We start from the raw sequence: 55,691 nt of genomic DNA, 5'->3' as shown, positions 1-55,691 counted from the left end.
GCCCGGCGGCACCGTCAAGGCCTACTTCGCCGCGCTGCAGGCCGGCGACGCGGCGAAGGCGCTGAGCTACGGCAAGGAGGCGCCCGCCTCCACCGAGTTGCTCACCGATGAGATCCTGCGCAAGCAGCGCGACCTCGCTCCGATCAAGGACCTGACGATCGTCAGCGAGAGCGCCGGATTCGCCGGGACGGTGCATCTGACGGTCACCATCGGCGAGGTCGCCTACGACGAGGAACTCACCCTTGAGAAGGTGGGCGACGACTGGAAGCTCGCCACCGCCGCGGTGCAGCTCAAGCCGTACTCCTCCTACGAGTCCGACAAGAAGAACGTCACCGTGCTCGGCAAGCCGCTGCCGGCCTCCGGCGTGGTCTACGTCTTCCCCGGTGCGCTCGACCTCGGTTCGGCCAACAAGAACCTGGCCCCGCAGAAGTCGAAGTACACCTCGTCGGACGACAAGGGCCAGGCGTCGGTGCGGGGCCTGTCCCGGTTCAGCGTCGGCACCACCTTCTCGATCGCCTTCGGCCTCAGCGACGCCGCCAAGGCCTCCGCGCGGCAGCAGATCTCGGCGAAGTACGCGGCGTGCGCCGCCTCGAAGGACCGCTTCCCCGCCGATTGCCCGCAGTCGGACTACTCCGGCGAGAACGGCACGTACACCTGGACCGCGCCGAACGTCGAGGACATCGACCTGGGCGATGCCGTGCGCGACGGGCAGGTCCGCTTCACCGACAACCGCCCGTGGACGTTCACCGCGACCGCGCGCGACGGCCGCCCGCTGACCGGATCCGACGCGGGGTACGTCTCGGGCACGATCACCGTGACCGCGGACGCGGTGGCCGTCGCGGTGCGCTGACCGGCATCCGATTAGGCTGGAGGCATGAGTGCCGAGCTTGCCGATCTGGATCTCCCCGAGTACGCGGACGTCGTTGCCCGCTACGAGCCCGTGATGGGCATGGAGGTCCACGTCGAGCTCGGCACCGCCACCAAGATGTTCTGCGGCTGCCGCACCGAGTTCGGCGCCGAGCCCAACACCCAGGTGTGCCCCACCTGCCTCGGCATGCCCGGCGCGCTGCCCGTCGTCAACGAGGCGGCGGTGCGGTCGGCCATCCGCATCGGCCTGGCCCTGAACTGCTCGATCCGGCCCTCGTCGCTGTTCGCCCGGAAGAACTACTTCTACCCCGACCAGCCGAAGAACTACCAGATCAGCCAGTACGACGATCCGATCGCCTACGACGGCTACCTCGACGTGCCGCTCGAGGACGGCAGCACCTGGCGGGTGGAGATCGAGCGTGCGCACATGGAGGAGGACACGGGTAAGTCGACGCACGTCGGCTCCGCGACCGGCCGCATCCACGGCGCCTCGCACTCGCTGCTCGACTTCAACCGTGCGGGGGTGCCGCTCGTCGAGATCGTCACCAAGCCCATCGAGGGTGCGGGGGAGCGGGCACCCGAGATCGCGCGGGCCTACGTCACGGCGCTGCGCGATCTGTTGGCGTCGCTGGACGTCTCCGACGTCCGCATGGATCAGGGCTCGATGCGCTGCGACTCCAACGTCTCGCTCAAGCCCGTCGGGTCCGCCGAGTTCGGTACCCGCACCGAGACGAAGAACGTCAACTCGCTGCGGTCCGTCGAGGTCGCGGTGCGGTACGAGATGCGGCGCCAGGCCGCCGTTCTCGACGCCGGCGGCACCGTCGTCCTGGAGACGCGACACTTCCAGGAGGGCGACGGCACCACCACCGCCGGTCGCCCCAAGGAGACCGCCGACGACTACCGCTACTTCCCGGACCCCGATCTCGGCCCGGTCGCGCCGGCGGCGGAGCTGGTCGAGGAGCTGCGCGGCACCATCCCGGAGCTGCCGTGGTTGCGGCGCGCCCGGATCCAGTCCGATTGGGGCCTGTCCGACGAGGTCATGCGCGACCTGGTCAACCTCGGCGCGATCGATGCGATCATCGCCACCGTGGACGCGGGCGCCACGCCCGACGCGGCGCGGTCCTGGTGGGGCAGTTTCCTTCCGCAGCAGGCCAACTCGCGTGGGGTGGAGCTCGCCGAGCTCGCCATCACGCCCGCCCAGGTGGCCCGCGTCATCGCCCTGGTCGACGAGGGCAAGCTCACCAGCAAGCTCGCGCAGCAGGTCATCGTCGGCGTGCTCGACGGCGAGGGCGAGCCCGACGAGGTCGTCGCGGCGCGGGGCCTCGAGGTGGTCCGCGACGACGGTGCGCTGCAGAAGGCCGTCGACGAGGCGCTCGCCGCCAACCCCGACATCGTCGAGAAGATCAAGGCCGGCAAGGTGCAGGCCGCCGGCAAGATAGTGGGCGACGTCATGAAGGCCACCCGCGGCCAGGCGGACGCCGCCCGTGTCCGCGAGCTGGTGCTCGCTGCCTGCGAGTGACCGGTCGCCGCCGCCGGCCGTGAGGCCGGGAGGACCGCGCGTCAGTCGTCGGTGGCTCCCGCGTCGCCGCTCGGCGGCGGGATCAGCACGACGCGGTCGTCCGTGGGCGCCTGCGGCTCGGGTTTGTTCGTCGTCACGCCCTGGGGCAGGTCCTTCGGGCCGATCGCCAGGCGCCCGACGACGCCGTACTTCGTGCGATCGAGAACCTGGATCGGCTCACCGTCGGCCGCGGTCGGCCCCTCGGGAAGCTTGAGCATCTCGACCGTGCCGGGCCGTGACTGACTGACGAAGACGGCACCGTCGATCGCGGCGCACCCCGCGAGGCCGGGCCGGTCGGGCCAGCTCCACACGACGGACGCGGGCTGGTTCGGGGTGAGCACGCGCAGCCGGTCCTGGGTGAGCCCCTGATCGGCGATGAAGACCGGCCCGCCCCCGGGAACCGAGCACAGCGACTGCCGGACGCCGCCGTCCGTCGCGAGCACCTTGGGGCGCACCGGGGAGACGGTGCCGGGATCGGGCAGCAGCAGCACCTTGCCCGCGAGCGAAGCCGGGTCGCGCGCCGCGTTCGCGTCGCCCGCGTTGCCGGTGGCCACGAGCAGATCGCGGCCGGAGAACAGGAGTGAGCCGGCGTTGCCGGTGGCGCCCTTCGGGATCCCGGAGAGGATCACCTTCGGCTCGTCGCCCGGCGTCACGCGCACCACCCGGTTGTCGGTGGGGGTACTCACGTAGGCGTAGAACAGCCGATCCTGGTCGTACGACGGGGACAGCGCCAGCGCGGTGAGCCCGCCGTCGCCGGTGGTGTCCGCGCCGACCCGAAGCACCTCCCGGTTGGGTAGGTCCGTCGTCGTGTACATGACGGCGCCGCCGCGCTCCGCGACGTAGGCGTGCGCGAAATCGTCGGTGGGGATCAGGTCGGTGGGCGTGGTGAGGCAGGTGGCGAGCACCTGCGGGTTCTGGTCGATGCACGGGCCCGGCGCCTTGGGCGCCGCGCTCGGCAGGGCGGGGGCCGGCGGTTTAGTGGTGGTCACCCCGCCGGTGGGCGGCCCCGTGAAGGGCGCCGCCTCGCTGTCCGAGAAGTCGGCGCACCCCGCCAGCAGCGCCGCAGCCGCCGCGACCACGACGGCGCGCCGCGCGCCGGAGCGTGCGCGGCCGGTCCCCTCACTCATGCCGCCACACTACCGATCGTGCCGAGGCCGCGGTTCGCTCCCGGCCGTCGGCGCGTTCGCACTCTAGGCTGGTTTCCGTGAGTGACAAGGACGGAATCGAGAACGAGACCAGCGAGGGCGCGGCCGAGTCACCCTATGACTTCCGGTCCACGGGTGAGCTGCCGCGCTTCGGCGAGCGGCACCCGACGGGCGGGTTCGTCCTGGACCCGCACGACGACTCGGACACCGGCATCGGGCCGGTGCTCCCGCGCTACCGCGACGAGCCCGCGGCATCGGCATCGGACGACACGACGGTGAGCGCCCCCGCCGCGGCGACGCCGGCGGCGTCCACTCCCGCGCCCGGGACGGTGGCGAACGACGCGCCCGGCGTGCCCGACACCAGCGACCTGGCCGCCGCGATCGCGGCGGCGAACGCCGCCACCGCGGCGATCTCGACGTCCGGGACCTCCCCGGATGCCGCGACGGAGCGCGCCGACCTCTCGAGCGACGAGCGCGACGAGTTCGGGAAGCGCTACAACCGGCGGCGGGGCCGTGAGCGCGCCGCACAGGCCCGTGCCGAGGCCGAGGGCATCCCGCTGGAGACCGCGGCGACCGAGCAGATCGAACCGCCGGCCGGCCGCCGGTTCGGCAAGCCGGTCGGCGACGTCTCGGCCGAACTGGAGGAGGCTCGCAAGGCCGCCCGGCGCGGCACCACCGACCTCGGACTGCTCGTGCTGCGCGTGGCTGTCGGCGCGATCCTCGTCGCGCACGGCATCCAGAAGCTGTTCGGGATCTGGGGCGGCCCCGGCATCGACGGATTCGCCAGCTATCTGCAGAACGGCAACGATCCGTCACTGGGCTTCGAGCGGTTCACCAAGGTCATCTCGATCGCCACGGGCGTCGTCGAGCTCGGTGGTGGCGCGATGCTGATCCTGGGCCTGCTCACCCCGATCGCGGCCGCGGGCGCCGTGGGCGTGATGCTCTCCGCCACGCTGTTCAAGCTCACCACCGTGGGGAACGGCTTCGTGTTCTTCTCGCAGGACAAGGGCGTCGAGTTCGAGCTGCTGCTGCTCTTCGCCTCGGTCGCCATCATCCTCACCGGTCCGGGCAAGCTCTCGCTCGACTTCAACCGGGGCTGGGCGCGCCGGCCGCACATCGGCTCGTTCGTCTGGCTGATCATCGCGGTCGCGGCGGCGGTCACCGTCTGGGTCCTACTCAACGGCGCCAATCCACTGGTCAAGCGGTAGTCGTCGCAACGCCGAACGCCCGGCCTCCCGTGAGGGAGTGCCGGGCGTTCGCGTGTTTCACCTAGCGGGAACTCAGTAGATCTCGCTCAGTGGCGCGCTGAGCGCCGCGCAGGTGTCGAGCAGCGCGGCCCTCGTGGCGGGATCGGTCAGTACGTCGGCCCGTACCGACGGGGCACCGACAGCGACGGCGAACGTCGGAGGATGACCGGCCTCGGCGGGCACCGCCATCCCGATCGCCGAGATGCCGGCCTCCGTGAGCCCGAAGTTCAGGGCGTAGCCGTGCGCGCGGACCTCCGCGAGTTCGCCGATCAGCGACTCGAGATCCGGCGCCGAGAGCTGGATACCCGCCCGGCGCGCGGCCGACCCCGTGTACATCCGGCGTACCGGGGCATCGCCGAACGCCGCGAGGAGGGCCTTCCCACCGGACGTCAGGTGCGCCGGCAGGACGGTTCCGGTGCGCTCCCCGACCCGCAGCCGCTGGCGGGACTCGATGGAGCCGACGAACTCGACGCTGGCACCACCCCGGCGCAGGAGCGAGACGGTCTCCCCGGTGGTGTGCGCGAGATCGGCGAGCGGCCCGGCGATCGGCGCGGGGAGACCGGCTACTCCCGCCACCCCGCGGCGGCCGTTGAGGATCGGCCCAGGGACGTACCTGCGTGCGGCGTCCTGACTCGCGAACCCCCGGTAGACGAGGGTGGAGAGGAGACGGTGCGCGCTCGACGGTGCCATACCGAGGTGCTCCGCCACCTGTTGGACCCGGACGCCGTCGGGTTCGGCCTGGAGCAGGAGCAACAGCTGCAGGGTGTTGTCCGCCGCCCGCACCGCGTACTCGGGGCGTTTGACGACCGTGAACCGTTGCACGAGACCGAAGCTACCCCTCGAGGCGTCGTGCGGCCCCATCTCAGTAGAGGGCCCCGGCGGCGGGGCCCACGGGAATCCGCAGCAGGAACGGCCGCCGGCCGGCGATCGCCGTCGCGGCCATGGACCGGACCTCGTCGGGGGTGCCGGCGGTCGCGGCGCCGACCCCGAACCCCCGGGCGAGTGCGGTCGGATCGACGCCCGGGAGGTCGAGGCCGGGGGCGTCGGACACCCCGAGGCGCCCTCCGAACGCCTTCATCGCCGCGTACCCGCCGTTGTCCAGCACCGCGAAGAGCACGCCCGCGCCGTGCTGCGCCGCAGTCCACAGGGCTTGTACCGAATACAGGCTCGATCCGTCGCCGATGACGCACACCACCGGGCGGTCGGGGTCGGCGAGGGCGATGCCGACCGCGGCGGGCATGCCCCACCCCAGTCCGCCGCTGGCGGCGACGTGGAAGTCCTGCCCACTGCGGATCGGCAGGTGCGCGTGCATCGCATTGCGATGCGTCGGCGCCTCCTCCACGATCCGCGCATCGTCGGGGAGCACGGCGGCGATCGCGGCCAGCGCGGCCTCGGGGCTCAGCGTCCCGGCGGCCGGTGGGGCGACGGCGTCGTCCCGTGTGCGGCCCGACGGTGCGCGCAGCGGCACGGTCCCGGCCGCGGCGGTCAGCCGTGCCAGCACGCCCACCGTGCTCGCCGGTGGGGCGAGCAGGGAGGTCCCCGCCAACGCCCGGGACGCGTCGCCCGGGTCGTCGGTCACGTGCCACAGCCGAGTCCCGGGGCGGATGACGGGCCCGTCCGACGGCACGTGGAACGTGAAGACGGGCGCTCCCGCGACGAGAACCACGTCGTGCCCGTCCAGCGCCGCGCGCACGCCCTCGGCGAACGGGGGCAGGAACCCGGCGAAATGTGGGTCGTCCTCCGGGAACGCCGCCCGGTCGGTGAGCGGGGCGGCGTACACCGCCGCACCCAGCGACCGCGCGAGCGCGACCGCGGCGCCGCGCCCTCCGCCGGCTTCCACGGCGCCGCCGAGAACGAGCGCTGGGTGATGGGCTCCGGTGAGATCGTCGACGAGCTCGGCGAGCGCCGAATCGGCGGGGAGGAGCAGGCCGCGTGCGGCGCGCCGCGGCGCGACCTCACCGCCCGGCTCGTCCCAGTCGTCCTCGGGGACGGACACGAACACCGGTCCCGCGGGAGGTGCCGCTGCGAGATCGATGGCCTGGGCGAGGAGCTCCGGGACGTCGGCCGCGCGCGCGGGTTCGATCGCATCCTTGACGTGCGGCCGCGGAAACGCCGCCGCGTCCTGCGCCTGGAGATACGGCGCGTGGGGCAGCAGCGAGCGGGTCTGTTGGCCCGCGAGCACCACCAGAGGGGTCCCGTTCCGCGCCGCGGTGAACAGGCTGCCCAGGCCGTGCCCCAATCCCGACGCAGAGTGGACCATCGCGAGTCCGACGCCGCCCGTCGCGCGGGCATGACCGTCCGCCATCGCGATCACCGAGGCCTCCTGCAGGCCGACGACGTATCGGAGGTCGGCGGGGAAGTCCCGGAAGAAGCGCATCTCGGTCGATCCGGGGTTGCCGAAGACGTGCGTGATGCCGCGGTCCTGGAGCAGCTGGTGGACGATCTCGCGCACGGTGCGGTTCACCGCGACGTCCCCGAGTCCGCGAGCATCGCCCGGGTCACGTCGGTCGTCGATGCCGCGCCGATCAGCGCAAGAGCACGATCGATCTCCGCTCGAAGGAGGTCGAGGACCCGGGTGACGCCCTCCTCGCCGCCGACGGCGAGACCGTACATCCACGGGCGGCCGATGAGAACGGCCTCGGCACCCATCGCCAACGCCATGAGGACGTCGGTGCCGCGGCGGACACCGCCGTCCATGAGGACCGTCGCCACGTCGCCGACCGCGGCGACCACCTCGGGGAGCACGTCGAGGGACGCGGGTACGCCGTCCGCCTGCCGGCCACCGTGGTTCGAGACGATCACGCCGTCCGCCCCGCAGTCGACGGCGAGCCGCGCATCGGCCGCGCCCAGTACTCCCTTCACGAGCAGCGGACCGGTCCAGTGGTCGCGGGTGCGCCGCAGGTCGTCCCAGGAGTACGCGGGGTTGAGCAGGTCGAGGTTGAGCTGCGCGAGTGACGCCGCGCTCGATCCGCGTTCCGCCGACAGCCCCACCAGGTGCGCCATGGTGACGCGGGGGCCCGTGAGCATCCTGGCCGCCCAGCGCGGGTGGCGCAGGACGTCGAGGGCGGACGACGGGGTCGGGCGTACGGGGATCGTCATCCCGTTGCGGTAGTCGCGTTCCCGTGCTCCGGTGACCGGAACGTCGAGCGTCACGACGAGGGTGGTGCAGCCCGCTGCCCGGGCTCGGTCCATGAGCGCCGACGTGAGCATCCGATCGCGCCACGGATACAGCTGGAACCAGGGCGGTACGCCCGATCCGCGCGCCACCTCGTCCACCGGTACCGACGCCGCCGAGCTGAGTACCGACTGCGTGCCCGCGGCGCGGGCACCGCGGGCCGCGGCGAGTTCGCCGTCCCGCCCCGCGAGGCGCGACAGCCCGGTCGGGGCGAGCAGGACCGGGAGCGAGAGGGTCTCGCCGAACACCGTGGTGGCCTGGGATCGCGTAGCGGCACCGCTGAGCAGCCGCGGGGCGAGCGTGCGATCGGAGAAGGCACGACGATTGGCGCGCAGGGTGCGCTCATCCTCGGCACCGCCGTCGATGAAGTCGAAGATCATGCGGGGGAGCCGCTTCCGGGCGGCGGTGCGGTAGTCCTCGAGGGTGATCAGAGCGGTCATCATTCCTCGTCTCGGGAGGCCGCCGGGGTGCGGGGAACGGCGAGGAGGGTCACCGCGGCGGCCGCGGCGCATCCGGCGAAGAAGAGGAACCCGAGCGAGGCGCGACCGTCGGCGACGATGAGACCGATCACGATCGGGCCCAGGATCGTGCCGATCCGGCCGGCGCCGAGCGACCATCCCAGCGCTCGCGCGCGGGTGGCGGCGGGGTACGAACGGCCGACGTACCGGTTGATCAGGATCTGCCCGCCGTGGCCGCCGACCCCGGCGAGGGCCATCGCGACCAGCAGCGGCGGCTGCGGAAGCTTGATCAGCAGCACTGTGAGCACCACCGCGAGGCACAGGTAGGTGCCCACGACCACCTTCTTCGATCCCCATCGATCGGTGGCGAGTGCGATGAAGATCGAACCGATGATCGCGCCGATGTTGAGGATGAGGAGGAACCGCAGTGCGGAGCCCAGGTCGTACCCCATGTGTCGCATGATCCCGGGGATCCAGGTCCCGAGTCCGAACCAGGTGAGGAGCCCGAAGAACGAGGCGACGGCGAACAGGGCCGAGGCCCGCCGGTAGTCGGGGCTGAAGATCCCCGGTGTCGGGGAGCCGTCGTCGGCGGCGGGCGGGGATGCGGGCCGCGGCAGGCCGAACCGCTCACGCAGGACGTCGGCACGGGCGAGGCGTCCCCGGTGCTCGAGAAACGTGATCGACTCGGGCAGTTTCCACAGGACGATCGGGAGGATCAGCACAGCGGGAACGACGGCGACGAAGAAGACCCAGTTCCAGCCGAGCGACGGGATCACCGTCATGCCGGAGACCGCGGCCAGGACACCGCCGATCGGCACTCCGGACAGCATGAGCGTGTACGACAGGGTGCGGTGTTCGGGGACCGCGTACTCGAGCGTCAGCGCCGACGTCGACGGCACGATGGCGCCGATGCCGATACCGGCGAGAAGGCGGAGGAGACCGAGTGTTGCGGGCCCATCGGCGAACCCGCAGAGGAAGGTGAACACCGAGAACCACACCAGCGAGCCGATGGCCACCGGACGCCGCCCGATGCGGTCCGACAGCCAGCCGGAGGAGAGCGCGCCGACGGTCGCGCCGATGAAGGCGGTGGCGCCGACGAGGCCGGCGTTCTGCGGGGTGAAGCCGGAACCGGGATCTCGCAGAAGCACCGGCAGGACGCTGCCGAAGGAGATGAGGTCGTAGCCCTCGATCACCACCATGCCCCAACAGATGATGGTCACCAGGAGCGAGGCCCGGGCCGCTGCGGACGGCGCAGCCACCCCGCGCTCAGGAGTCGACAGATTGGACATAGGTCTTCACCTCCTGGAACTCGGCGAGCGCCGCGGTGCCGTTGAGACGGCCGAGGCCGCTTTGATCGAACCCACCTTCTTCGAACTGATCGGCCACGACGGCCCAGCCGTTGATCCACACCGTGCCGGCGCGGACGCGTCGCGCCACGCGGGTCGGGCGGTCGACGTCGCGGGACCAGATCGACGCGGCGAGTCCGTACCGCGTCGCGTGGGCGAGGTCGACGGCGTCGTCCTCGGTGTCGAACGACTCGAACGTCGCTACGGGGCCGAAGATCTCCTCCTGCACGACGGGATGCGCCGGGTGGTGCGGGGCGAGCAGGGCCGGCGCGACGAATGCGCTCTCCGGCCCGCCGAGCTGCCCGCCGCGGACGATCACGTCGACTGCCGGGTCCTGCTCGGCGTCGCTGAGGATCCGCTCGACCCGACGCGCGTTCGCGGCGTCGATCATCGGCCCCATGGCACTGTCGGGTGCATCGCCGGGGCCCGGGCGCACGGCGCCGAGCGACTCGATGAGACGTGCGCGGAGACGATCCCGGATCGACGCCTGCACCAGGATCCTGCTGCCGGCCATGCAGAACTGGCCGGCGAAGGTGGTGATCGCGGCGGTCAGCGTGGGAACGACGGCGTCGAGGTCGGCATCATCGAAGACGATCATCGGGGACTTGCCGCCGAGTTCGAGCGAGAGTCGCTTGAGGTGCGGGGCGGCGTTCGCCATGATCGTGCGCCCCACTGCGGAGCTGCCGGTGTAGCTGACCACCTCGACGTCCGGTGAGGAGACGAGCCGCTGGGCCAGTTCGGAACCCGACTCCGTGACCGAGTTGATCACGCCGTCGGGAAGGTCGGGAGTGGCGGCGAGGATCTCGTGCAGCAGCCCGTTGACCATGGCGGTCTGTGCCGGCATCTTCATCGCGACGGTGCACCCAGTCGCAAGCGCGGGCGCGAACGACCGCACCGCCAGCACGACTGGGGAGTTCCACGGCACGATGACCCCGGCGACGCCCGCCGCCTCAGCGACCGATCGGATGTGCACCCCGGGCGAGACCTCTGCTGCTCGTCCGTGATCCGCCAGCGCGAGCGCGGCGTAGTAGCGGAGCTTGGGTACGGCGAGTGACAGTTCGAAGTGAGCCTCTCCCAGTACCTTCCCGTTCTCCCGGGCGAGCGCCAGAGCGAGGTCGTCGGTGCGCGCCTCGATGCCGTCGGCGATCCGGGACAATGCCCGATGTCGCCGGCGACGGTCGAGCGGCCAGTCGGAATCGTCGAAGGTGCGCCGGGCCGCCGCGATGGCCGCGTCCGCCTCCGCCGCACCACCGTCGGCGTACGTGCCGAGTTCGGTCCCGTCCGCCGGGGACCGCGACGGCCGGTCGGGTTCTCCGACGAGCGCACCGTCGATCAGATGGTGAGAAGTGGGAAGGGGCATCGTGATTCCTTCGGTCGGAGCGGTATCGGAGCGGCCCGATCAGTGTGATCCACAACGCAGTCCGCACCTCGCAGATTCTGCTCATCAGAATCTTCGGGCCGTCCGCGCATCGAGCGTCCTACGTTTGCTCGCGAAACCCCGCACCCTCACCCGACGGAGCAGCAGATGTCTTCGACCTCTCCCATTCCCGCGGACGATCCGGGCCTGGCGCAGCTGTACCGGGACTTCGACTCCCGCCACCTCAATCCACTCTGGACCCAGACGGCCGATCTCATGCCCGCGTCGCCGGCGCCGCGGGCGGTGCCGTACGTGTGGCGGTGGTCCGAGCTGTATCCCCTCGCCGAGCGCTCGGGCGATCTGGTTCCGGTGGGACGCGGCGGCGAACGTCGCGCGATCGCCCTGGCGAACCCCGGCTTGGGTGGGGCACCGCACGTCACGCCCACCCTCTGGGCGGCGATCCAGTACCTCGGCCCGAAGGAGGTGGCCCCCGAGCACAGGCACTCGCAGAACGCCTTCCGGTTCGTCGTGGAGGGCGAGGGGGTGTGGACCGTCGTGAACGGCGATCCGGTCGCCATGCGCCGCGGCGACTTCCTGCTGACCCCGGGATGGCACTTCCACGGCCATCACAACGAGACCGACCACCCGATGGCGTGGATCGACGGACTCGACATCCCCTTGGTGCAGTACACCGACACGGCCTTCTTCGAGTTCGGGTCCGATACGGTGACCGACGACTCCACCCCCGACGTCTCCCGCGCGGAGCGGCTGTGGGCGCATCCCGGCCTGCGCCCGCTCATCGGACTCGACGCGAAGACCAACTCGCCGATCGCGGCCTACCGCTGGGAACACACGGATCGGGCTCTCGCCGCGCAGCTGGAACTCGAGGACGAGGGGCATGCCGCCACCTGCGGACCCGGACACGCCGCCGTGCGCTATTCGAACCCGACGACCGGGGGCGACGTCATGCCCACCATTCGTGCCGAGTTCCACCGACTGCGCCCGGGGGCGTCCACTCGGCCGCGGCACGACGCGGGAAGCACCGTGTACCAGGTCTTCGAGGGCACCGGGACCGTGCACCTCGGCGACACTGTGACGCGAGTGACCACGGGCGACCTGATCGCCGTCCCGTCCTGGACCCGCTGGGCCTTCGACGCGGAATCGCAGCTCGACCTGTTCGCGTTCTCCGACGCACCGGTCATCGAGCGGCTGCACCTCAGCCGCACCTACATCCCCGAAGGAGCCTGAACCATGCGCCTGGCCACCCTGCGCCTCGACCGCGGCACCGCCGCCGTCCGCGTCGACACCGATACCGCCACCGTCATCAACGGTTTCGCCGACCTGTCCGACCTGCTCGCCGACCCCGAGTGGGAGGCGCTGGCGCGCGCCGCGTCCGGCGACCGGATCCCCCTCGCCGGCGCGGACTACGCGCCGGTCGTGCCGAGGCCCGGCAAGATCGTGTGCGTCGGTCTGAACTACGCCACCCACATCCGCGAGATGGGCCGGGACCTTCCGCAGCACCCCACGCTGTTCGCGAAGTTCGCCGACGCGCTGACGGGGCCGTACGACGACGTGATCGTCCCCGGTTACGCGGCGGGGGAGCTGGATTGGGAGGCGGAGCTCGCGTTCGTGATCGGCAGGCGGGCCTACCAGGTCGCGGAGGCGGAGGCGGCCGAGTACATCGCGGGGTACTCGGTGATGAACGACTACACCATGCGCGACTACCAGTACCGCACGCTGCAATGGGATCAGGGCAAGAACTTCGAGAAGACGTCGGGCTTCGGACCGGTCCTCGTCACCGACTACACACCCGACACCCGGATCACCGCCGCGCTCGACGGGGAGTTGATGCAGGAGGCGAACACCGCGGATCTCGTCTTCGGGCCGGAGGCGCTGGTGGAGTACATCTCCCACATCGTGACCCTCCGTCCCGGCGACGTGATCATCACCGGCACCACCGGCGGGGTCGGCCACGCCCGCAAGCCGCCGCGGCACATCCGGGACGGCGAGACCGTGGAGGTCACCATCGAAGGGATCGGCTCGGTGCGGAACACGACGGTCGTGCGATGACCGGGTTCCGCGAGCGCGAGCTGGCCGACCAGCTGCTGATCGCCCGACGCGGCACGGCCCACTTCGCGCGGCACCTCGGCGGCCTCACCGACGCGGAGCTCGACGAGCCCTCCGCACTGCCCGGGTGGAGTCGCCGGCACCTGCTCGCGCATGTCGGATACAACGCGATCGCCCTGTGCCGGCTCATGGACTGGGCCGTGACGGGGACCCGGACCCCGATGTACGAATCCGCCGAGCAACGGGCGCGCGAGATCGCGGAGGGGGCCACGGTGAACGCCGGTGCGCTCCGGAACCTGTTCGACCACTCCGTCGCCCGGCTCGACGAGAAGTGGCGGAACGCGCCACCGGCCGCGTGGTCGGCCACCGTGCAGACCGCGCAGGGGCGTCTCGTGCCGGCCGCGGAGACGGTGTGGATGCGCACGCGCGAGGTGTGGATCCACAGCGTCGACCTCGGGACGGACGCCCGCTTCGCCGACTTCCCCGCCGAGGTCTGCACCACACTGATCGACGACGTGGTGGGCGTGTGGCGGCAGCGGGGCGACGGAGCCGGGCTGGTGCTCTCCAGCCCGGGCAGGGATCCCGTGCCGGTGACCGGGGGTGAGCCCGCCCGCACGGTGGCGGGTCCGGTCGCCGCGGTCGCCCGGTGGGCGACGGGGCGCGGCGGCGTCGGACTGGACGACCCGTCGGGTGCACCCCACGCCCCGCAGTGGCTGTAGTCGTACGCCGCGACGGGAGGGGAGCAACCAGTGATGCCCCGGTCTGTGGGGACCGGGGCATCACTCGTGTGCGGGATCTACCGGGTCACGGCACGTAGCGGACCGCGCCCTTGTCGGCGGAGGTGGCCAGGGCGGCGTAGGCGCGCAGCGCGGTGGTGACGGTGCGCTGGCGGTCCTTGGGCTGCCACGGGCGCTCCGAGGCCTCCATCTTGGCACGACGGCGCGCGAGCTCCTCGTCGTCGACCAGGACCTCGAGTGCGCGGGTGTGCACGTCGATGCGGATCGTGTCGCCGTCCTCGACCAGGCCGATGACGCCGCCGGCTGCGGCCTCGGGGGAGATGTGACCGATGGACAGGCCCGAGGTGCCGCCAGAGAAGCGGCCGTCCGTGATCAGGGCGCACAGCTTGCCCAGGCCCCGGCCCTTGAGGAACGAGGTGGGGTGCAGCATCTCCTGCATGCCCGGCCCGCCCTTGGGGCCCTCGTACCGGACCACGACCACGTCGCCGGCCTTGATCTCCTTGCCGAGGATCTTGGAGACGGCCTCCTCCTGCGACTCGACCACGACGGCCGGGCCCTCGAAGGTGAACAGGTCCTCGTCGATGCCCGCGGTCTTGAGGATCGCACCGTCGACGGCGATGTTGCCGCGCAGCACGCACAGCCCGCCCTCCACGGTGTAGGCGTGCTCGACGTCGCGGATGCAGCCGCCGGCCTGATCGGTGTCGAAGCTCTCCCACTGGTTCTTGGTGGAGAAGGGCTCGGTGGTGCGCACGCCGCCGGGCGCCGCGTGGAAGAGCTCGAGCGCCTCGTCGGTGGCCTTTCCGGAGCGGATGTCCCAGTCGTCGAGCCACTGGTCGAAGGACGGCTCGTGCACCGTGTGCACGTCGGTCTCGAGCAGGCCGGCGCGGCGGAGCTCGCCCAGGATGGCGGGGATGCCGCCGGCCCGGTGCACGTCCTCCATGTGGTAGTCGCTGTTCGGCGACACCTTGGACAGGCAGGGCACCTTGCGGCTGATCGCGTCGATGGTCGACAGGTCGAAGTCGACCTCGCCCTCCTGCGCGGCGGCCAACGTGTGCAGCACGGTGTTGGTCGATCCGCCCATGGCCACGTCGAGCGCCATCGCATTGCGGAAGGCTGCGGGGGTGGCGACGTTGCGGGGGAGCACGGACTCGTCGCCGTCGCGGTAGTACCGCTTGGCGGCCTCGACCACGACGGTGCCGGCGCGCTCGAAGAGGGCGCGGCGGGCGGCGTGCGTGGCGAGGGTGGAACCGTTGCCCGGCAGGGCGAGACCCAGCGCCTCGGTGAGGCAGTTCATCGAGTTGGCGGTGAACATGCCCGAGCAGGAGCCGCAGGTGGGACACGCGGAGCGCTCGACCTCGCTGAGCCCGGCGTCGTCGATCGCGTCGTTCGCCGAGGCGGAGATCGCGGTGATGAGGTCGGTGGGCGCCTTGGCGATCCCGTCGACGATGACGGCCTTGCCGGCCTCCATCGGGCCGCCGGAGACGAAGACCGTGGGGATGTTCAGCCGCATCGCGGCGTTGAGCATGCCGGGCGTGATCTTGTCGCAGTTGGAGATGCACACCAGCGCGTCGGCGGTGTGCGCGTTCGCCATGTACTCGACGGAGTCGGCGATGATCTCGCGGCTGGGCAGGCTGTAGAGCATGCCGCCGTGGCCCATCGCGATGCCGTCGTCGACGGCGATGGTGTGGAACTCGCGGGCGACGCCGCCTGCGGCGCGCACCGACTCGGCGACGATCTCGCCCATGTCCTTGAGGTGGACGTGGCCGGGCACGAACTGGGTGTAGGAGTTCGCGATCGCCACGATCGGCTTGCCGAAGTCGCTGTCCGTGAGTCCGGTGGCGCGCCAGAGCGAGCGGGCGCCTGCGGCGTTGCGGCCGACGGTGGTGGTGCGTGAGCGGAGCGGTGGCATGAGCTTCTCGCCTCGGATCTTCGTATCGTGCGGGCTGGTGGAGGAGATGCGCTCCCCGTGAACAGGACAAGGCCTGTTCGGCGGGATTTATTCCGCCGTGACGTCAGGGATCCGGCCGCCGGAGGCGGTCGCGACGCGGGGGAGCTGGCTGATGGTGACGGCGGGTAGTCGCACCTCGGAACCGTCGGTGCGGACTGCGTACACCGCACCGTTGCGCCCGATCCTAATCCCTGCCAGTTCGTCCCATCCGATCGTGGTCGCGCTGAGCACGCGGACCGAGCGCACACCGTCGGGTCCGATGACGGTGCGCACGCGCAGGATCCACAGGGCGAGCAGGATCGGCACGATCAGCAGCAGCCAGCCGAGCACTGCGGCGCCGGCGCCGGCCGCCCCGCCGTCGATCGAGCGGCCGAGCGTCCACGGCCCGACGATGGGCGCCAGGCAGACGGCGAACAGGGCGACGCCGAGCAGCGCGATACGAGGGTGCTTGAAGACCACGCGGTCGCCCGCGGCGATCGGCACCGCGGTGTCCGGCGTGTGATCGGTGGTCACGGTGCGGGTGGTGCTCGACTGCGTCGCAGGGCTCTCGCTCATAACACGCATTGTCGCACGCGGCAGCCGAATCCCATCATGTGGGACGGGGGTGCTCACTGGTTTGACGCGAATGCACACCAGCGCCTAGTTTCACTGGTGTGAAGCACAGCTACCAGCTCCTCGTAATCGGTCGGCGCGTCGCCGCCTGAACCGGTTGCATCCGTTTCACACCAGCATCGACGCGCTACCCTCGCTCAGCTACCGCTGACGGGGGTTTTTTGTTGCCCGGATAGTCTTCGGGCGGCATCGCACGCCGATATGTCCACTGAGTAGAGCACCGCTAGAGCACGAGAAGAGTCGAGTCGTGAGCGCACCTACAGCTCGGCCCCATCCAGGGCAGAAGCCCGGGGCCCGTAAGCCCGGCGCCGGGATCCCCGGCCCGCATTCCGCAGCCGCCAAGCAGCACGTCGCCGCCGACGCCGCGCACAGCGTCCTCGAGGGCGCCCGCGTCGTGGCCCCCGAGCGCGTCACCGGCGCCCAGTCGGTCGTCCGGTCGCTCGAGGAGATCGGCGTGGACACGGTCTTCGGTATTCCGGGCGGCTGCATCCTCCCGGTCTACGACCCGCTCCTCGATTCGAAGAAGGTCCGCCACGTCCTCGTGCGGCACGAGCAGGGCGCCGGTCACGCCGCCACCGGCTACGCGCAGGCGACCGGCAAGGTCGGCGTGTGCATGGCCACCTCCGGTCCGGGCGCGACCAACCTGGTCACGCCGCTCGCCGATGCGCAGATGGACTCGGTCCCGATCGTCGCGATCACCGGCCAGGTGGGTCGCCCACTGATCGGCACCGACGCCTTCCAGGAGGCCGACATCTCGGGCATCACGATGCCCGTGACCAAGCACAACTTCCTGGTCTACGACGCCGCCGAGATCCCCCGCGTGATCGCCGAGGCCTTCTACCTGGCCCAGAGCGGCCGCCCGGGAGCCGTCCTCGTCGACATCCCGAAGGACGTGCTGCAGGAGGACACCGTCTTCTCCTGGCCGCCGCAGATCGACCTGCCCGGCTACCGCCCGGTGACCAAGCCGCACGGCAAGCAGATCCGCGAGGCCGCGCGCCTCATCGCGGCGGCGAAGTCGCCCGTTCTCTACGTCGGCGGCGGTGTGCTCAAGGCGGAGGCGTCGGAGGAGCTGCTCAAGCTGGCGGAGCTGACCGGCATCCCGGTGGTCACCACCCTGATGGCCCGCGGCGTCTTCCCGGACAGCCACTCCCAGCACATGGGCATGCCCGGCATGCACGGCACCGTCGGCGCCGTGGCCGCGCTGCAGCGCTCCGACCTGCTGGTCACCCTGGGCGCGCGGTTCGACGACCGCGTCACCGGCAAGTTGGACTCCTTCGCGCCCGACGCGAAGGTCATCCACGCCGACATCGACCCGGCGGAGATCGGCAAGAACCGCTTCGCGGACGTCCCGATCGTGGGCGACTGCAAGGAGGTCATCGCCGAGCTCATCGCCGCGATCTCCGAGGACCGCGCGACCATCGCCGCGCCGGACCTGAGCACGTGGTGGGAGTACCTGGACGGGATCCGCAAGACCTATCCGCTGGCCTACAACACCCCGTCCGACGGTGCGCTGAGCCCCGAGTACGTGATCGAGCGCCTCGGCATCGCCGCGGGCCCCGACGCCGTCTACTGCGCGGGCGTCGGCCAGCACCAGATGTGGGCCGCGCAGTTCGTCAAGTACGAGAAGCCGCGCACCTGGCTCAACTCGGGCGGCCTGGGCACCATGGGCTACGCGGTCCCCGCGGCCCTCGGCGCCAAGATGGGCGCGCCCGAGAAGGAGGTCTGGGCGATCGACGGTGACGGCTGCTTCCAGATGACCAATCAGGAGCTCGCCACCGCCGCCATCGAGGGCGCCCCGATCAAGGTCGCCGTCATCAACAACGGCAACCTGGGCATGGTGCGCCAGTGGCAGACGCTGTTCTACGAGCAGCGCTACTCGAGCACCGACCTGTCCACGCACTCGATGCGCATCCCCGACTTCGTCAAGCTCGGTGAGGCACTGGGCTGCGTCTCCTTCCGGTGCGAGCGCGCCGAGGACGTCGACGCGGTCATCGCGCAGGCGCGGGAGATCAACGACCGCCCCGTGGTCATCGACTTCATCGTGGGCGCCGACGCCCAGGTGTGGCCGATGGTCGCCGCGGGCACCAGCAACGACGAGATCATGGCGGCGCGGGACATCCGGCCGCTGTTCGACGAGGACGACGCGGCCGACGAGCCGGCCGTCATCCACGCCGCGATGGAGCGTCCCGACGCTGCGACGCTGCCCGGGGAGGAGCAGAAGTGAGCACCACGCACACGCTGAGCGTTCTGGTCGAGGACCGTCCGGGCGTGCTCGCCCGCGTCTCGTCCCTGTTCTCCCGCCGCGGCTTCAACATCGAATCCCTCGCGGTGGGCGGCACCGAGCTCAAGGGCGTCAGCCGCATGACCATCGTGGTCACCGTCGACGAGCTGCCGCTCGAGCAGGTCACCAAGCAGCTGAACAAGCTGGTCTCCGTGCTCAAGATCGTCGAGCAGGACTCCACGTCCTCCGTGGCGCGCGAGCTCATGCTGATCAAGGTGCGCGCGGACGCCACCTCGCGCGGCCAGGTCACCGATACGGTGGACCTGTTCCGTGCCAAGATCGTCGACGTCTCGCCGGACTCGGTGACCATCGAGGCCACCGGCACGCCGGACAAGCTCGATGCGCTGCTGGCCGTCCTGGACCCCTTCGGGATCCGGGAGATCGCGCAGTCCGGCGTCATCGCGCTGGGCCGCGGTCCGAAGTCGATCACCGCGACCCGCTAACTTAACTACTGCACAAACCGAGAAGGGACACCGAACCACAGTGGCAATCGAACTGTTCTACGACGAGGACGCCGACCTCTCCATCATTCAGGGCAAGAAGGTCGCCGTCATCGGCTACGGCTCGCAGGGGCACGCGCACTCGCTGAGCCTGCGCGATTCCGGCGTCGACGTGCGCATCGGCCTCAAGGAGGGCTCGAAGTCGCGTGCCAAGGCCGAGGAGCAGGGCCTGACCGTGGGCACGCCCGCCGAGGTCGCCGCGTGGGCCGACGTGATCATGATCCTCGCGCCCGACACCGCGCAGGCGCAGATCTTCACCGAGGACATCGCCCCGAACCTCAAGGACGGCGACGCGCTGTTCTTCGGCCACGGCCTCAACATCCACTTCAAGCTGATCGAGGCCCCGGCCAACGTCACCGTCGCGATGGTCGCCCCGAAGGGCCCCGGCCACCTCGTGCGCCGCCAGTTCGTCGACGGCAAGGGCGTTCCGGCCCTCATCGCCGTGGACCAGGATCCGACCGGTAACGGCCAGGCGCTCGCCCTGAGCTACGCCGCCGCGATCGGTGGCGCCCGTGCCGGCGTCATCAAGACCACCTTCAAGGAGGAGACCGAGACGGATCTCTTCGGTGAGCAGGCCGTGCTGTGCGGTGGCACCGAGGAGCTCGTCAAGGTGGGCTTCGAGGTGCTGGTCGAGGCCGGCTACGCCCCCGAGATGGCCTACTTCGAGTGCCTGCACGAGCTCAAGCTCATCGTGGACCTCATGTACGAGGGCGGCATCGCCCGCATGAACTACTCGGTGTCCGACACCGCGGAGTTCGGCGGCTACCTCTCGGGCCCGCGCGTCATCGACGCCGACACCAAGAAGCGCATGCAGGACATCCTCACGGACATCCAGGACGGCACCTTCGTCAAGCGTCTCGTCGCGAACGTCGAGGGCGGCAACAAGGAGCTCGAGGCGCTGCGCAAGGAGAACGCCGAGCACCCGATCGAGGTCACCGGCAAGAAGCTGCGCGACCTCATGAGCTGGGTCGATCGCCCGATCACCGAGACCGCCTAGTCTCACCCCGCATCACCGCTGAGCCCCGCCGGACCCCGAGTCCGGCGGGGCTCTTGCGTGTGCGAGGCGTCGGGACTACTCTGCTGAACATGTTCAATGAACGTGTTCAGTCGCGGGCGGAGGCGAAGGCGGACACGCGATCGCGGGTGCTCGCGGCCGCCGATCGGTCCTTCCGCGAGCACGGTTTCGCGGGGACGACGGTGCGCGGCATCGCCGCCGACGCCGGTGTCAGCGTCGGCACCGTGATGGGAGTGGGGGATAAGGACGCACTCCTCATCGCGATCGTCGACGACTGGATCGCAGCCGTACACGCCGACCGGGAGCGTGCGGCGTCGTTGCCCGCCCTCACTCCCGCTGAGGCGACGGTGCAGCTGCTGGAGACCGTCCAGCCCTTCGTCACCTACTTCAACGCCGACGGTGACCTCTCCCGCGAGTACGCCGCGGTGCTGGCGCGCGGACGGCACCACTCGCGCACGTTCGGCGATCTGGGGGACGAACTGCAGGGCGACTTCGCGCGCATCCTGCGCGCCGCCCGGCACGGCGATCCGGAGGCGGCCGGCCGCACCCTCTACTTCGTCTACATCGGCCTGCTCTTCGCCACCTCGGGTGGCGCGGTCACGCGGGAGGCCGCGGCGGAGCGCCTCGTCGAGGCGATCGCACAGATCCTCGGAGAAGGAGTACCGCAATGACCACGTTCATCGACACACCCCACTGGCCCGCGCTCACCGTCGTTCTCGCGGCCGTCCTGTTCGGCGACGCGCTGCTGTCGCTGCGCCCGCCCGCCTTCATCCGGGACTGCCTCGACGGAGTGCGATTCCCGCGCGACTGGTGGTGGACCCTCATCGTGATCAAGCTCGTCGCGGTCGCAGGGCTGCTCGCCGGCCTCTGGTACCCCGGCGTGGGCGTCGCCGCCAACGCCGGTGTGGTCGCCTACTTCGTCTGTGCGGCGATCGCGCACGTGCGCGCCGGCTTCCTGGGGTCGACGTTCTGGGTCAACTGCCTCGGCATGCTCGCCTTCTCGACGCTCGTGCTGATCGTGTCCTACGTGTAGTTCGACGGCGAAGAAACCAGCACCGCTGATTGATAGTGATAGGGTGACCCCAATCGGCTATCAGATGATGGACCGCGGATGAAAGCGAGACGTGAGATGCGACTGGCCCTGACGCATATGAGCCGGACCATGCACGACCCCTTCCCGGGGCAGGCGGAGTACGAGCAGACGCTGACCGACCTCTCCGAGGCGTCGGTGCGCCGGAACTTCGATCCCTACGTCGACATCGATTGGGACGATCCCGAGCTGGCGATCGTCCCCGACGATCCGCGCTGGGTGTGCGATTCCCGCTTCGATCCGATCGGCCGCCACCCGTGGTACCAGGCGCAGCCGCTGGCGAAGCAGATCGAGATCGGCATGTGGCGCCAGGCCAACGTGGCCAAGGTCGGCCTGCAGTTCGAGTCGATGCTGATCCGCGGCATCATGCAGTACACCGCGGCCCTGCCCAACAACTCTCCCGAGTTCCGCTACGCCACGCACGAGGCGAAGGAGGAGTGCCAGCACACGCTGATGTTCCAGGAGTTCGTGAATCGCGTGGGCATGGACGTCCCCGGCGGCAGCTGGTTCCTGCGCCGCATCTCCCCGATCGTGCCGCTGTTCGCGACCGTCACGCCGCTGTACTTCTACATGATGGTGCTCGGCGGCGAGGAGCCGATCGACCACCTGCAGAAGCAGTTCCTGCGCTCGGGCTCGAAGCAGCACCCGGCCATGAGCTCGATCATGCAGATCCACGTGGCGGAGGAGGCGCGTCACATCGGCTTCGCGCACCAGCTGCTCGAGCACCGCATCCCGACCCGGGGCGTCTTCCCGCGTCTGGTGCTCTCGCTCATGCTGCCGCTCACGATGCGGGTTATGGTGACGATGATCATGATGCCGCCCAAGCAGTTCTGGGAGACATTCGACATCCCGCGCTCGGTGAAGAAGGACATCTTCTGGCGCTCGGCCGAGTCGCAGCAGATGAAGCGCGACGTCTTCGGCGACGTGCGGATGATGGCGGAGAAGGCGGGCCTGATGAACCCGCTGAGCAAGCTCATGTGGCGCATCTGCGGCATCGACGGCCGCGTCTCCCGCTTCCGCAGCGAGCCCGCGTACGCCGCGCAGTAGGAACCGGAGTGGATCACGAGGGCCGGGTCCTCGGGCCGGAGTGGACGGGGCGTGCCCTGCGGATACCTGCCGCACCCGTCGCTGCGAACGCCCCGGCTCTCGCAGCGGTCGCCGTGGAGGCGGCACGCGACGTGGCGGGTGTGGAGCTCGACTACTCGCCGGCCTCGCTGAGTGCGGTCGACACTCTGCTCGACGGCTTCCGTGAGCCCGGATCCGATGCGATGGCTGAGACGATCTTCCTCTTCGGGTGCTACGTCGGTGAGGTGCTCGTGAGGAATGCGGGGTACGCGTGGGTCGACACCCCGGAGGACGGATTGCCGTACGTCGGCCCGCTCAGCGTGGTGTGCGGTCCGCCCGACAGCGGTCGATTCGCGTCTCCGATCAACAAGGTCTTCAAGCGCGTCGACGAGGGCGAGGGCGATAGCGTGTCGTTCTTCTACGAGGTCTTCGGCAGCTAGAGCACTGGGCATCCCATGCGCCGCGTCACAGGCGGAACCTGCGAACGGCCGCGAGGCACCAGCGGCGGCTGCGACCGACGTGTGACACGGAGAGGTCCCGGGCGTGACAGTGCGCTCCTAGGTTCGTCCGTACCGGTGTTCGCCGAACGCCGGGAACGGAAACGACTGAAGGAGAACCTATGTCGAAGCGCACTATCGCCCGCCGGATGCTCGCGGGTGCCGCACTCAGTGGCGCGATCCTCGCCCCCGCGGCCGGGGTCGCCCTCGCCGATCCCGCGCCGGCGCCCCCGCCCGGGCCCGCGCAGCCCGCGCCCGGCCAGCCCGCCCGCGACGCCGCGTTCTGGGACCGCTACGACCAGTGGTCGGTGAAGTTCGCCCAGTGCCTCGAGCGCGCCGGCGTGAACGATCCCAGCTACGACCGGGTGAACGGATGGAGCGGCGGGGCGCAGGCCCCGCGGGCGAAGGCCGCCTCGCAGCAGTGCCAGTCGATCGTGGGGCTGCCGCCCACGGTCACGGAGAAGTAGCCGTCCTACAGCCTCGCGAGCGCACGGGTGGCGGCGTGATGGCCGCACATCCCGTGCGCCCCGGGCCCGGGCGGGGTCGCCGCGGAACAGATGTACATGCCGGCGACGCCGAGGTCGTAGGGCTGCACGGTGATCCGTGGTCCGAAGACCAGTTGGAGCGGGTCCTTGGAACCGGTGTTGATGTCGCCGCCCACGTAATTGGCGTTGTAGCGCGACATCTCGGTCGTCGAGCAGACCGCGGTACCGACGATGCGGTCCCGGAAACCGGGGGCGAAGCGTTCGATCTGGGCGATGATCGCCTCGGTGGCGTCCCCGGTGTAGCCGTGGGGCACGTGCGCGTAGCTCCACACGGGGTGCACGTCACCGACGCTGCGCGTGGGATCGGCGAGGTACTGCTGGCCGACGAGGACGAACGGGCGATCGGGCATCGTTCCGGCGGCGATGGCCCGCTCCGTCGCCGCCACCTCGGCGAACTCGCCCCCGAGGTGGACGGTGCTCGAGCGGCGCGCGTGCGCGTTGGTCCACGGCACGCCGCCCTGGACGGCGAAGTCCACCTTGAATGCTCCCGGGCCCCGCCGGAATCGCGTGAACGCCCGGCGCACCCGTGCCGGTAGGCGATCGCCGAGGATGCGCGCGACCTGGTGCGGGTCCAGGTCGAACAGCGTCACGTCCGTGGTCGGGACGTCCGCCGCCGTCACGCGGACACCGGTCTGCACCCGGCCGCCCAGGTCCTCGAACTCGGCGAGCAGCGCAGCGGCGATCGCGCCCGAGCCGCCCTCGGCGACCTGCCACCCGTGGCGGTGGCCCGCAGTCAGCAGCCCCTTCCCGATCGCCGAGCTCATCGGCTCGTGCAGCGGCCGGAAGGTGTGCGCCGCGACGCCGCCCCACAGTCCGCGTGCCTGCGGGGTGCGGAAGGCGCGGGCGAGCGCCGCCGCGGGCAGCGGAGTCGGTGCACCGAACCCCGCCAACGCCAACGGATGCCGCGGGACCCGCAGCAGGGGCCCCATCATCGCCGGTCCGATCTTCTCGAACCCCTCGACGGGACGTTGGAACAGTGCGCGCCAGGCGGCACCGTCGGGTCCCATCCCGGCGGCGGTGTCGGCGACGGTGCGCTGCAGCACCCCCGCCGTCCCGTCGTCGAGCGGATGCACGCACTCGATCTCCGCTGACCGCCAGCGCAATCCGCGCTTCTCGATGTCGATCGTGGCCAGGAACGGGGAGCCGACCGCCATCGGGTGGATGGCGGCGCAGTGATCGTGCACGAGGCCCGGAACGATCGCCTCGAACGAACGCAGGCCACCACCGACGGTGTCGTCCGCCTCGAGGAGAGTGGTCTCGACGCCCGCGCGGGCCAGGGTGATGGCGGCGGCGAGCCCGTTGGGCCCGCCGCCGACGACGGTGCCGGTGGTCATGCCCGCGAGCCTAGCCCGGTGCCGAGCGGGAAGCGGTCGTGGTCCGCTGACCAGGTGATCTCGCAGGCGACGGGGCCCTCGGGGAGCCAGGGCTGCGTCGTCACGCACTCAGTGACGCTCCACCGGCCGCGGGCCACCACGCCGAGCGCGGCGTCGATGATCTTGAAGTCCTGGCTGAAGCGGGTGATGGGCTGCGACTCGGCCCAGACCACGATCAGCTCGCCCGGCTCGAACCCCGCCTGCTCCTGCACCGCGGCGACGAGCGTCTCGTCGTGCAGGTGGCCGTCACCGAAGTTGAAGCCGATCAGGGTGTTGCACACGAGCTCGCCCTCGCGCAGCGTCCGCTGCTCGACGTCGGGCACGTGGCTGAGCAGCGTCGAGAACAGGCCGCGGCCGTTGCTGTGCATGGCGCGCCAGCCCAGGCCCATGTTCATGAGCAGTTCGGCCCATTCGCGATCGACGCCGGTGGCGACGAACTGGTCGACGGTGTTGGTGGTCTGCCGCTGCACGCGGTTCAGCTTCTCCTCGGCGCCGGGTGCGAAGGCCCACATGCCCGTCGCCCAGTTGCCGGCGTACTGCCGCAGCGAGGGGAGGAAGGAGACCTTGTCGGGACGGACGTTGCCCAGCACGGGGAAGACGAGGAGGGCGGCCAGCACCACGAGGATCAGCCACGACGGGCTCATGTCCAGCACCGAATAGCCGTCCTGCGCCGGGAATCCGACGAACAGGAAGAGTGCGGTGTACGCGAAGAGCAGGTTCCATTCCAGCGGGACGGCCAGCGGGAAGGTGGAGATGATGAACAAGTGGTAGCAGACCATGAACACGGCGCACACCACGGTGACGGTGCGGTTCATCGAGAACAACAGGATCAGCGGTGCGACGATCTCCACGAACGTGCCGAGCCCCTCGGCCATGAACCGGGCGAGCCGCGACGGCAGCAGATCGTGCGGCGCGTTCCGGTAGTGGGCCCGGCGCAGGCCCTTGAACGGCATGCACGGCGAGTTCGAGACCATCACCGGGATCACGTTGATGAAGTGCTTGCCCACCTTCGACAGGCCGGCACCGACCCAGACCACCACGATGAGCAGCTTGAGCCCGACGATCATCGTCGCGAAGGAGAGCAGGGGGAGGAGCCCGAACATGATCAGGGCGGGCATGTACTGCTCACCGCGGGCGGCGAGGAAGATCGTCTTGTCCCGCAAGCCGATCAGGATGAGCAGGGCGACCGGCGCGATCATCAGCCAGGGCGCGACGAGCTCGTACGGCGACGAATCCGTCACCAGCACACCGGGGAGCGCGATGCCCAGCGCCAGGGACGCGAGCAGCAGCCAGTACAGGCCCACGTCCAGCCCGGTGCGGCGCGTGCCCGCGGTGCCCGGCACCCAGGCGTACGGCCGCAGCCGGATGGTGCCCGTGCGCGCCCAGAACCGGATCCCGCCGGTCATCGGCTTGATCTTGAAGGTCAAGGGGCCCCACGCGCCGGCGACGCCGATGGCCTCGAGCAGGGTGGTCCACAGCACCAGCTTCTGGTAGACGATCGGCTGGTTCCACCAGCTCGAGACCTCCCAGAAGTGCAGGCCCGAGGTGGCGGTCGCGAAGACCACACCGCCGAGCGCGTACAGCACCAGCAGCTTGACGACGTAGATGACGAACGCGACCTTCTGCGTGCCGAAGCCGTGATCCACCCAGCGCTGCGTGGCGAAGCGGAGCCGGTCCTGCAGCGGGCGGGTGATGAACTCGGCCGGATCGACCTCGGGGAGGTCGGGTTTCATGAATCCCATGACGAAATCCTTACGGGGAGGGGGTGGATCAGGCGGACGGGCCGGCGGCCGCGGCGTCGAGGCGGCGTAGGGCGGGCTTGTCGATCTTGCCGACGGGGTTCTTCGGCAACGCGTCGAGCAGCGTGATCGCGACGGGCTGTTTGTACTTCGCGAGCTGTTCACGCGCGTGCGCGGCGACGGTGTCGATGTCCAGCTGCGCGCCGGGGGCGGCGGAGAGGTAGAGCACGGGCAGTTCGCCGTACTTGGCGTCGGGCCGGCCGATGACGGCTGCTTCGGCGACGCCGTGCACGCCGTACACCGCGGTCTCGATCTCCTTGGGGTAGATGTTCTCCCCGCCGCGGATGATCATGTCCTTCGCGCGGTCCACGATGCGGAGGTAGCCGTCCTCGTCGAGGATGCCGACGTCGCCCGTGTGCAGCCATCCGTCGACAACGGTCCGGGCCGTCTCCTCGGGGCGTCCGAGGTAGCCGCGCATGATGTTCGGCCCCGCGAGCAGCACCTCGCCCGGCTTGCCGGCCGGGAGCTCGGCACCGTCCGGCCCGGCGATCCGGATGCGCTGACCGGGCAGTGCCACCCCGACGCTGCCGACCTTGCGGACACCGTCGAGCGGGTTGCACGTGGCGGCGCACGTGCACTCGGACAGCCCGTAGCCCTCGATCAGCGGGAAGCCGAAGCGGGCCTCGAACCCCTCCAGCAGTTCCCGGCTCGCGGGCGCGGCGCCGCAGACGCCGAAACGCATGCGGGGCAGGTTCGGACGGACTTCGGGCGGCAGGCCGTTGAGCATCGTGTAGATCGTCGGGACCGCGGAGAAGTACGTCGCGCCGGTCTCCTCGAGGACCTGGAAGAAGGTGCGCGGGTCGAACCGGCCGGCGATGGTCACCCGGCCGCCGCCTCGCAGCGGGTTGAGGGTGGAGACGACGATCGCGTTGACGTGGAACAGCGGCAGGATCAGCAGGCTGTGGTCGTTCTCGTCGAACGCGAAGGCGGCCGTTGACATCTCGCTCATCGCGAGCAGGTTCGCGTGATCGAGCATCACGCCCTTGGGACGCCCGGTGGTGCCGGAGGTGTAGATCAGCAGCGCCAGGTCCTCGCGCGCCGCGACGGTCTCGACGGTCTCGGGCGCGTGGCCCAGGAGCGCATCCGCGGCGATGACGGTGACACCGGCGGGGGAGTCGGCGTCGGTGACGAGCACCGAGGCGCCGGCGTCGCGCACCTGGTACTCGACCTCGGGGCGCGCCAGGTACGGATTGATCGGCGTCGCGGCGGCGCCCAGGCGCCAGGCGGCGAAGAGCGTCACCACGAGCAGTGCGGTGTTCGGCAGCTTCACCGCGACGACGTCGCCGTGGCCGATCCCGGCGGCGCGCAGTGCGGCCGCGGCGCTGCGGACCGCCTCGTCGAACGCGGCGTTGTCGAGGTCGAGGGCGTCGTCGGCCACCGCGGGGGCCTGCGGGGCCGCCGCGGCGCGCGCCGCCGGGAGGTGGGCGAAGGTGGTGAGATCGAAGGTCACGGGGGCTCCTAGTCCGGTGGGTGCACCCACGGTAGGCAGGGCGTGACCGTCGTCACATCGTCCACTGGCGACGACATGTGACGCACGATTCGTCCTCTGAGGACGAATTCCGATCGTTTCGTCGTTCGCTCGGGGTTAGGATTTGGCGATGGACCCGGATGCGCCCCGCTCGCTGATCGCCCGGGTGCTCAGCACCGCCTCGCGGCGCGAGGTCGCCGACGCCATGACCGAGCGGATCGCCGCCGATCTCCCCGGCCTGCGCGACGACGACGCCATCTTCGGTTCCCTCGCGGCGAGCGTCGAGGCCAACGTCGAGAACGTCACGCACGCGATCGTGCTCGACGTGCCGGTCGAGCGGATCGAGGTCCCGCTCGCCGCCCTCGAATACCCGCGCCGGGTCGCCCAGCGAGGCTTGGCCGCCACCTCGCTCGTCCGCGCCTACTACCTGGGTCAGCAGACGATGATCGCGCTGATCGGCGAAGCTCTCGACGCGGATCTCGAGGCGGCCAAGGAGCTGCGCGAGGCGGCCCTGCGCTGGCTCGTGGGCTGGTCCTTCGACTACAACGACGTCGTCACCCGGCGGGTCCTCGACGAGTACGAGGCGGAACGGGCGGCCTGGGTGGACGCCCGCAGCGGCGCCCGGACGGTGCGCGTGCTCGAGGTCCTGGAGGGGGAGGTGCCGAACGTCGCGGCGGCATCGGCGAGCATCCGGTACCCGCTGCGCGGCAGTCACATCGGGTTGGTCGTGTGGTACGCGGAGGGGGTCGACGAGGTCGAGCGGATCGAGCGGTTCCTGCGCGAGCTCGGGGACGCCGTCGGCGCGCTGGGGCCGCCGCTGTCCGTGGCGGTCGATCGCCTCACGGCCTGGGCGTGGCTCCCGGTGTCGCAGGGCGACGCCGCGATCGCCACGGCACGGGAGTTCATCGTCGGCGCCGCGGATCCTCCCCGCGTCGTCCTCGGCCCGCCGGGGGAGGCGTTGGAGGGCTTCCGCGCGACCAATCGTTCGGCCCGGGAGGTGCGCCGGGTCGCGGATGCGACGGGCGCCTCCCTGCTCGTCGCGACGGACCCGGGGGTCGGTCTCGCTGCGCTCGTCGCGCGCGACGTGGGCGCCGCGCGCAGCTGGGCCGACGGGGTGCTGGGGGACCTGACCGGGGCCAACGCCGCCGACGAGCGGTTGCGCAGCACCCTCGAGATCTTCCTGCGCACCGGCGGCAGCTTCAAGGCGACGGCCGAGCAGCAGCTCATGCACGCCAACTCGGTGAAGTACCGGGTGCGTCGCGCGTTGCAGCGCCGCGGGCGCGAGATCGCCGACGACCGGCTCGACGTGGAAGTGGCTCTCGCGGTGCGCCGGATCTTCGGCCCCCACGCTCCCGGTAACCCGGCTCGGTAGTCCCGGGGTGCAGGTCACTAAGCTGACCGTGCAACCGGCACCGTGAATGAGGAGCGCAAGTGACCCGTCCCGTGGTATTGATCGCCGACAAGCTGGCACCGTCGACAGTGGAGGCGCTCGGTGACGACGTCGAGGTGAAGTGGGTCGACGGCCCCGACCGCCCCGCCCTGCTCGCCGCGGTCCCCGAGGCCGACGCACTGCTCGTGCGCTCCGCGACCACCGTCGACGCGGAGGTCCTGGCCGCCGCGACCAAGCTCAAGATCGTCGCCCGCGCCGGCGTCGGCCTGGACAACGTGGACGTGCCCGCCGCCACCGAGCGCGGTGTCCTCGTGGTCAACGCGCCCACGTCGAACATCCACACCGCCGCCGAGCACGCCGTCGCGCTGATGCTCGCCACGGCCCGCCAGATCCCCGCGGCGGACAAGACACTGCGCGAGCACACCTGGAAGCGCAGCGCGTTCAACGGCGTCGAGATCCTCGGCAAGACCGTCGGCGTCGTCGGCATGGGCCGCATCGGTCAGCTCGTCGCGCAGCGCCTGGCGGCCTTCGAGACCAAGATCATCGCGTACGACCCCTACGTGAGCCCGGCCCGCGCCGCGCAGCTCGGCATCGAGCTGGTCAGCATCGAGGAGCTCGTCGAGCGCGCCGACTTCATCTCGGTGCACCTGCCCAAGACCCCGGAGACCAAGGGCCTCATCGGCCGCGAGCTCCTGGCGAAGGCCAAGAAGGGCGTCATCATCGTCAACGCCGCCCGCGGCGGCCTCGTCGACGAGCAGGCGCTGGCCGACGCGATCACCTCGGGTCACGTCTTCGGCGCCGGCCTCGACGTCTTCGAGACCGAGCCCTGCACCGACAGCCCGCTGTTCGAGCTGCCGCAGGTCGTCGTGACCCCGCACCTCGGCGCGTCCACCTCCGAGGCGCAGGACCGCGCCGGCACCGATGTCGCCAAGAGCGTCCGCCTGGCCCTGGCCGGCGAGTTCGTTCCGGACGCCGTCAACGTCAAGGGCGGCGCCGTCGACGAGGAGGTCGCGCCCTGGCTCGAGCTCACCCGCAAGCTCGGCGTGCTGCTGGGCGGCCTGCCCGGCCAGCTGCCGGAGAAGATCGGCGTCACCGTCCGCGGCGAGCTGGCCAGCGAGAACGTCGACATCCTGCAGCTCTCGGCGCTGCGCGGCCTGTTCTCCGCCGTCATCGAGGACGCGGTCACGTTCGTCAACGCCCCCGCCCTGGCGGAGGAGCGCGGCGTCACCGTCGAGCTGGAGAAGGTCTCCGAGAGCCCCAACCACCGCAGCCTGGTCGACGTGCGCGCCGTCTACGGCGACGGCACGGTCCAGAACGTCTCGGGCACCCTCTCGGGCCTGAGCCGGGTGGAGAAGGTCACCAACATCAACGGCCGCAACTTCGACCTGCGCGCCGAGGGCCTGAACCTGTTCGTCGCCTACGGCGATCAGCCGGGCTCGCTGGGCAAGATCGGCACGCTGCTCGGCGACGCCGGCATCGACATCCAGGCCGCGGCGCTGAGCCAGGACGCGGAGGGCGACGGCGCGACGGTGCTGCTGCGCGTGAGCCGGCCCGTCCCGGCGGAGCTGCAGCAGTCGATCGCCGACGCGGTGTCCGCCACGACGATCGCGCAGGTGGACCTGTCGTGAAGCTCGCGCTGATCGGCGGGGACGGCATCGGCCCCGAGGTGACGGCGGAGGCGCTCAAGGTACTGCGCGCGGTGGTCGGCGAGATCGAGACCACCGACTACGACCTGGGTGCGCGCCGCTACGAGCGCAACGGCGAGCTGCTCACCGACGAGGACCTGGCGTCGCTGCGCGAGCACGACGCGATCCTGCTCGGCGCCATCGGCGACCCGCGCAAGGTCCCGCCGGGCGTGCTCGAGCGCGGCCTGCTGCTGAAGATGCGCTTCGCGCTGGATCACCACGTGAACCTGCGCCCGTCGAAGCTCTTCCCCGGTGTCGAGTCGCCGCTGAAGGACCCGGGCGAGATCGACTTCGTCGTGGTCCGCGAGGGCACCGAGGGCGCCTACACCGGCAACGGCGGCGCCATCCGCGTCGGCACCCCGCAGGAGGTCGCCAATGAGACCTCGGTCAACACCCGCTTCGGTGCGGAGCGCGTGGTGCGCTTCGCCTTCCGGCTCGCGCAGTCGCGCCGGAAGAAGCTGACGCTGGTGCACAAGACCAACGTGCTCGTCTTCGGCGGCTCGCTGTGGCAGCGCACCGTCGACGAGGTGGCTCCCGAGTTCCCCGACGTCGCGGTGGATTACAGCCACATCGACGCCGCGACGATCTACCTGGTGACGGACCCGTCCCGGTTCGACGTGATCGTGACCGACAACCTCTTCGGCGACATCCTCACCGACGAGGCCGGCGCGATCTCCGGCGGCATCGGCCTCGCCGCGTCGGGCAACATCGACGCGACGGGCACCAACCCGTCGATGTTCGAGCCCGTGCACGGCAGCGCCCCCGACATCGTCGGTCAGGGCGTGGCGGATCCCACCGCGGCCATCCTGTCCGCGGTGATGCTGCTGCGGCACCTCGGCGACGAGGCCGGTGCGAAGCGGATCGAGGACGCGGTGACCGCGGACCTCGCCGCCCGCGGCGACGCACCGATCCGTACCACCGAGGTCGGCGACCGCATCGCCGCCGCCCTCAGCGCGTAGCGACCACTGCGGGCCGGGTGGGCCCGCCCCGTCGGACTTAACAGCGTTAGCAGCAGACGTTTCCCCGGGAAGCGCTCTGGGCTAACGCTGTTAAGTCATTTCCGGGGTGATGACGGTGCCGCTTCCGGCACCTCCGCGGGCTTCGCGTCGGAGGGGACCAGCGGGTAGGCCAGCAACGGGGCGAGGCCGACGATGGCGAAGGCGGCGCCGAAGCTCGTCGCGTGGATCAGCGATCCGAGGATCGGTCCGGCGGCGGTGGTCGCGACGAACTGCCCGGTGTTCTGGATGGCCAGCGCGCGGCCGCTGTAGAACGGCCCGGCCTTCTCGGCGATCGCGGTGAAGGCGAGGCCGTTGTCGGCGACGGTGACCACGGAGGCGACGAGGAAGACGGCGACGGCCACGGGGGAGCCGATCGCCGCGAGCGCGCCGAGGGCGCCCATCGCGGCGGCGGCGCCCAGTGCGATCCACTTGATCGGCGCCGTGCGCGATCCCAGCCGGTCCGACCAGGCGCCGGCGGCGATCCGTCCGAGGGCGCCGAAGAGCTGACTCGCCGACACCAGCAGGCCCGCGGTGGCGGGCGCCCAGTGCAGACCGACGATCAGCCACGTGATGCCCCAGGTCCAGACGGCGCCCTGCGGCAGCACCAGTAGCAGCGAGACGGCGTGGATGCGCGCGAGGAAGGAGTCCTCGCGGTACGGATTCGTCTTCGCCTCCACTGCCGCGGAACCGGTCTCGGGTCGCGGCGGATCGATGATGAACGCCCACACCAGGACGAACGAGAGCGCTGCCACCACCAGTGGCACGATCATCGCCGCGGTGAGCCCGACCCGGTTCGCCAGCAGCGGCATCGTCACCGACAGCAGCGCGATGCCGAGCGGCTGCGAGGTCTGCCGGATTCCCATCGCCGTGCCGCGGCTGGACGCGGGGAACCAGCCGACCACGATCCGGCCGCTCGCCCCGTTGCCGCTCGCCGCCATCGCGGAGGCGAGGAACAGGCCGGCCGCCGCGACGGGCAGGGGTGCGTGCGTCGCGAACGCGGCGACGGTGCCGGCGAGGGCGACCGTGGCGCCGCCCATGCTGATCAGCAGCACCCGGCGTTCGCCGTAGCGGTCGATGAGCGCGCCCCACAGGATCGTCGTCAGCAGCAGGCCCGCCGGGGCGGCCGCCGCGAAAAGGCCCGCGCGCTGCACCGAGAGTCCGTCGCGGATGAGCTGCGGAATGAGGAACGCGGTGCAGTTCACGGCGGCGGTCGTGGTGATCGCGGCGGTCATGGACACCACCAGGATCCACCAGCGACGGGCGGCTGACATCTCCATAGAAATCCCAATCAGTGGAACATGTTGTCTATATCTTGGGATGAAGCCTAGCTGATCGAACTATGCCCGTCGACCGGTAGGCTCGCCCTATGCGCCTTGCACGAATCGCCAGCAGTGACGGAGTCGCGTTCGCGGCCATCGAGGGTGACCCGGAGGACGGTGCCCGCGCCCGCGAGATCTCCGAGCATCCCTTCGGCACACCGGAGTTCACCGGCCGCAGCTGGGCGCTCGACGACGTGCGGCTGCTCGCTCCGATCCTCGCGAGCAAGGTGGTCTGCATCGGCAAGAACTACGCGGCCCACGCCGCGGAGATGGGCGGCGAAGCGCCCAAGGACCCCGTGATCTTCATCAAGCCCAACACGTCGATCATCGGGCCGCTGGCGCCGATCAAGCTGCCCCGCAGCTCGCAGCAGGTGGACTACGAGGGCGAGCTGGCCATCGTGATCGGTCAGCCCTGCCGCGACGTGCCCGCCGCCCGGGCGAAGGACGTCATCCTCGGCTACACCGTGGCCAACGACGTGACCGCGCGCGATCAGCAGCGGCACGACGGGCAGTGGACCCGCGGCAAGAGCTACGACACCTTCTGCCCGCTCGGCCCGTGGATCGAGACCGACTTCGACCCGTCCGATGCGCGGATCTACACCGAGCTCGACGGCCAGATCAAGCAGGACTCCCGTACGTCGCTGATGATCCACTCCATCGGCGACATCGTCGAGTGGATCTCCTCGGTGATGACCCTGCTGCCCGGCGACGTCATCCTCACCGGAACGCCGGAGGGCGTCGGCCCCATCACCGCCGGCCAGCACGTGGCCGTCACCGTCGAGGGCATCGGCACGCTGACCAGCCTCGCCGAGGACCGCTGACTCAGGCGCGGTCGATCACGCGAACCGTCTCCGGTTCGCCGGCCCGATAGGCGGTCCAGGCCGCGTCGTCGGGCCGGCCGGTGGCGACGAACCCCGCTACGGCGCGGCACATCCCGCGCGCGAGCGCGCGGTCCACGCCGTCGACGGGGCCCAGCATCGGCGCATCCCGGTAGGCATCCAGCGCGTCGAACACGAACGGCAGCTCGGCGCAGTGCGTCGCGCCCAGGCCCGACGGATCGTCCGCGGGGACGCGGTCGAACCGGTAGGCGTACACCGGATTCCCGGCCTCCGCGTGCCGATCGGCGATCTCCCGCGACCCGGCGCCGAACACCTGCTCGCTCAGTGTGTGCTCGTGTTCCGGATCGCGCGCGAACCGCGGGTCGAAGGCGACGAAGGCCGTCATCTCGTCGCGCGCCGTCCCGATCAGCAACGGCTTGCCGTCGAGCGTCGCGAGACGCTCCTGCCAGGGGCGCTCGGTCCCGAATCCGCCGAGCGCGGGATACAGCGGGGGCGCGAGCGCGCCCGGTTCTGAGATCTCCGCCGCCAGGGCGCCGTACGCCGCGAGGAGCCGCTCGGCCGGCAGCGCGCGTAGGGCCGCCGCATCGTCGGCGCCGGCGAGGACGCGGAGCCGGTCGCTCCGCGTCGCGGCCTCGTCGGGTTCCTGCGGCGGCAGCCCGAACGGCCCGCTCTGCGCCAGGACGCCGTGCACCAGGGAGCCGGTCTCGGGGGACAGGGCGAGGTGGAGCGCCGAGTACGCCCCGGCCGACTGACCGCCCACCGTGATCCGCGCCGGGTCGCCTCCGAACGCGGCGATGTTGCGCGCCACCCACGCCAGCGCGCACGCCTGGTCGCGGACGCCGAGGTCGTCCCCGTCCGGCAGCCCCAGCCGCGCGTAGCCGAGCGGCCCGAGACGGTAGTTCGCCGTGACCACCACGATCCCGCCCGCTGCGGCGAGCCGCGCACCGTCGTACCAGTCCCAACCGCCACTGCCGCTCGTGAACCCGCCCCCGTGGAACCACAGCAGGACGGGGACGCCGGTGGTGTCGCCGTCCGGGGCCCACACGTTCAGGGTGAGGCATCCGGCTTCGTCCCAGTCGGGCGCGCGCCGTCCCATCACGGCCTCGAGACGCGACGGCCCCTGCGGCGCCGACGGTCCCGGGCGCGCACCGTCGAGGAGTGACCACGGCTCCGGCGGGCGCGGCGGGGCGAAGCGTCCGGGGCCGACGGGCGGTGCGGCGTAGGGGATGCCGCGGAAGGCGGCGATCCCGTGAGCGACGGTGCCGCGCACGGCACCCGACTCCGTGACGGCGAGGGGTTCGACCATGCCCCGAGGCTAGGCCGGTCGCCGCTCGTGCGCCGACTACCCTGGTGGACGTGACTGAGCTCCCCGCGAACCCCGCCGACCACGCCGTCCGCGTGCGCTTCTGCCCGTCGCCCACCGGTACCCCGCACGTGGGCATGGTGCGCACCGCACTGTTCAACTTCGCGCACGCGCGCCATACGGGCGGCACCTTCGTCTTCCGCATCGAGGACACCGACGCCGCCCGCGACAGCGAGGAGAGCTACGCCGCGATCCTCGAATCGCTGCGGTGGCTCGGGCTCGACTGGGACGAGGGGCCCGAGGTGGGCGGTCCGTACGGCCCCTACCGCCAGTCCGAGCGCAAGGACCTGCACCTGGACGTGGTGCGGCGGCTCGTCGAGGGCGGCCACGCCTACGAGGCCTTCTCGACCCCGGAGGAGGTGGAGGCGCGGCACGTCGCCGCCGGCCGCAACCCGAAGCTGGGCTACGACAACTTCGACCGCGACCTCACCGACGAGCAGAAGGCCGCCTTCCTCGCCGAGGGGCGCAGCCCCGTCGTGCGCCTGCGCATGCCCGACCACGACTTCACCTGGAACGACATGGTGCGCGGCGAGACCACCTTCGCCGCGGGCAGCGTGCCGGACTTCGCCCTCACCCGCGCGAACGGCGACCCGCTCTACACCCTGGTCAACCCCGTCGACGACGCGATGATGAAGATCACGCACGTGCTGCGCGGCGAGGACCTGCTCAGCTCCACGCCCCGTCAGATCGCCCTCTACGAGGCGCTGGAGGCGATCGGCGTCGCCGAGCGCACCCCCGAGTTCGGGCACCTCCCGTTCGTGATGGGGGAGGGCAACAAGAAGCTCTCCAAGCGCGACCCCGAGTCGAACCTCTTCCACCACCGCGACCGCGGCTTCATCCCCGAGGGTCTGCTCAACTACCTCGCGCTGCTCGGCTGGGGCATCTCCGCGGACAACGACGTCTTCAGCCTCGACGAGATGATCGCCGCCTTCGACGTGCACCGGGTGAACTCCAACCCGGCCCGCTTCGACCAGAAGAAGGCCGACGCGATCAACGCCGAGCACATCCGCCTGCTCACCCCGGAGGACTTCGAGGGGCGCCTGCGGGCCTTCCTCGTCGAGCGGGGCTTCGTCGACGGTGCGCGCCTCGGTCCGGAGTTCGCGACCGCCGCCGAGCTGGTGCAGACCCGCATCGTGGTGCTCTCCGACGCGTGGGACCTGCTGAAGTTCCTCTACGTCGACGAGGCCGACTTCGCCGTCGATCCCGCCGCGGCTTCCAAGAACATCAAGGCCGATGCCGGCCAGGTGCTCGACGAGAGCATCGCCGCGCTCGAGGGCCTCACGGACTGGACCACCGAGGCGATCGAGGGTGCGCTCAAGGGCCGGCTCATCGACGAGCTGGAGCTCAAGCCCCGCAAGGCCTACGCGCCGATCCGCGTGGGTGTCACCGGCTCGCCCATCAGCCCGCCGCTGTTCGAGTCGCTGGAGCTGCTGGGGCGCGAGCGCACCCTGGGGCGCCTCGCGGCCGCGCGCGCCCTCGTGCCGGCCGACGGTGGCGCCCCGCAGTAGGGGATGACCTGGCGATTTGGTGTTCCCAGTGCGGCTGGGTAAGCTGGATCGCGGCTCAAAACGAGGTCGGAAACGATCTCGGCGAGAGTCATTGGCCTATGGTGTAATTGGCAACACAGCTGATTCTGGTTCAGCCATTCTAGGTTCGAGTCCTGGTAGGCCAGCGTGACAGCGCCCTCCGTTCGCGGAGGGCGCAGTCCTAGCCCCCGTCGTCTAGCGGCCTAGGACGCCGCCCTCTCACGGCGGTAGCGTGGGTTCGAATCCCATCGGGGGTACGTACGATGCAGATGTGCTATCTTCATCGCACTGCTGAGGCGTTTCGGCGCGTCGGCGAACAGTTCTAGCCCCCGTCGTCTAGCGGCCTAGGACGCCGCCCTCTCACGGCGGTAGCGTGGGTTCGAATCCCATCGGGGGTACAGCGCAAGGCCCGGATCTTCTGATCCGGGCCTTCGTCGTTTCCGTGCTCCGGTCACGGACGGAATGGCGCGTGGGTCCTGCCCCGCACCGGACCGCCGGACCCACGCCGATCGTGCGTACGCGGGCGCACTCCGCCTCGCGGCGGCCCTGCCCGGGCCGGCGCACCGTCAGAGTTGGCCGATGACGTCGAAATCGCAGCCCTCCGCGCGCGCCAGATACATGCGCTGGTGCGCGTGCCCGTCGCGCAGCGCCATGTCGCCCCGCGCCCCCTCGTAGTGCACGCCGCCCACGCCCGCCATGATGTCGCGGACGTCCGTGCTGCGCACCGTCGAGAGCAGGGATTCGAGTAGGAGCATGCCCTCGAAACAGGATTCGCCCATCGAGGTCGGCGTGCAGGCGTCGGGGCCGAAGCGGCCGAAGTAGCGGGCGCCGAACTCCATCGACTCGGACGTCACCACCGAGTCGAAGTAGCCGGCCGAGGCGAAAAGGTCGCGCGTGGCGTCCGGGCCCGAGGCCATCAGCATGTGCTCGTCCATGAGCGGCGAATAGCGCACCAGCCCGTCGTCGAGCCCGGCCGCGGCGAAGGCCCGGTTGAACTCGACCGCGTCCTGCCCGAGCAGCAGCATCAGCACCCCGTCCGCGTCGGACCGCGCGATGTCGGCGATCACGGCGGAGAAGTCCTGGGTGCCGACGGGGACGAACCGGGCACCGACGAGGTCGTCGCCGAGGCCGCGCGCGAAGCGCACACAGGCCTTGGCGCTGTCGCGCGCCCAGAGGTAGTCGCTGCCGACGATCCACCACCGGCGCAGCCCGCGTTCGCGGCGCAGCCACTGCAGGGCGGGGCGGATCTGGTCCTCCGGCGTCTCTCCCGTGAGGAAGACGCCTGCCGTCGACTCGCCGCCCTCGTAGAGGGCCGTGTAGACGTACGGCACGCGCAGATCCAGGCGGGCGGAGAGCGCGCGCCGCACGTCCGAGGTGTGCCAGCCCACGATCGCATCGATCTCGCCCGCGGCCAGCAGGGTTTCGACCTCGTGGGTGACGTTCGCGACGCCGGTGGCGGAATCGATCGGCCGCACGGCCAACTCGCGGCCGAGGATGCCGCCGCGCGCGTTGATGTCGTCGGCGGCGAGCGTCGTGCAGCTCAGGCACGACGGGCCGAACAGCCCTGCCGGGCCACGCCGGGGGTACAGCAACCCAACGGTGTACTCGCTCATGGACGTCCGCTCGTCTGACAGTCCTGCACTACGGACCGGGTGTGCGGCCGAGCTTACGCGGAGGCCGCCCGCGCCCGCGCCGGAACGCGCTACAGTGATCGCGGATTGCGATGACACAGTCGAAGATCGGGGCGGGCATGGACGGCAGCGCGGATGTGCGGGAGGCGTCGGAGCGCACCGCTTTCGCGGCCGTCTGCGAGGCCGACGATCTGGTCATGAGAGTCCTCCTCCCCGCTCTCGCGGAACACGATCTCACCGTCGAGCACTTCCGCGCGCTCCGGCTCCTGGCCGCCGTGGAGGGGGCCACCGTCGGAGAGCTCGCGGCACGCACCGGCACCACGCCGTCGTCCACCACGCGCCTGGTGGACCGCCTCGTCGAGCGCAATCTCGCCTATCGCCGCCCCGCCCCGGGGGACCGCCGCAGCGTCCTGTTGACGCTCTCGGACACCGGCCGCGAGGTCTGGCAGTCCCTGGTCCTGCGGCTCTCGTAGCGGCTCCCGCCAGCTTTTTCCCCGAATCCGCTGCGCGTTCCCGTCGACCCGCGAATACTACCGATCAGAGATAGTGCCGAATCGGTAATAAATCGGGAGTCGCCACATGACCACCATCGGACTGCTGTTCGTCGGAGCCGTTCTCTTCGTCAACGGGGCCTGGTTCCTCGGGGCGATCTCCGCCCGCGAGGCCGGTGTCTTCAACCTCTTCGTGGGCGCGATGCAGGTCGTGCTGCCCACGCTCGCGGTCGTCGCCGCCGACGGCGACCTGAACGGGATCTTCGGGGCGGGCTCGAGCTACCTCTTCGGTTTCACCTACCTCTACGTGGGCGTGAACAACCTCATGGGCAACGACGGCCGGGGCCTCGGCTGGTACTCGATCTTCGTGGCCGCCATGGCGATCGTGTTCGGCGCGTTCTCGTTCGCCGCCGATCCCGTGCTCGGCGTCGTCTGGTTCGTCTGGGCCGTGATGTGGCTGCTGTTCTTCCTCATCCTGGCCCGCGGCATGACCGCGCTGATGCCCTTCACCGGCTGGCTGATCCTCATCGGATCGCATCTGACCTGCACTGTTCCCGCGCTCCTCATCTGGCGGGGCGCCTGGCCCACCAGCACCTCCGCCGCCGTGGGCGCCGCGGTGATCGCGGTCGCCCTCCTGGTGCTCAGCGCCATGGCCGCCAAAGCGCTGCCGAAGCTGCCGGCCCCCGTCCCCGCAACCGTCTGACCCGCAAACCACCTCAACGAAAGGTTCCACCATGCGTCACGGAGACATCTCCTCGAGCCCGGACACCGTCGGCGTCGCCGTCGTCAACTACAAGATGCCCCGGCTGCACGACCGCGCCGGCGTCATCGAGAACTGTCACAAGATCGCCGAGATGATCGTCGGCATGAAGGCCGGCCTGCCGGGGATGGACCTCGTGGTCTTCCCCGAGTACTCGACGCAGGGCATCATGTACGACCCCGACGAGATGTACGCCACCGCCGCCGCGATCCCGGGCGAGGAGACGAAGATCTTCTCGGACGCCTGCCGCAAGGCGGGCACCTGGGGCGTCTTCTCGATCACCGGCGAGCAGCACGAGGATCACCCGAACAAGCCGCCGTACAACACGTTGATCCTCATCAACGATCAGGGCGAGATCGTCCAGAAGTACCGCAAGATCATCCCCTGGGCCCCGATCGAGGGCTGGTATCCGGGCAGCTCGACGTACGTCGTCGACGGTCCCAAGGGGCTCAAGGTCTCGCTGATCGTCTGCGACGACGGCAACTACCCGGAGATCTGGCGCGACTGCGCCATGAAGGGCGCCGAGCTCGTCGTGCGCTGCCAGGGCTACATGTACCCGTCCAAGGAGCAGCAGGTGCTCATGGCGAAAGCCATGGCGTGGGCCAACAACGTCTACGTCGCCGTCGCCAACGCGGCCGGATTCGACGGCGTCTACTCCTACTTCGGCCACTCGTCGATCATCGGCTTCGACGGCCGCACCCTCGGCGAGACGGGGGAGGAGGAGTACGGCATCCAGTACGCGCAGCTCTCCGTCTCGACGATCCGCGACGCCCGCAAGCACGACCAGTCGCAGAACCACCTTTTCAAGATCCTCCACCGTGGGTACACGGGGATCCACGCCGCGGGCGAGGGCGACAAGGGTGTCGCCGAATGCCCCTTCGACTTCTACAAGCTGTGGGTCACCGACGCCGAGGCCGCCCGCGAGCAGGTCGAATCCTTCACGCGCGACACCATCGGCGTCGCGGAGTGCCCCGTCGGCACCATCCCCACCGAGAAGACCCGCGAGGCGTAGACCGTGCCCTTCATCACCGATCGCCTGGCCGCCGAGGGTGTCGACCTCGGCGGCCGGGAGGCCACCTCGCGCCCCACCGACGAGGAGTTCGCCAAGGCGGCCGTCGGGAGGGTCGACGCCGCCCGGATCCTGGCGCAGCTGCGCGCCAACGTCTTCGGGCAGGATCATGCGATCGAATCGATCTTCAAGACCCTGTCCGTGGTGCAGGCCGGCCTCACCGACAAGACCCGTCCGCTCGCCAGCCACCTGCTGGTGGGCCCGACGGGGACCGGCAAGACGGAGATCGTGCGCCAGCTCGCCTCCGCGCTGCGGACGGGGCCGGACGACTTCTGTCAGGTGGACATGTCGGCCATGGCGCAGGAGCACTACGCGGCCTCCTTCGCCGGCGCGCCGCCCGGGTACTCGGGATCCAAGGAGGGCCTGAGCGTCTTCGACCGCGACCGTATCGAGGGCACCGTCTCGATGCCCGGGATCGTGCTCTTCGACGAGGTCGAGAAGGCGCACACCACGGTGCTGCGCGCGCTCCTGCACGTGCTCGACCGCGGACAGCTCACGCTCGCGAACGGCCAGCAGCGCTACGACTTCCGCAACTGCCTGGTGTTCATGACCTCCAACCTCGGCAGTCGTGAGCTGCGCGCCGAGCAGGAGCGGCCGTGGCACCGCGCCGGCCGTTCGGTCTCCCGGCTGCTGCCCGCACCGGCGGGAGAGCGGGTGGACCGGATTCTGGAGGGCCGCCTCGACCGGATCTCCGAGCAGTCGATCGCCCGGTTCTTCGATCCCGAGTTCCTCAACCGGATCGACGAGGTGACGCTGTTCGAGGAGCTCTCCGAGGACACCGCCGTGGAGGTCGCGCGACACGAGCTGGAGATGTTCGGCGACCGCGCCCGCAAGCGCGGCGTCGATCTGAGCATCGACGACGCGGTGGCTGCCCACCTCGTGGAGATCGGCTTCGACCCGGTCTACGGCGCGCGCTCGGTGCGTCGCGCGATCCGGCACGACGTGTGGCCGATGGTCGCCGAGGCGGTCATCGCGCACCGCGCGGCGCGGATGGCGGACACGACGAGCCGGGTGTCGGCCGTACTGGTCGTGGACGGCGGCGCCGTGCGCTGCCGGGTGGGCGGCGAGGCCTAGTTCAGATCCGTCGCTGCAGCGCCTCGGCCGCCTGCAACAGGTCCGCCGCCCAGCGGGCGCCGGGGCGCCGGCCCATGCGATCGATCGGACCGGAGACGGAGATCGCGGCGATCACCTCGCCGCGCGGATTGCGCACGGGCGCCGAGACGCTGGCGACGCCGGATTCGCGTTCGCCGGCGCTCTGCGCCCATCCGCGCTTGCGGACCTCGGAGAGGGCGCGGTCGGTGAAGAAGGAGTCCGCCCGGGTGTCGGCCCACGCCGCCAGCACCTTGGCCCCGGATCCGGCGGTCATCGGCAGGCGCGAGCCCACCGGTACGGTGTCCCGGAGTCCGGACGGGGGCTCGGCCGCCGCGACGCAGATGCGGTGATCGCCCTCGCGGCGGTAGAGCTGGACCGATTCGCCCGTGATCTCGCGGAGCCGGGGCAGCACCATCGCGGCGGTGTCCACGAGCGCGTCCGCGGTGCTGGCCGCGAGTTCGCGCAGCGCCGAACCGGGGCGCCACAGCCCGTCGCCGTCGCGGGTGAGCAGTCCGTGCAGTTCGAGCCCGACGGCAAGCCGGTGCGCCGTGGCGCGCGGCAGGCCGGTGCGGCCGCACAGGTCGGCCAGGCTCGCGGGCTCCGCCGCGGCCGCGCGCAGCACGGCGACGGACTTGTCGAGCACGCCGATTCCGCTCACCGGGGTGAGGCTTTCGGGGGCGTCCGGCAGTGCGGTATCCTTTCCCATAGTTCGATACTAGGCTCTCGCATGGTGGGATTCAACGCGCAGCCCGCGCCCGCCGGCGAAGCGAAGATGATGAAGCAGGTGGGAAGCATGCAGCCGCGCACAATGGCCGAGAAGGTCTGGGACCAGCACGTCGTCGTCCGGGGGGAGGGCGAGGGCGCCTCGCGCGAGCCCGACCTCATCTACATCGACCTGCACCTCGTGCACGAGGTCACCAGTCCGCAGGCCTTCGACGGGCTGCGTCTGGCGGGCCGGCCGGTGCGCCGCCCCGACCTGACCATCGCCACCGAGGACCACAACGTGCCCACGGACACGCTGGTCCAGCCCATCGCCGACGAGGTCTCCCGGCTCCAGGTGGAGACGCTGCGCCGCAACTGCGCCGAGTTCGGGGTGCGCCTGCACTCGATGGGCGACGGCGAGCAGGGCATCGTCCACGTGATGGGACCGCAGCTCGGGCTCACCCAGCCCGGCATGACGGTCGTGTGCGGCGACAGTCACACCTCGACGCACGGCGCCTTCGGCGCGATCGCCATGGGTATCGGCACCTCCGAGGTCGAGCACGTGCTGGCGACGCAGACGCTGGCGCTCAAGCCCTTCAAGACCATGGCCATCAACGTCTCCGGCGAGTTGCAGCCCGGCGTCACCTCCAAGGACCTGATCCTGGCGATCATCGCCAAGATCGGCACCGGCGGCGGCCAGGGCTACGTCCTCGAGTACCGCGGCAGCGCCATCGAGAAGCTCTCGATGGAGGCGCGGATGACCATCTGCAACATGTCGATCGAGGCCGGCGCCCGCGCGGGGCTGATCGCGCCCGACCGGATCACCTACGACTACATCGAGGGTCGCGAGCACGCGCCCAAGGGTGCCGACTGGGATGCCGCGATCGAGGCGTGGGACGCCCTGCGCACCGACGAGGGGGCCGTTTTCGACGCCGAGGTCGACATCGACGGCAGCGCGCTGACCCCGTTCGTCACCTGGGGGACGAATCCGGGCCAGGGTGCGCCGCTGAGCGCGTCGGTGCCCGATCCCGAGTCGTTCGGCTCCGACGGCGAGAAGGAGACCGCCGCGAAGGCCCTGCAGTACATGGGCCTCGAGGCGGGCACTCCGCTGCGCGACATCGCCGTCGACGCCGTGTTCGTCGGCTCGTGCACCAACGGCCGGATCGAGGACCTGCGCGCCGTCGCCGAGATCCTCCGGGGCCGCAAGGTGGCCGACGGGGTGCGCATGCTCGTCGTTCCCGGATCGATGCGGGTGCGCGCGCAGGCCGAGGAGGAGGGCCTCGGGCAGGTCTTCCTCGACGCGGGCGCCGAGTGGCGCCAGGCCGGATGCTCGATGTGCCTGGGCATGAACCCCGATCAGCTTGCCGCCGGTGAGCGTTCCGCGTCCACGTCGAACCGCAACTTCGAGGGGCGGCAGGGCAAGGGCAGTCGCACGCACCTGGTCTCCCCGGCGGTGGCCGCCGCCACGGCCGTGCGCGGCACGCTCTCCGCCCCCGCCGATCTGGCCCCCGTCGCCGGCGCGTAGCGCCCACCGCAGTCCGAGGAGAACATCATGGAAGCCATCGTCACCCACACCGGTATCGGCGTGCCGCTGCGGCGCACCAACGTCGACACCGATCAGATCATCCCCGCCGTCTACCTCAAGCGCGTGACCCGCACCGGATTCGAGGACGGGCTGTTCTCGGCCTGGCGCGCCGATCCGGACTTCATCCTCAACACCGCGCCCTACGACAAGGGTTCCGTCCTCGTCGCCGGACCGGATTTCGGCACGGGCAGCTCGCGCGAGCACGCCGTGTGGGCACTCATGGACTACGGCTTCCGGGTGGTCATCTCGTCGCGCTTCGCCGACATCTTCCGGGGCAATTCGGGCAAGGCGGGCCTCGTCGCGGCGCTCGTCGAGCAGGAGAACGTCGAACTGCTCTGGAAGGCGCTCGAGAACGAGCCCGGCCTCGAGATCACCGTCGACCTCGAGGACCGGACGGTGACGGCCGGGGACTTGGTAGTTCCCTTCACGATCGACGACTCGGTCCGACACCGCCTGATGGCGGGTCTGGACGACATCGGCATCACGCTGCAGCAGTCGGACGTCATCGCGGATTTTGAAAGCCGCAGGCCCGCATACAAACCCGTGACTCTCTAGCGCGAAAAACCCGCAGTGGCGGCACCGGATCGAACCGGTGCCGCCACTTGTCATTCCGACACACCTTCGATCAAATCTGGCGTGGCTCTTGGATTGAATGCAATTGTGCGTTTACGGTGTCCCTAGTTGGCTCAGCGGTGAGCCTCCGACCACAGAGGAAGATCGTCCATGAACAAGGCAGAACTGATCGAGGCGCTCACCGAGAAGCTGGGCACCGACCGCCGGACCGCCGGCGCCGCCGTCGAGGCGATCGTGGACACGATCGTCCGTGCCGTCCACTCCGGTGAGTCCGTCACCATCACGGGCTTCGGTGTCTTCGAGCAGCGCAAGCGCGCCGCCCGCGTCGCCCGCAACCCCCGCACCGGTGAGACCGTCAAGGTCAAGCCCACCTCCGTCCCCGCGTTCCGCCCCGGTGCGCAGTTCAAGGCCGTGATCTCCGGTTCGGCCAAGCTGCCCTCCTCCGGCCCCGCCGTGCGCCGCAGCTCGGCCACCGCCGCGCCCGCGAAGAAGACGGCCGCCAAGAAGGCTCCGGCCAAGGCCGCCAAGGCGACCGCGACCAAGACCGCCGCGAAGAAGGCTCCGGCCAAGGCCACGAAGGCCGCACCCGCCAAGAAGGCCGCCACCAAGGCGCCTGCGAAGAAGGCCGCGACCAAGGCGCCTGCGAAGAAGGCCGCCACCAAGGCCACTCCGGCCAAGAAGGCCGCGACCAAGGCGCCTGCGAAGAAGGCCGCGACCAAGGCGCCTGCGAAGAAGGCCGCCACCAAGGCCACTCCGGCCAAGAAGGCCGCGACCAAGGCGCCTGCGAAGAAGGCCGCCACTAAGGCGCCCGCCAAGAAGGCTCCCGCCAAGAAGGCTCCCGCCAAGAAGGCTCCCGCCAAGAAGGCCACGAAGAAGTAACCCGCTCGCGGAGCAGGACCCGCTGCCCCTGGAAGCCTCAGTGCTCCAGGGGCAGCGGGCTGTCGATGTGGTCCATCGTCAGGAGCCGGCCGCCCGCAGTGGTGAGCACCCACACGCTCGCCTTGCGGTTGCGTGCCGCGGGGAGGCGCACGTCGTCCGCGCCGGCCCACCAGGCGGTCAGGTCCGGGATCACGCCGCCCTGACTGCACACCACGGGCACCGTGCCCGATTCCTCGCCGCTGCGGGCGATCTCCCGGATCCGCCGGTGCGCGGCCGCCGGGTCGCGCGCGTAGGCCGTCTCCGAGACGGTCGGCTCCTCCAGCAGGGGCAGGCCCGTCTCGGCCGCCAGCGGCTCCAGCGTCTGCGTGCAGCGCACCGGTGGGGCCGACAGGAGGCGACCGGGCCCGAAGGCGCTCAGCAGGTCGACGAGGGCCTCCGCCTGGGCGCGACCGTTGCGGTCCAGCGGTCGCGCCAGATCGTCGCCCTGGTAGCCCTGCTTGCGACCGGCCTTGGCGTGCCGGACGATCAGCATCGTCGCCGTGGACCGCGGCTGTTCCCCGAAGGCGCGCAGGACCTTCTTGTCGATGGGATAGGTCAGCAGCGCCGTGGCGTCCCGCACCGGGAGCCACCGCAGCTCGTCGGTCTCCTCGTTGGGCGCGAACGCGCCCGGACCGGCCAGCGCCGACCAGTACCCGACGCGCTTGCGGACGGTGTCGCCGCCGGGCCCGTGGCGCCGGCGCCGGGGGACGTCGTAGGACACCTGACTCACGGACCGCACGAACCGGGCGGAGAAACCGGTCTCCTCGACCACCTCCCGCAGTCCGGCGACGACGGGGTGCTCGTCGGGCTCGACGTGCCCTTTCGGCAACGACCAGTCGTCGTAGCGGGGACGGTGCACCACGGCCACCTCGGGGCCTTCCGCGCCGGGCCGCCAGAGCACGCCCCCGGAGGCGCGGACGACCGCGCCCTCGCCCCCGCCGCTCACCGCTGGCTCGCGCGGTGCGCGCGCATCAGTTCCCGCTGGTGGTCCCGGACCTTCTCGCCGGAGACGGGGGAGGCGTTCCAGTTGCCGTCCGCGTCGAGCACCCAGCACCGGGTGGCGGGATCGAGTGCGGAGTCGAACATCTCGCCCAGTTGACGGGTCAGCCGCGGATCCTTGACCTGGGCCATCACCTCGACGCGACGGTCCAGGTTGCGGTGCATCATGTCGGCGCTGCCGATCCAGTACTCGTCCGCTCCGCGGAAGTGCAGGATCCGGGAGTGCTCGAGGAACTGCCCGAGAATCGAGCGGACCGTGACGTTCTCGCTCACCCCCGGCATGCCCGGTCGCAGCGCGCAGATCCCGCGGACGACGACCTCCACCGGCACTCCGGCCTGGCTGGCGCGGTAGAGAGCGTCGATGATCTGCTCGTCCACCACGGCGTTCGCCTTGAGCTGCACGCCCGCAGGCTTACCCGCGCGGTGCAGCTCGATCTCCTCGTCGATCCGCTCGATGATGCCCGACCGGATCCCGTGCGGCGCGACCATCAGGTTGCGGTACTCCTCCTTGCGGGAGTAGCCGGTGAGCCGGTTGAACAGATCCGTCAGGTCGGCGCCCAGGTCGGGGTCGGCGGTGAACAGGCCGACGTCCTCGTACAGCCGCGCTGTCTTCGGGTTGTAGTTGCCCGTGCCGATGTGGCAGTAGCGGCGGATCGTCGAACCCTCACGCCGCACCACCAGACAGGTCTTGCAGTGCGTCTTCAGGCCGACCAGGCCGTAGACGACGTGCACGCCGGCCTGCTCGAGCTTGCGCGCCCACTTGATGTTCGCCTGTTCGTCGAAGCGCGCCTTGATCTCGACCAGCGCCACGACCTGCTTGCCCGCCTCGGCGGCGTCGATCAGCGCGTCCACGATCGGCGAATCACCGGAGGTGCGGTAGAGCGTCTGCTTGATCGCCAGTACGTGGGGATCGGCGGCGGCCTGCTCGATGAACCGCTGCACGCTGGTGGAGAACGAGTCGTACGGGTGGTGCACCAGCACATCGCCTTCGCGGAGCGTGGAGAACACGCTCTTGGGCGTCTCCCGCTCGCCGAACGCGGGGTGGGTGACGGGGACGAAGGGCTTCTCCTTGAGGTCCGGCCGGTCCACGCCGTAGAGCTCGAACATGCAGTTCAGGTCGAGCAGGCCGGGAACGGTGATGACGTCCGCCGGGTCGACGTCCATCTCGCGCAGCAGCAGTTCGAGCATGTGCTCGGACATGTCCTGGGCCACCTCGAGCCGGACCGGCGAGCCGAAGCGCCGGCGCGCGAGCTCACGCTCGAGCGCCTGCAGCAGGTCCTCGTCGCGATCCTCCTCGACCTCGAAATCGGCGTTGCGCGTGATCCGGAAGACGTGGTGCTCGGAGACCGTCATGCCCGGGAACAGCACATCGAGGTGGGCCGAGATCAGGTCCTCGAGCGGGAGCACCGCGTGGTCCATGCGCTCGCTGCGCACCGACACCATGCGGGCCACGTTGTCCGGCACCTTCACGCGGGCGAAATGCTCGCCGCCCGTGGTGCTGTCGACCACCGCGACCGCCAGGTTGAGCGACAGGCCGGAGATGTACGGGAACGGGTGCGCCGGATCGACGGCGAGCGGCGTCAGCACGGGGAAGACCTGGGTGTGGAAGTAGGCCGTGAGGTCCTCGCGCTCCGACGGGGACAGATCGGCCCAGCTGACCACCGAGATGCCCTGTGCCGCCAACTGAGGCCGCACCGCATCACTGAAGACCAGCGCGTGCTTGTGCGAGAGCTCCTGCGTCCGCTGGGAGATCATGCGCAGCTGCTCGCGCGGCGACAGGCCGTCGGCCGAGCGCACGGAGAGGCCCATCTGGTCGCGCCGCTTGAGTCCCGCGACCCGCACCATGAAGAACTCGTCGAGGTTGGAGGCGAAGATCGCCAGGAACTTCGCGCGCTCGAGAAGCGGCAGCGACGCGTCCTCGGCCATCGCCAGCACGCGCGCGTTGAAATCGAGCCAGCTCAGTTCCCGGTTGAGGTACCGATCGGCGGGGAGGTCACTGGTCACTTCGGCCGGAGCCGCGGGCGGGGCCGTCGGGATCGCCGTCGGCCGGCCCGTGGGCGGGCCGACGGTGTCGGCGACCGCGGTACCGGGTGCGGGCGTCGGATCGGCGGAGGGGGCGTCAGGCTCGGTCGTCACCGTTCCATTCTGGCGTATCGGGCGCGCGGTTTCGACGCGACGGCCCGATCGGCGGCCGCGAGTGCGGCGGCGGTGTGCTCGCCCAGCCGTCCGGCAGCGGCGAGGTCGCGGGGCGTGTCCACGTCGGTGCGCAGGCCGGGCCACGCACCGGCGTGCCGCACGGCGCCGGTCACGCCGTGCGCCGCCGCGGAATCCGGTCCGAAGGCGGCCCGCAGGCCGGTGCCCCCGGGCGCGTAGAGCGCGGCGGTCCCCGTCCCGGCGTGGTCCGGCACGAAGCCCCGTCGGCCCGCCGTCGCCGCGAGGAAGTCCGCGAGCTCGCCGGGCGTGACCCCGGGCAGATCCGCCTGCAGCGCCAGCACCGCGACACCCGGGCCGTGCGCCGCCCGCGCCGCGGCGGCGCCGGCCTCGAGCGCGGCGTTGAGGCCGCCCGGGTCGGGTTCGTCGACGGTGCGGGCGCCGGCCGATTCGGCCGCCGCGCGCACCGCGGGGTCCGGGGAGACCACGTGGATCCCGACGACACCCGGGGCCGCCGCGGCTGCGGCGAGCGTGTCGAGCAGCATCGCCAGCACCAGTCCGGGGACGGCCCCGCGCAGCCCGTCACCGGGGGCGGCGAAGCGCGACTTGGCCGCATCGAGCGACTTCACCGCGGTCACCACCGCGACCTCGGGGGGTGCGTCGACCCCGTGCGGTGACCTCATGCACTCCAATCTAGGCGGGCGGAACCGACCCTGCCGCTTCCGGGCGGGCGATAGGCTCGCGTCCGGTGCCCGCCGATCCGGTGGGCGGGCGTGATGCGAGGAGGGGCCGGATGGTCGACGTTGCGGTGATGGGGGCGGGGTCGTTCGGTACCGCGATGGCGAAGGTCTTCGCGGACGCCACTCGCCCGGAGCCGCACCGCGTGCGGATGTGGTGCCGCCGGCAGGAGGTCGCCGACCAGATCAACACGAGCCGGATCAACGCGCAGTACCTCCCGGAAGGAGTGCTGCCCGAGAACCTCTCCGCGACACACGATCCGGCGGAGGCCATGCGCGGCGCCGGACTCGTCGTCCTGGCCGTCCCGTCGCAGTCGTTGCGCGCCAACCTGCGCGACTGGGGGCACCTCATCCCGCCCGACGTCACCGTCGTGAATCTGGCGAAGGGCATCGAGATCGGCACCCTGGACCGGATGAGCGAGGTCGTCGTCGACGCCGCCGGCATCGACCGGGACCGGCTCGCCGTGCTCACCGGCCCGAACTTCGCCAAGGAGATCGCCAAGGGGCAGCCCACACTCGCCGTGGTCGCGTCCGACAACCCCGACCGCGCCTCCCTCGCCCAGTACCTGGTGCGCACCGACTACTTCCGGCCGTACACCAGTGACGACGTCGTCGGCTGCGAGATCGGCGGCGCCACCAAGAACGTCATCGCGCTGGTCTGCGGCATCGCCTCCGGGATCAACCTGGGGGAGAACTCGCGGGCCGCGATCATCACCCGCGGCCTCGCCGAGACCCTGCGGCTGGGCACCGCGCTCGGCGCCCAGCCGCTCACGCTCGCCGGCCTCGCCGGGGTGGGCGATCTCGTCGCCACCTGCAGCTCGCCGCAGTCGCGCAACTTCAGCTTCGGCGCCCGACTGGGGCAGGGCATGACCGTCGACCAGGCGCAGGCCGCCGCGCACGGGCAGGTCGCCGAGGGCGCGAAGTCGTGCATCTCCATCGCCGACCTGGCGCGCCGCGTCGGTGTCGAGATGCCGCTCACCGAGGCGGTGCGCGCCGTCTGTTACGACGGGGTGCCCGTCTTCCGCGCGATGGACGACCTGCTCAACCGCGACGTCGGCGGCGAGTGGCGCCCGCACGACGTCGAATAGCCCCCGGTAACCGCGTGGCCCTCGTTCCGGCCGACACGTAAGGTGGGCGACCGTGACGGAGCGAATCAGGGTGGCAGTGGTCTTCGGCGGGCGCAGCAGCGAGCATGCGGTCTCGTGCGTATCGGCGGGGAGCATCCTCGCCCATCTCGATCCGGAGCGCTACCAGGTCATCCCCGTGGGGATCACGCAGGCGGGCGCATGGGTGCTCTCCGAGGGCGACGCGACGGCGTTGCGGTTCGCCGATCGCGCGCTCCCGAGCGTGGCGGACGCACCCACGGATCTCGCGCTGTTGCCCGGCGCGGAGCTCGTCTCGGTGCACGCCGACAGCGCGGGTGAGCTCCTGGGCACCGTCGACGTGGTCTTCCCGGTCCTGCACGGGCCGTACGGCGAGGACGGCACCCTGCAGGGCCTGCTGGAGATGGTCGGCGTGCCGTACGTGGGCGCCGGCGTCCTCGCCTCCGCTGCCGGCATGGACAAGGAGTTCGCGAAGAAGCTGCTCGCCGCCGACGGCCTGCCCGTGGGCGATTTCCACGTGCTGCGCCAGCGCGAGACGGAGGTTCCGCCGGAGGTGCTGCACCGCCTGGGGCTGCCGCTGTTCGTCAAGCCCGCCCGCGGCGGATCGTCGATCGGCATCACCCGCGTCACCGACCTGACCGAGCTGCCCGCCGCGATCGCCGAGGCTCGCAGATGGGATCCGAAGGTGATCATCGAGGCGGCCGTGATCGGCCGCGAGGTCGAGATCGGCGTGCTCGAGCGGCCCGACGGCACCGTGGCCGCGTCGGCGATCGCCGAGATCGAGATGGCCGCCGACGCCGAGCACTCCTTCTACGACTTCGAGACCAAGTACCTCGACGACCGGGCGCGCTACACCGTGCCCGCGAACCTCACCGAGGCCGAGGCGGCCGTGATCGGTGACCTCGCGGTGCGTGCCTTCCACGCCTTCGACTGCCAGGGCCTGGCCCGCGTGGACTTCTTCCAGACCCCCGACGGCCCGGTGATCAACGAGGTCAACACCATGCCCGGGTTCACCTCCACCTCGATGTACCCGCGGATGTGGGCGGAGTCCGGCGTGGACTACGCGGAGCTGCTCACCCTGCTCATCGACACCGCCCTGGCGCGCGGCACCGGCCTGCGCTGACCGGTCGCGGCCTCAGCGGCCCAGATCGAGCGAGGCAGCCTGCAGGTGCTCGCGGATCGCGTCCGAGGTCGCCTGCACCGCCGAGGTGCCGGCACCGTCGGGCACCCAGACGGTGACGTACGGGCGGTGGTCGACGGCCGTCCAGTAGCTCCCGCCGTCGGCGGCGGGCGCGCCGGCTGGGGTGGCCTGCAGCCACTGCACGCCGTTGATGATCTGCAGCTTCGCCGTCGCGGTCAGCTCGGCCGGACGCTCGGTGCCGCAGCGCACTTCGACGGCTCCCGCCTTCTCCGAACTCCAGCGCGCGAAGCCGCCGGGCTCGGAGTCGTCGGTGCGACGGTAGCCGTCCAGGTCGGCCGGCAGTGCGCCGAGCACGGTGGCGCACGCGGCCTCGCCGGAGGCGGGCGCCGCGATGGATTTCAGATGGCCGGCCTCCGCCGCGTTGCGCGCGTCGCCCTGCTTCTGCTGGGCCAGGACGAGGAAGGCGATGAAGCAGACCGCCACCGCGACGGGCAGCGCCACGGCCGTGGCGAGGAACGCCGGGCTGCGGCGCTCCTTGGCGGGCGGACCGTCGGGGCCCGCGGTGGTCTTGTCGTCTGCATCGCTCACGTCCGCTACGGTAGCCGCGATGACTTCAGGAGAGCCGGAGAGCCCCGCGCGACCCCGCGTGCGCACGGTGGCGGAGCTGGGGGAGGACGGCGTGATCGCGCTGGCCACCGGCGGTGTGGGCCCGGATCCCCGCGTCCCGGTCGGCCCGGGCGACGACGCCGCCGTCGTCGTGGCGCCCGACGGACGGATGGTCGTCTCCTCCGATGCGATCGTCGAGGGGCGCCACTTCCGGTTCGACCTGACCACGCCGGAGCACGTCGGCCGGCGTGCGATCGCGCAGAACGCCGCCGACATCGCGGCGATGGGCGCGGTGTGCACCGCCTTCACCGTGACCCTCGGGTGCCCGTCCACGACCGGCGAGGACGTCGTCGCGGGCATCTCCCGCGGGACGGCTCGCGGCGCCGCCGAGGCCGGCGGCGCGGTGGCGGGCGGCGACGTGGTGCGCACCGAGCAGGTGCTGCTGGCCGTGACCGTGCTCGGCGATCTGCAGGGGCGGGCTCCGGTGCTGCTCTCGGGCGCGCGCCCCGGCGATGTGGTCGCCGTCTGCGGCACGCTCGGCCGCTCCGCCGCGGGGCTGGCGGTGCTGCTCGCCGGGCGCACCGGTTTCGAGGAACTCGTCGAGGTGTACCGGTGCCCGGTGCCGCCCCTCGCGGCGGGGCCGCAGGCGGCCGAGGCGGGGGCGACCGCGCTCACTGACGTCTCCGACGGCCTGCTGCGGGACGCGCGCGCGCTGGCGAAGGCCTCCGGTGTCCGGATCGAACTCGACGGTGCGCGGCTGGCCCCCGATGCCGACCTCGTCGCCTGCGCGGCGGCGCTGGGCGGCGACGCCGAGCACTGGGTGCGCACCGGGGGCGAGGACCACGCCCTGCTCGCGACCTTCCCGCCCGGCGTCGATATCCCGCCGGAATGGCGCCCCCTCGGGGTGGCGCTCGAGCCCGGCGCACTGCCCGCGGGCACCGTCACCGTCGACGGCGACGCGGGCCCCGCAGCGGGCGGCTGGAACACCTTCACCGAGGACCCCGAGGAGGGCGCGCGATGACGGCGAGACCACTGTCCGACACCGTCGAGGCGGGATGGGCGCGGGCGCTCGCACCCGTCGCCGACGAGATCACGGCGCTGGGCGACTTCCTGCGCGCCGAGAACGCCTCCGGCCGCGGCTACCTCCCGACCGGGGCTGACGTGCTGCGCGCGTTCCGGCAGCCGTTCGACGAGGTCCGGGTGCTCATCGTCGGCCAGGACCCGTATCCCACGCCGGGGCACGCGGTCGGGCTGTCCTTCTCCGTCGACCCGTCTGTGCGGCCGATCCCGCGCAGCCTGCAGAACATCTACCGCGAGTACTGCGAGGACCTGGCGCTCCCGATGCCCGCGAACGGCGATCTGTCGCCGTGGTCGCGGCAGGGCGTGCTGCTGCTCAACCGCGTCCTGACGGTGCGCCCGGGGGAGGCGGCCTCGCATCGCGGGAAGGGCTGGGAGAAGGTCACCGAGTGCGCGATCGACGCGCTGGTCGCGCGGGACGCGCCGCTCGTGGCGATCCTGTGGGGCCGGGACGCGGCCTCGCTGGGCCCGCGCCTCGGCGGCGTGCCGCGGATCGAATCGGTGCACCCGTCGCCGCTGTCCGCCTCCCGCGGATTCTTCGGCTCCCGCCCCTTCTCGAAGGCGAACGAGGCGCTCGCCGGCCTGGGCGCCGAGCCCGTCGATTGGCGCCTGCCGCACCTGGCCCAGGTGCAGTGACGACGCCGTGCCCCGCGCACGACGAAGGCCCGTGACCTCGGGGAGGTCACGGGCCTTCGTGCAAGCTTCTCGCGTACTAGCCGCGAACGACCTTGCCGGCCTTGATGCACGAGGTGCACACGTTCAGGCGCCGGCTCTGGCCGGGCGCGACCTGGGCGCGCACGGTCTGGATGTTCGGGTTCCACCGGCGGTTGGTACGCCGGTGCGAGTGCGAGACCGACTTACCGAAGCCGGGGCCCTTGTCGCAGACGTCGCAGACGGCAGCCATAGTCGTGTACTCCTCGTATCGTTGAAAACCTGTGCTTCGCCCCGCCGGTCGGGACGTGTCGGTGACACGCCCGGACGCGAGGCAACCCTGCAAGCATAGCCGAGGCCGCCGACGGAGCCAAACCGCTCCGGGGCCTCTACTCGGACGGGGGCGCCCACTAGGCTGGCGGGCGTGACGGGACCGATGGCGGAGGACGGCCGCGTGGTGGTGGCCTGGCTGCGGCGCGCCGTCCTCGGACTCGAGCGCGCCGTCGACGAGATCAACACCCTCAACGTCTTCCCGGTGGCCGACGCCGACACCGGAACCAACATGCTGGTCACACTCCGCGCGGCGGCACGCTCCGCCGAGGAGGCGGACCGCACCGAGGGGCCCCACGCCGTCGCCCGCGCGACCGTCGCGGGCGCCGTGGCCGGGGCGCGCGGCAACTCGGGGGTCATCGTCTCGCAGATCATGCGCGGCGTCGCCGCCCAGCTCGGACCCGACGCGGACCTGTCGGCCGAGGGGCTGGCGACCGGTCTGCGCAACGCCACGTCGCTGGTCACCAGCGCCGTCGCCGAGCCGATCGAGGGCACCATCCTGTCGGTGCTGCGGGCCGCGGCCGACGGCGCGGGCGCCGCGCTGGCCGGCGGCGGTGATCTCGCCGCCTGTGCCCGGACCTGTGCGGATGCCGCTTTCGACGCCCTGCTGCGCACGCGCGATCAACTCGCCGACAACGCCGCGGCGGGGGTCGTGGACGCCGGCGGCCGCGGACTGCTGGTGCTGTTGGACGCGCTGGTGGAGGTGACCGCCGGGGCCGCGGCCGAGCGCCCGCGGTTCGGACGGCAGATCGCGCCGCACGTGCACGTGCAGGTCGACACCGGGCACGGGCACGACCACGGCCAC

At 71.1% G+C, this 55,691-nt stretch carries 51 protein-coding genes and 3 tRNA genes (2 of these 54 running past the window's edge); 34 read left to right on the top strand and 20 right to left on the bottom strand.

Features of this window, described 5'->3' with window-relative positions:
* Both BLQ62_RS16310 and gatB read left to right on the top strand, forming a co-directional pair.
* Positions 1–850, top strand: the 3' portion of a protein-coding gene (locus BLQ62_RS16310) for a hypothetical protein (protein ID WP_068529661.1). 323 nt of this gene lie to the left of the window's left edge; 850 of the gene's 1,173 nt are visible here — the last part of the coding sequence; its start codon lies off the left edge, out of view; the stop codon is at positions 848–850.
* Between the two features lie 24 nt (positions 851–874).
* Positions 875–2,386 (top strand): Asp-tRNA(Asn)/Glu-tRNA(Gln) amidotransferase subunit GatB, encoded by a 1,512-nt coding sequence (gatB, locus tag BLQ62_RS16305; protein ID WP_068567791.1) that lies wholly within the window; start codon positions 875–877, stop codon positions 2,384–2,386.
* 41 nt (positions 2,387–2,427) lie between these two features.
* Here the strand turns inward: gatB and BLQ62_RS16300 are convergent, their stop codons facing one another.
* Positions 2,428–3,552, bottom strand: coding sequence for a PQQ-dependent sugar dehydrogenase (locus tag BLQ62_RS16300; RefSeq protein WP_068567790.1), 1,125 nt, complete (start codon positions 3,550–3,552; stop codon positions 2,428–2,430).
* Positions 3,553–3,629: 77 nt separating this feature from the next.
* Here BLQ62_RS16300 and BLQ62_RS16295 point away from each other — a divergent pair, with 77 nt between their 5' ends.
* Positions 3,630–4,778 (top strand): DoxX family protein, encoded by a 1,149-nt coding sequence (locus BLQ62_RS16295; protein WP_068567788.1) that lies wholly within the window; start codon positions 3,630–3,632, stop codon positions 4,776–4,778.
* Between the two features lie 72 nt (positions 4,779–4,850).
* On the opposite strand, the gene BLQ62_RS16290 is transcribed toward BLQ62_RS16295, so the two are convergent.
* From BLQ62_RS16290 to BLQ62_RS16270, 5 genes are read right to left on the bottom strand one after another with little or no spacing between them, the layout of a single operon-like run.
* Complete coding sequence (locus tag BLQ62_RS16290; RefSeq protein WP_068567786.1) at positions 4,851–5,639, bottom strand: IclR family transcriptional regulator; 789 nt, start codon at positions 5,637–5,639, stop codon at positions 4,851–4,853.
* 40 nt (positions 5,640–5,679) lie between these two features.
* Positions 5,680–7,281 (bottom strand): benzoylformate decarboxylase, encoded by a 1,602-nt coding sequence (gene mdlC, locus BLQ62_RS16285; RefSeq protein WP_068567784.1) that lies wholly within the window; start codon positions 7,279–7,281, stop codon positions 5,680–5,682.
* Positions 7,278–8,432 (bottom strand): alpha-hydroxy acid oxidase, encoded by a 1,155-nt coding sequence (locus BLQ62_RS16280; RefSeq protein WP_231857695.1) that lies wholly within the window; start codon positions 8,430–8,432, stop codon positions 7,278–7,280. The genes mdlC and BLQ62_RS16280 overlap by 4 nt, the downstream gene beginning before the upstream one ends.
* Positions 8,432–9,739: an MFS transporter gene (locus tag BLQ62_RS16275; protein WP_082756762.1), complete on the bottom strand. Its 1,308-nt coding sequence runs from the start codon at positions 9,737–9,739 to the stop codon at positions 8,432–8,434. The genes BLQ62_RS16280 and BLQ62_RS16275 overlap by 1 nt, the downstream gene beginning before the upstream one ends.
* Positions 9,717–11,156: an aldehyde dehydrogenase family protein gene (locus BLQ62_RS16270; RefSeq protein ID WP_068567778.1), complete on the bottom strand. Its 1,440-nt coding sequence runs from the start codon at positions 11,154–11,156 to the stop codon at positions 9,717–9,719. The genes BLQ62_RS16275 and BLQ62_RS16270 overlap by 23 nt, the downstream gene beginning before the upstream one ends.
* 165 nt (positions 11,157–11,321) lie before the next feature.
* Here BLQ62_RS16270 and BLQ62_RS16265 point away from each other — a divergent pair, with 165 nt between their 5' ends.
* From BLQ62_RS16265 to BLQ62_RS16255, 3 genes are read left to right on the top strand one after another with little or no spacing between them, the layout of a single operon-like run.
* Positions 11,322–12,401, top strand: coding sequence for a cupin domain-containing protein (locus BLQ62_RS16265; protein WP_068567776.1), 1,080 nt, complete (start codon positions 11,322–11,324; stop codon positions 12,399–12,401).
* Positions 12,402–12,404: 3 nt separating this feature from the next.
* Complete coding sequence (locus tag BLQ62_RS16260; RefSeq protein ID WP_068567774.1) at positions 12,405–13,223, top strand: fumarylacetoacetate hydrolase family protein; 819 nt, start codon at positions 12,405–12,407, stop codon at positions 13,221–13,223.
* The gene (locus BLQ62_RS16255; RefSeq protein ID WP_068567772.1) at positions 13,220–13,939 is read left to right on the top strand and encodes a maleylpyruvate isomerase family mycothiol-dependent enzyme; all 720 of its coding nucleotides are present in this window, start codon (positions 13,220–13,222) and stop codon (positions 13,937–13,939) included. The genes BLQ62_RS16260 and BLQ62_RS16255 overlap by 4 nt, the downstream gene beginning before the upstream one ends.
* Before the next feature lie 85 nt (positions 13,940–14,024).
* Here BLQ62_RS16255 and ilvD read toward each other — a convergent pair whose 3' ends face one another.
* Together ilvD and BLQ62_RS16245 are read right to left on the bottom strand one after the other, a co-directional pair.
* The gene (ilvD, locus tag BLQ62_RS16250) at positions 14,025–15,866 is read right to left on the bottom strand and encodes a dihydroxy-acid dehydratase (protein ID WP_068567769.1); all 1,842 of its coding nucleotides are present in this window, start codon (positions 15,864–15,866) and stop codon (positions 14,025–14,027) included.
* Between the two features lie 87 nt (positions 15,867–15,953).
* Positions 15,954–16,460 carry a PH domain-containing protein gene (locus BLQ62_RS16245; RefSeq protein ID WP_068529674.1) on the bottom strand — a complete coding sequence of 169 codons (507 nt, stop codon included), beginning with the start codon at positions 16,458–16,460 and terminating at the stop codon, positions 15,954–15,956.
* 304 nt (positions 16,461–16,764) lie between these two features.
* Here BLQ62_RS16245 and BLQ62_RS16240 point away from each other — a divergent pair, with 304 nt between their 5' ends.
* From BLQ62_RS16240 to BLQ62_RS23880, 8 genes are all read left to right on the top strand, one after another.
* A complete protein-coding gene (locus BLQ62_RS16240) occupies positions 16,765–18,741 on the top strand; it encodes an acetolactate synthase large subunit (protein WP_068529677.1) in 1,977 nt (658 codons plus the stop codon).
* Positions 18,738–19,241 (top strand): acetolactate synthase small subunit, encoded by a 504-nt coding sequence (ilvN, locus tag BLQ62_RS16235; RefSeq protein ID WP_068529681.1) that lies wholly within the window; start codon positions 18,738–18,740, stop codon positions 19,239–19,241. Before BLQ62_RS16240 ends, ilvN begins: the two co-directional genes overlap by 4 nt.
* A 40-nt stretch (positions 19,242–19,281) precedes the next feature.
* Positions 19,282–20,295, top strand: a complete 1,014-nt coding sequence (gene ilvC, locus BLQ62_RS16230; protein WP_068529684.1) for a ketol-acid reductoisomerase — start codon at positions 19,282–19,284, stop codon at positions 20,293–20,295.
* Between the two features lie 89 nt (positions 20,296–20,384).
* Complete coding sequence (locus tag BLQ62_RS16225; protein WP_068567767.1) at positions 20,385–20,984, top strand: TetR/AcrR family transcriptional regulator; 600 nt, start codon at positions 20,385–20,387, stop codon at positions 20,982–20,984.
* Entirely contained in the window at positions 20,981–21,346 is a 366-nt protein-coding gene (locus BLQ62_RS16220; RefSeq protein WP_068567765.1) for a DoxX family protein, read from the top strand. The genes BLQ62_RS16225 and BLQ62_RS16220 overlap by 4 nt, the downstream gene beginning before the upstream one ends.
* Positions 21,347–21,442: 96 nt before the next feature.
* Positions 21,443–22,450: an AurF N-oxygenase family protein gene (locus BLQ62_RS16215; protein ID WP_068529696.1), complete on the top strand. Its 1,008-nt coding sequence runs from the start codon at positions 21,443–21,445 to the stop codon at positions 22,448–22,450.
* A gap of 8 nt (positions 22,451–22,458) precedes the next feature.
* Positions 22,459–22,908, top strand: a complete 450-nt coding sequence (locus BLQ62_RS16210) for a hypothetical protein (RefSeq protein ID WP_068567762.1) — start codon at positions 22,459–22,461, stop codon at positions 22,906–22,908.
* Positions 22,909–23,087: 179 nt separating this feature from the next.
* Positions 23,088–23,432: a hypothetical protein gene (locus BLQ62_RS23880; RefSeq protein ID WP_083350813.1), complete on the top strand. Its 345-nt coding sequence runs from the start codon at positions 23,088–23,090 to the stop codon at positions 23,430–23,432.
* Between the two features lie 5 nt (positions 23,433–23,437).
* Here the strand turns inward: BLQ62_RS23880 and BLQ62_RS16200 are convergent, their stop codons facing one another.
* Genes BLQ62_RS16200 through BLQ62_RS16190 form a run of 3 tightly spaced genes read right to left on the bottom strand, consistent with a single transcriptional unit; the run spans position 23,438 to position 28,132 of the window.
* Positions 23,438–24,844 carry a phytoene desaturase family protein gene (locus BLQ62_RS16200; RefSeq protein ID WP_068567758.1) on the bottom strand — a complete coding sequence of 469 codons (1,407 nt, stop codon included), beginning with the start codon at positions 24,842–24,844 and terminating at the stop codon, positions 23,438–23,440.
* Positions 24,841–26,625 carry a DUF3556 domain-containing protein gene (locus tag BLQ62_RS16195; RefSeq protein ID WP_068567756.1) on the bottom strand — a complete coding sequence of 595 codons (1,785 nt, stop codon included), beginning with the start codon at positions 26,623–26,625 and terminating at the stop codon, positions 24,841–24,843. The genes BLQ62_RS16200 and BLQ62_RS16195 overlap by 4 nt, the downstream gene beginning before the upstream one ends.
* A gap of 28 nt (positions 26,626–26,653) precedes the next feature.
* Positions 26,654–28,132, bottom strand: coding sequence for a class I adenylate-forming enzyme family protein (locus BLQ62_RS16190; RefSeq protein WP_068567754.1), 1,479 nt, complete (start codon positions 28,130–28,132; stop codon positions 26,654–26,656).
* Between the two features lie 148 nt (positions 28,133–28,280).
* Between BLQ62_RS16190 and BLQ62_RS16185 the strand changes: the two genes are divergently transcribed.
* The 3 genes from BLQ62_RS16185 to BLQ62_RS16175 are packed head-to-tail and all read left to right on the top strand — an operon-like array spanning position 28,281 to position 32,184.
* Complete coding sequence (locus BLQ62_RS16185) at positions 28,281–29,522, top strand: RsbRD N-terminal domain-containing protein (RefSeq protein ID WP_068529711.1); 1,242 nt, start codon at positions 28,281–28,283, stop codon at positions 29,520–29,522.
* A gap of 59 nt (positions 29,523–29,581) precedes the next feature.
* Positions 29,582–31,168: a phosphoglycerate dehydrogenase gene (serA, locus tag BLQ62_RS16180; RefSeq protein WP_068529714.1), complete on the top strand. Its 1,587-nt coding sequence runs from the start codon at positions 29,582–29,584 to the stop codon at positions 31,166–31,168.
* Positions 31,165–32,184 carry a 3-isopropylmalate dehydrogenase gene (locus BLQ62_RS16175; RefSeq protein ID WP_068567752.1) on the top strand — a complete coding sequence of 340 codons (1,020 nt, stop codon included), beginning with the start codon at positions 31,165–31,167 and terminating at the stop codon, positions 32,182–32,184. The genes serA and BLQ62_RS16175 overlap by 4 nt, the downstream gene beginning before the upstream one ends.
* A 95-nt stretch (positions 32,185–32,279) precedes the next feature.
* Here the strand turns inward: BLQ62_RS16175 and BLQ62_RS16170 are convergent, their stop codons facing one another.
* Positions 32,280–33,500, bottom strand: coding sequence for an MFS transporter (locus BLQ62_RS16170; RefSeq protein WP_068567750.1), 1,221 nt, complete (start codon positions 33,498–33,500; stop codon positions 32,280–32,282).
* Positions 33,501–33,589: 89 nt separating this feature from the next.
* Between BLQ62_RS16170 and BLQ62_RS16165 the strand changes: the two genes are divergently transcribed.
* Positions 33,590–34,363, top strand: coding sequence for a fumarylacetoacetate hydrolase family protein (locus tag BLQ62_RS16165; protein ID WP_068529725.1), 774 nt, complete (start codon positions 33,590–33,592; stop codon positions 34,361–34,363).
* Between the two features lies 1 nt (position 34,364).
* On the opposite strand, the gene BLQ62_RS16160 is transcribed toward BLQ62_RS16165, so the two are convergent.
* Positions 34,365–35,687 carry a carboxylesterase family protein gene (locus tag BLQ62_RS16160; RefSeq protein WP_068567748.1) on the bottom strand — a complete coding sequence of 441 codons (1,323 nt, stop codon included), beginning with the start codon at positions 35,685–35,687 and terminating at the stop codon, positions 34,365–34,367.
* A gap of 50 nt (positions 35,688–35,737) precedes the next feature.
* On the opposite strand from BLQ62_RS16160, the gene gltX reads away from it, so the two are divergent.
* The 4 genes from gltX to BLQ62_RS16140 all read left to right on the top strand — a co-directional run bounded on the left by gltX (position 35,738) and on the right by BLQ62_RS16140 (position 37,668).
* A complete protein-coding gene (gltX, locus tag BLQ62_RS16155) occupies positions 35,738–37,252 on the top strand; it encodes a glutamate--tRNA ligase (RefSeq protein ID WP_068530517.1) in 1,515 nt (504 codons plus the stop codon).
* A 92-nt stretch (positions 37,253–37,344) separates the two neighbouring features.
* Positions 37,345–37,416: transfer RNA gene (locus BLQ62_RS16150), tRNA-Gln, on the top strand.
* A gap of 38 nt (positions 37,417–37,454) precedes the next feature.
* A tRNA-Glu gene (locus tag BLQ62_RS16145) sits at positions 37,455–37,527 on the top strand.
* 68 nt (positions 37,528–37,595) lie between these two features.
* Positions 37,596–37,668 (top strand) — tRNA-Glu (locus tag BLQ62_RS16140).
* Between the two features lie 168 nt (positions 37,669–37,836).
* Here BLQ62_RS16140 and BLQ62_RS16135 read toward each other — a convergent pair.
* Positions 37,837–38,883 carry a substrate-binding domain-containing protein gene (locus tag BLQ62_RS16135; protein WP_068529732.1) on the bottom strand — a complete coding sequence of 349 codons (1,047 nt, stop codon included), beginning with the start codon at positions 38,881–38,883 and terminating at the stop codon, positions 37,837–37,839.
* A gap of 110 nt (positions 38,884–38,993) precedes the next feature.
* On the opposite strand from BLQ62_RS16135, the gene BLQ62_RS16130 reads away from it, so the two are divergent.
* The 4 genes from BLQ62_RS16130 (at position 38,994) to BLQ62_RS16115 (ending at position 42,295) form a co-directional block, all read left to right on the top strand.
* Positions 38,994–39,374, top strand: coding sequence for a MarR family transcriptional regulator (locus tag BLQ62_RS16130; RefSeq protein WP_082756761.1), 381 nt, complete (start codon positions 38,994–38,996; stop codon positions 39,372–39,374).
* A 106-nt stretch (positions 39,375–39,480) separates the two neighbouring features.
* Positions 39,481–40,095: an AmiS/UreI family transporter gene (locus BLQ62_RS16125; protein ID WP_068567745.1), complete on the top strand. Its 615-nt coding sequence runs from the start codon at positions 39,481–39,483 to the stop codon at positions 40,093–40,095.
* A 31-nt stretch (positions 40,096–40,126) separates the two neighbouring features.
* On the top strand, positions 40,127–41,164 hold the full coding sequence (locus BLQ62_RS16120; RefSeq protein WP_068529741.1) for an aliphatic amidase: 1,038 nt from the start codon (positions 40,127–40,129) through the stop codon (positions 41,162–41,164).
* 3 nt (positions 41,165–41,167) lie between these two features.
* Positions 41,168–42,295 (top strand): AAA family ATPase, encoded by a 1,128-nt coding sequence (locus BLQ62_RS16115; protein ID WP_068567743.1) that lies wholly within the window; start codon positions 41,168–41,170, stop codon positions 42,293–42,295.
* A 1-nt stretch (position 42,296) separates the two neighbouring features.
* Here BLQ62_RS16115 and BLQ62_RS16110 read toward each other — a convergent pair whose 3' ends face one another.
* Positions 42,297–43,019: an IclR family transcriptional regulator gene (locus BLQ62_RS16110; RefSeq protein ID WP_068529747.1), complete on the bottom strand. Its 723-nt coding sequence runs from the start codon at positions 43,017–43,019 to the stop codon at positions 42,297–42,299.
* A gap of 87 nt (positions 43,020–43,106) precedes the next feature.
* Between BLQ62_RS16110 and leuC the strand changes: the two genes are divergently transcribed.
* The 3 genes from leuC to BLQ62_RS16095 all read left to right on the top strand — a co-directional run bounded on the left by leuC (position 43,107) and on the right by BLQ62_RS16095 (position 46,052).
* The gene (gene leuC, locus BLQ62_RS16105) at positions 43,107–44,540 is read left to right on the top strand and encodes a 3-isopropylmalate dehydratase large subunit (RefSeq protein ID WP_068530520.1); all 1,434 of its coding nucleotides are present in this window, start codon (positions 43,107–43,109) and stop codon (positions 44,538–44,540) included.
* Between the two features lie 27 nt (positions 44,541–44,567).
* The gene (gene leuD / locus BLQ62_RS16100; RefSeq protein ID WP_068529750.1) at positions 44,568–45,155 is read left to right on the top strand and encodes a 3-isopropylmalate dehydratase small subunit; all 588 of its coding nucleotides are present in this window, start codon (positions 44,568–44,570) and stop codon (positions 45,153–45,155) included.
* Between the two features lie 168 nt (positions 45,156–45,323).
* A complete protein-coding gene (locus BLQ62_RS16095) occupies positions 45,324–46,052 on the top strand; it encodes an HU family DNA-binding protein (protein ID WP_068567741.1) in 729 nt (242 codons plus the stop codon).
* A 37-nt stretch (positions 46,053–46,089) separates the two neighbouring features.
* Here BLQ62_RS16095 and BLQ62_RS16090 read toward each other — a convergent pair whose 3' ends face one another.
* Genes BLQ62_RS16090 through cofC form a run of 3 tightly spaced genes read right to left on the bottom strand, consistent with a single transcriptional unit; the run spans position 46,090 to position 49,924 of the window.
* Entirely contained in the window at positions 46,090–47,037 is a 948-nt protein-coding gene (locus tag BLQ62_RS16090) for an NUDIX hydrolase (RefSeq protein WP_068529755.1), read from the bottom strand.
* On the bottom strand, positions 47,034–49,226 hold the full coding sequence (locus BLQ62_RS16085) for an RNA degradosome polyphosphate kinase (RefSeq protein ID WP_068529760.1): 2,193 nt from the start codon (positions 49,224–49,226) through the stop codon (positions 47,034–47,036). The genes BLQ62_RS16090 and BLQ62_RS16085 overlap by 4 nt, the downstream gene beginning before the upstream one ends.
* Entirely contained in the window at positions 49,223–49,924 is a 702-nt protein-coding gene (gene cofC, locus BLQ62_RS16080; protein ID WP_068567739.1) for a 2-phospho-L-lactate guanylyltransferase, read from the bottom strand. The genes BLQ62_RS16085 and cofC overlap by 4 nt, the downstream gene beginning before the upstream one ends.
* 110 nt (positions 49,925–50,034) lie before the next feature.
* Here cofC and BLQ62_RS16075 point away from each other — a divergent pair, with 110 nt between their 5' ends.
* Together BLQ62_RS16075 and BLQ62_RS16070 are read left to right on the top strand one after the other, a co-directional pair.
* Complete coding sequence (locus BLQ62_RS16075; RefSeq protein WP_068529765.1) at positions 50,035–51,066, top strand: NAD(P)H-dependent glycerol-3-phosphate dehydrogenase; 1,032 nt, start codon at positions 50,035–50,037, stop codon at positions 51,064–51,066.
* A 52-nt stretch (positions 51,067–51,118) separates the two neighbouring features.
* Positions 51,119–52,204 (top strand): D-alanine--D-alanine ligase family protein, encoded by a 1,086-nt coding sequence (locus BLQ62_RS16070; protein WP_068529767.1) that lies wholly within the window; start codon positions 51,119–51,121, stop codon positions 52,202–52,204.
* 12 nt (positions 52,205–52,216) lie between these two features.
* Here the strand turns inward: BLQ62_RS16070 and BLQ62_RS16065 are convergent, their stop codons facing one another.
* Positions 52,217–52,810 (bottom strand): DUF3515 domain-containing protein, encoded by a 594-nt coding sequence (locus BLQ62_RS16065; RefSeq protein ID WP_068567737.1) that lies wholly within the window; start codon positions 52,808–52,810, stop codon positions 52,217–52,219.
* Positions 52,811–52,829: 19 nt separating this feature from the next.
* Between BLQ62_RS16065 and BLQ62_RS16060 the strand changes: the two genes are divergently transcribed.
* Positions 52,830–53,849 (top strand): thiamine-phosphate kinase, encoded by a 1,020-nt coding sequence (locus BLQ62_RS16060; RefSeq protein WP_068529773.1) that lies wholly within the window; start codon positions 52,830–52,832, stop codon positions 53,847–53,849.
* A complete protein-coding gene (locus tag BLQ62_RS16055) occupies positions 53,846–54,541 on the top strand; it encodes a uracil-DNA glycosylase (protein WP_068529777.1) in 696 nt (231 codons plus the stop codon). The genes BLQ62_RS16060 and BLQ62_RS16055 overlap by 4 nt, the downstream gene beginning before the upstream one ends.
* Before the next feature lie 76 nt (positions 54,542–54,617).
* Here the strand turns inward: BLQ62_RS16055 and rpmB are convergent, their stop codons facing one another.
* Positions 54,618–54,809 (bottom strand): 50S ribosomal protein L28, encoded by a 192-nt coding sequence (gene rpmB / locus BLQ62_RS16050; RefSeq protein ID WP_068529778.1) that lies wholly within the window; start codon positions 54,807–54,809, stop codon positions 54,618–54,620.
* A 171-nt stretch (positions 54,810–54,980) separates the two neighbouring features.
* Here rpmB and BLQ62_RS16045 point away from each other — a divergent pair, with 171 nt between their 5' ends.
* Positions 54,981–55,691 carry the 5' portion of a DAK2 domain-containing protein gene (locus tag BLQ62_RS16045; protein ID WP_083350812.1) on the top strand. 954 nt of this gene lie beyond the right edge of the window, so 711 of the gene's 1,665 nt are visible here — the first part of the coding sequence; it begins with the start codon at positions 54,981–54,983; its stop codon lies off the right edge, out of view.

This window comes from Tsukamurella pulmonis (assembly GCF_900103175.1).
Classification (GTDB): domain Bacteria; phylum Actinomycetota; class Actinomycetes; order Mycobacteriales; family Mycobacteriaceae; genus Tsukamurella; species Tsukamurella pulmonis.
Note: the sequence above shows the minus strand (reverse complement) of the source record. Positions and strands in the feature narration are given on the sequence as shown.

Excerpts from the sequence above, each read along its gene's own strand:
- BLQ62_RS16220 (WP_068567765.1), top strand. The coding sequence starts at position 20,981 with ATGACCACGTTCATCGACACACCCCACTGGCCCGCGCTCACCGTCGTT.
- BLQ62_RS16280 (WP_231857695.1), bottom strand. The coding sequence starts at position 8,432 with ATGACCGCTCTGATCACCCTCGAGGACTACCGCACCGCCGCCCGGAAG.
- BLQ62_RS16110 (WP_068529747.1), bottom strand. The coding sequence starts at position 43,019 with ATGGGAAAGGATACCGCACTGCCGGACGCCCCCGAAAGCCTCACCCCG.
- leuD (WP_068529750.1), top strand. The coding sequence starts at position 44,568 with ATGGAAGCCATCGTCACCCACACCGGTATCGGCGTGCCGCTGCGGCGC.
- leuC (WP_068530520.1), top strand. The coding sequence starts at position 43,107 with ATGCAGCCGCGCACAATGGCCGAGAAGGTCTGGGACCAGCACGTCGTC.
- BLQ62_RS16275 (WP_082756762.1), bottom strand. The coding sequence starts at position 9,739 with ATGTCCAATCTGTCGACTCCTGAGCGCGGGGTGGCTGCGCCGTCCGCA.
- BLQ62_RS16135 (WP_068529732.1), bottom strand. The coding sequence starts at position 38,883 with ATGAGCGAGTACACCGTTGGGTTGCTGTACCCCCGGCGTGGCCCGGCA.
- BLQ62_RS16130 (WP_082756761.1), top strand. The coding sequence starts at position 38,994 with ATGACACAGTCGAAGATCGGGGCGGGCATGGACGGCAGCGCGGATGTG.
- BLQ62_RS16125 (WP_068567745.1), top strand. The coding sequence starts at position 39,481 with ATGACCACCATCGGACTGCTGTTCGTCGGAGCCGTTCTCTTCGTCAAC.
- BLQ62_RS16300 (WP_068567790.1), bottom strand. The coding sequence starts at position 3,552 with ATGAGTGAGGGGACCGGCCGCGCACGCTCCGGCGCGCGGCGCGCCGTC.
- BLQ62_RS16195 (WP_068567756.1), bottom strand. The coding sequence starts at position 26,625 with ATGGGATTCATGAAACCCGACCTCCCCGAGGTCGATCCGGCCGAGTTC.
- BLQ62_RS16165 (WP_068529725.1), top strand. The coding sequence starts at position 33,590 with ATGCGCCTTGCACGAATCGCCAGCAGTGACGGAGTCGCGTTCGCGGCC.
- BLQ62_RS16225 (WP_068567767.1), top strand. The coding sequence starts at position 20,385 with ATGTTCAATGAACGTGTTCAGTCGCGGGCGGAGGCGAAGGCGGACACG.
- cofC (WP_068567739.1), bottom strand. The coding sequence starts at position 49,924 with ATGAGGTCACCGCACGGGGTCGACGCACCCCCCGAGGTCGCGGTGGTG.
- rpmB (WP_068529778.1), bottom strand. The coding sequence starts at position 54,809 with ATGGCTGCCGTCTGCGACGTCTGCGACAAGGGCCCCGGCTTCGGTAAG.
- gatB (WP_068567791.1), top strand. The coding sequence starts at position 875 with ATGAGTGCCGAGCTTGCCGATCTGGATCTCCCCGAGTACGCGGACGTC.
- BLQ62_RS16055 (WP_068529777.1), top strand. The coding sequence starts at position 53,846 with ATGACGGCGAGACCACTGTCCGACACCGTCGAGGCGGGATGGGCGCGG.
- BLQ62_RS16255 (WP_068567772.1), top strand. The coding sequence starts at position 13,220 with ATGACCGGGTTCCGCGAGCGCGAGCTGGCCGACCAGCTGCTGATCGCC.
- BLQ62_RS16095 (WP_068567741.1), top strand. The coding sequence starts at position 45,324 with ATGAACAAGGCAGAACTGATCGAGGCGCTCACCGAGAAGCTGGGCACC.
- BLQ62_RS23880 (WP_083350813.1), top strand. The coding sequence starts at position 23,088 with ATGTCGAAGCGCACTATCGCCCGCCGGATGCTCGCGGGTGCCGCACTC.
- BLQ62_RS16260 (WP_068567774.1), top strand. The coding sequence starts at position 12,405 with ATGCGCCTGGCCACCCTGCGCCTCGACCGCGGCACCGCCGCCGTCCGC.
- BLQ62_RS16185 (WP_068529711.1), top strand. The coding sequence starts at position 28,281 with ATGGACCCGGATGCGCCCCGCTCGCTGATCGCCCGGGTGCTCAGCACC.
- BLQ62_RS16270 (WP_068567778.1), bottom strand. The coding sequence starts at position 11,156 with ATGCCCCTTCCCACTTCTCACCATCTGATCGACGGTGCGCTCGTCGGA.
- BLQ62_RS16075 (WP_068529765.1), top strand. The coding sequence starts at position 50,035 with ATGGTCGACGTTGCGGTGATGGGGGCGGGGTCGTTCGGTACCGCGATG.
- BLQ62_RS16200 (WP_068567758.1), bottom strand. The coding sequence starts at position 24,844 with ATGACCACCGGCACCGTCGTCGGCGGCGGGCCCAACGGGCTCGCCGCC.
- BLQ62_RS16120 (WP_068529741.1), top strand. The coding sequence starts at position 40,127 with ATGCGTCACGGAGACATCTCCTCGAGCCCGGACACCGTCGGCGTCGCC.
- BLQ62_RS16245 (WP_068529674.1), bottom strand. The coding sequence starts at position 16,460 with ATGAGCGAGAGCCCTGCGACGCAGTCGAGCACCACCCGCACCGTGACC.
- ilvD (WP_068567769.1), bottom strand. The coding sequence starts at position 15,866 with ATGCCACCGCTCCGCTCACGCACCACCACCGTCGGCCGCAACGCCGCA.
- BLQ62_RS16215 (WP_068529696.1), top strand. The coding sequence starts at position 21,443 with ATGCGACTGGCCCTGACGCATATGAGCCGGACCATGCACGACCCCTTC.
- BLQ62_RS16060 (WP_068529773.1), top strand. The coding sequence starts at position 52,830 with ATGACTTCAGGAGAGCCGGAGAGCCCCGCGCGACCCCGCGTGCGCACG.
- BLQ62_RS16265 (WP_068567776.1), top strand. The coding sequence starts at position 11,322 with ATGTCTTCGACCTCTCCCATTCCCGCGGACGATCCGGGCCTGGCGCAG.
- BLQ62_RS16170 (WP_068567750.1), bottom strand. The coding sequence starts at position 33,500 with ATGGAGATGTCAGCCGCCCGTCGCTGGTGGATCCTGGTGGTGTCCATG.
- BLQ62_RS16160 (WP_068567748.1), bottom strand. The coding sequence starts at position 35,687 with ATGGTCGAACCCCTCGCCGTCACGGAGTCGGGTGCCGTGCGCGGCACC.